Origin of the sequence: Neobacillus niacini (assembly GCF_031456445.1) — a bacterium.
Lineage (GTDB): Bacteria > Bacillota > Bacilli > Bacillales > Cytobacillaceae > Neobacillus > Neobacillus niacini_I.
The window spans coordinates 1-56816 of sequence record NZ_JAVDUQ010000011.1 but is presented as its reverse complement, the minus strand read 5'-3'; the positions used below and the strand labels follow the sequence as shown (position 1 = coordinate 56816).

Below are 56816 nucleotides of genomic sequence, written 5' to 3'. Positions count from 1 at the left end.
CCTCTTAACGTGCTTGGTTACCGCCGGTTGTGTTAAAAAAAGTTCCTCAGATGCTTTGCGGAAATTTTCATATCTAGCCGCAACAATAAATGTTTTTAACCATTTTATATCCATTTCAATGACAGCCCTTTTCATTAATAACAAATTGTTATTAATTTTATTGAAATTCGTTAATTTTCATTATATACAATCCCTTTTATAATTCATATTAAGTTAAATCACAAAGGGGCTGATTCATTTGAATACGACTAGACAAAGTGTAAAAAGCAAATTTGATGAAAACGCGGCATCCTATGATCATCAAAGAAGAAAGTTAATTCCTTGTTTTGATGATTTCTATTCGATTCCCGTTTCTATCATTAACTCAAAAACCAAGACTCCATCCGTTCTTGATATTGGTGCAGGAACAGGACTATTTTCATTTTTCCTAAAAGAAAAATACCCGGATGCCCACCTAACTTTGATCGATTTATCTGAAAAGATGATAGATGTTTCAAAGGAGCGATTTAGCCATTACCAAGATATCCGCTATATTGTTGCAGATTATACAGACTATAGGTTCGAAGAAAAGTTTGATATCATCATCTCCTCTCTTTCCATCCATCATCTGTCAGATGAAGAGAAACGAGAACTTTATGATAAAATTTTCTTTTTACTAAATGAAGATGGGATGTTCATAAATGCTGATCAGGTGCTTGGGAATACGCCATTTATCGAATCGCTTTACAAAAATGACTGGAAGAATAAAATTGAAAAAAGCGGTTTATCGAAGCAGGAAATTGAGGCTGCTAATGACCGAACAACACTTGATAAAATGGCAACACTTAAAGACCAACTTGGTTGGTTGAAGGAAAGTGGTTTTCAGGATGTCGATTGTATCTATAAATACTTTAATTTTGTTATTTTATTTGGAAGAAAGAATTAAATATTTTACAAAAAACCTGAGATTCGTCTCGGGTTTTCTATTTTAGTGACCATGAATACGTAAAATGATTTTTGTTTAATCCCCATAAAATTGGATACCATATTACGTAAACAATGACGAAGGATGGCCTGTAATGCAAAATATTTTTGAAACAATGTTCGATTACCTAAAAACAACCTATGATACTGAGCCAAAACCGCGTCCGCATATTGGCGAGGCGATGGGATGCTGGCTTTATTTTACTGCCCTTGCAGAGGAGGTTCCCATTATCGAAGCTTCTTTAAATACCACTACCGACGATGAACTGATGAATTTGCTAAATAAATCAAAAAAGCTTGGGGAGCATCAAAAGAACCTCCTTCAAGCATTCATGGTTAATGAAGGGATTCCATTATCACAAGCCTCGGAATCTAAACCGAACTCCGATCCAAATAGCATCCCTTTAGGGGCAAAAATGACGGATGAGGAAATTGCCAATTTTATTTCTGCAAAAATTGCCACCAATATTGTAATGTGTGCAACCAACATGAGTCAAAGTATCCGCAATGATATGGGGCTAATGTGGGCAAGATTTCAGGCGGAGAAAATGATACTTGGTATGGAAGTGAAAATTGCAATGCGTAAAAGAGGATGGATTAAAGTTCCGCCCTATTACTATGCACCAGGTGCACCAAGCCATTAACTTCTTGGTGCTCTATCCTTTTTCATTTAATCATCATATGGCCAAATATAAAAAATGGAAGAAACACCTTCACTAACCGCTTCATCGTAACATTCAAGTGGATCCTCATCTTCAGGATCATCCTCATACATTTCTCGTGTAGCGATAAACTGCTCTTCCACCGTGATTACTTCCCAGCCCTCATTGTTTATGTAGTTCTTGGCTTTCGCTAATGCGAAGTTAACATCGATTGAATCCACCCAGCAACAAACAAATGCACCTGCACAATCCTTTTTTTCGGGATTATCTGCTAATGGTATGGCGTCAAAAGTAAAATAATAAATCGGCATTGTATGCTCCCTTTGATAATCTCAATCTTATTTATTTTCAGTAGTAGACCAGTGAGTTGGACGAGTAAGCGCTGGCGGCAATTTTGTATTAGCATCGCCCTTTGCTGCGTTAATTTGAGCCTGCGTTAGAAAAATACTTCCAGTTAAGTTTGCTCCGCGAAGATCTGCCTCTCGGAAATCCGCCCCAATTAGGTCCGCTCCTCTTAAGTCGGCATCCTTAAGATTAGCTGCAATAAGGCAGGCTCCTCTTAAATTCGCACCTTGGAGATTAGCCCTTCGAAGGTTAGCCCCAATCAGATTAGCTCCCCGGCTGTAGGTTTTCCGTGGGCTTTTTGAACCCTTTTGCTGGCGCCCGGACTCAGTACGTACTAGTTCACTAGTCTTTAGAAGCAATACATTTACGTCTGCCCGGTGCGCCGGCAGGTTTAATTCCATAAGAGATTTAGGACTAAGATAGGTAAGCTGTTCTGTCTTCTGAAGCATGATGCTGAGATCCTTTTGGATGGAGTGAGTTTCCTTTAGCATTAACGCTTCGTTCAAATACAAGAGCATCTCATGAAGCTGTTGCATCACCGGAAATACATCAAACATTTGCTTTGCTGATTGTGGATTTTCACGCCAGTCATTTCCTTCAAAAGTAATTTGGGATACTTTTTGACCCGCACCAAAGCATTCATATACTGTGCAGCCTTTAAAACCCTTTTTCCTCAGGTCTTTGTGGATACCGCACCGAAAATCTGCTTGAAGATTACAGCAGGGACTCCCACCTTCTTTTCCAATAGCGAAGTCTGCGGAAACGGCAAACGGCAAGGCAACGCAGCACAAACTGAAACAATTCTCGCAATCCGAACGGAGTTGATCGTGATGTATACCATGACTAGTAGTTTGATCGTAATTCTTAGACAAAATCGGCACTTCCTTATTCATTGGTTCTTACACCTTATCATACTATCTATTTCAATAAGATAAGAATTGATTTCTTTTATTTTGACATTTTTCCCTGCATTTGTGAATTTGTATATATCGCAAAAAGCAACACGTTTCTTATCTGTTAATATTAATGTACCATTTATAGCCCCTTCCCTGCCGTGCGTGATGATATTTTGGATATGTAATTCCGTTACTGTATGGGATCTGTCATTCAAGGTTTCAATAAATTGAGCTTTTCCTTGGACCCATTTCTCACCAATAATATTCCAGCAAATATGCTCAGACAACATTTCCGTAATAATATCGATATCATTTTTTGTAAATGCAATGCTGAGTTCCTTCAGCAGCTTCTTTTTCGGCGCGTTACCGCAATCTTCAGGAGATATGATTTTTAAATCATCTTCAAAAATTTTTTCCATCATCCCACTCCCCTTACTTTTTAACGCCTTGACCTCTTTGAAAAATAAGAAAACAATATAACTAGTATACCGGTAAATTGAACACTAAAACCTATTAAGGTGATGACAATGGAACGCGACATATAATCATAATAATAAAAAGTTCCATCCCCTGGATATTTAATATAGTCAGTCCATTCCTCTGCGATGCTTGGACTATACAACATAAAAACTAGCCCGATAATTATTAAACAGGCTCCTAATGAGTATTTACTACCCATTTGATCTAACTCCTTTCCTGATAAAACACTAACTTAAAAATTATTCTAGTAAACTTAAATTCGACATGATTCCATTTTTATCCTCTATTTTAACAAAAAATGGGTTTATAAAAGGACCACTCCTGAGATTGGTCCTTTTTAATCCATTATTTATTCATCCTTTTATAATCTTTACTCGTGATGATGATTTCATATTTGTCATCTTCCTTTTCCAGTAAAAACCACCTGACAACTGAAACCGCTTCCATTAAAATAGAAAGTAAGAAATAGGAGAGGGGATAGAGACAATGGAACTTTTATTTGAACTTCGTGTATATAATCAGTCTGAAGAACCATGTGAAGAAAGCACCCCAAATAAAGAAATAGAAGAAAATTTCGATATCTCCGATTATGATTATAATAAAAGATTGTGGTTTTAATCTAATAAAGTGATGTAATAAAGAGCTTGGAGTAATTGAATCTCCAAGCTCTTTTTTATTTCTCATGCACTCTATTCAAAAATATAATAAATCCAGGCCCCTTTTAAAATATGGTCTAAATCAAATCTTTCTCAAATATTTTATATGTAGAATACCAAAAATCATATGAAATGGGAGAGAGTAAAATGTTTGTTGTTTATTTTTTCGAAAACAAAAATCTTTTATTAACTCAGCTTCTTCAGCGTGTCCCGTCTGTAGGTGAAAATTTAAAAATTAAAGGCCGTAAAGGGAAAGTTTCGAGTGTTACTAATGTGGATGAACAAAAATTCCAAGTGCAAATCGTCTTAGAAACTGTTAATAAAAATAAGCTTGCGGCAGTTGTAGATAACTCAAAAAAGAAAAAAAGATAAAACTAAAAGAGCACACATACCTGATATGTGTGCTTTTTCGTTTGACAGTAGTGAATTTAATCTTTTCAGCATGAGACAATTTTTCTTTGTAACATAATTTTTTGCTACTTATGAAACCATAAGAACAAAAACAAAAGAGGGAATAGACGTGAAAAAGCTACTTATAGGTTTGGCCTTGTCATTTGTTTTTTGTTCGGAAATCATAACTCCACGAAATTTATTGAATACTGTACATGCGCAAAGGAAACCCATTCCGCCCTATGCCAAATGGGGAGTATTAGCAATGAAGAAAACAAAAGAAAAGTATCCTAATGCGCAAATCATTGATTATCTTCATATTGGCAGAATCAGCGGTCCTACTAATTCAACGGAAAAATTCAAGCTTTGGTTAAAACATAATAGAAAGGAATTTGGGGTTTTTATCGATATTGAATTTAACAACAAAACGGAGCAAGTGATAAAGGTTACTTTTAAAGAGACACCTAAATGATAGCGGATTTTTAAAAACTCGACTATTGCAGTCGAGTCAGGCTAATTGAGCTTTTGCGATTTTTGTTCCACTATTTTATCCACTTTATTTTCAATCCGTTTTAATTGCTCATTTCTCTTTTTCAAAGAACGTACAAAAAGCACGATGAAAATAATGAAAATAATAGGAACAAGAATTACAAATAGCTGAAAGATAATGTCTCCTATATTCATACTCAAGATGGTTCACCTCTGTCATTTTACTAGATTATACTATTTGCAATAGGATTCTTCACTATGAGTTACTTACAAAATGTCTCCTATTGCCTCTATTGGAGACAATTTTGGGTGCTTTTTTCTTGATAATTGTCTCCAATTAACCCCACTTAGCCAAAGTAAGCTGCTTACCCCTTCGGCACCTTACTAAAATCCATATACAACACATTCCAACGATGACCATCCAAATCAGCAAAACCACAGCCATACATCCAGCCCTGGTTCTCCCCGGGAACAGCGAAAACATCTCCACCTGCCATTTCCACTCTCCTAGCCATTTCATCTACCTCTTCCCTGCACTCCGCGTCAATCGAAAACAATACCTCACCAGCTTGCATCGCATCGGAAACTTTATGTTTGATAAAACTTTGAAAAGTTGACTCTGGAAAAAGCATCACAACGATCCCATGCTCTCCTACTGTTAATTTAACATAATCCCCATTCCCCTGCTGTCCATCAACAGAAAACCCTAACTTCGTATAAAATTCTTGTGCCTGATTCAAATCTTTCACAGGCAAATTAATCCAGAATTGTTTTGGCATCATTATTCTCCTTTTTAATCTTCTCGATTACATATTCTCAATTATTTCTAAAACTCCTTTAAAACTTTCACGAAACTGCTCCAAATTTTCCCTTCACCGCTTTCCCGTGCACTAACTCCGGATGCACCTTTCGGATTACGGACGGCCTCGCAAGAAAAAGGACCACTCCGATTAATAGTGACGCAGACACGAGCAAAATCCATTGGGCAGGAAATTGATCATACAAAAAGCCGTATAGAACCATACCTAATGGAATTAGACAGGTCGCCATGGTTTCAAGGATGGAAAAAACTCGCCCTTTATAATCATCCTCTACCTGCTTTTGCAGCATTACATTTATAGGGGTATTAACGCAGATTAGAAAGGCACCAAAACCAAACATAATCACTAGGTAAAAACTGAAAACCATGCTAGCAGACACTTGGAGCATTAACGGCAAACCCATCGCCCCCATCATCGTTGCCATCCCAATCATGGCTCGCTTTGAAAACAGCAAGGGAAATTTCACTTCTTTTCTTATTGAAAAATAAATCGAAAACAGCAGCATTCCCATCGCAAAAGCCCCCTGGGTGAAACCAAATGAACGGGAAGCCATTTTTAATTTTTCGATGAGAATGTAAGAATAGCCCACTTCAAATGCTCCAAAAAGGAAGTTAATGAAAAAAGCAATCCAAATGATGACCAAAATCACCCTCTGCATTTTTAAATCTTGAATCCCTGCCTTAATACTTTGCCACATTGATTCTTTCTTTTCTTCACTATGCTCTTTTCGGTTTGCAAACAAGTTGAAATTCATCGTTGACTCAAGAAATACAGCAATAATGGATGCGGACATGTAAAGGATAAGGAATACGGGCATTGAAATGGTTCCGTATAATAGCCCCCCAACTGAAGGGCTGGCAATCGACGCGAATGAAATAGACATCTGATTGAGGGACATGGCTCTTTGAACTCTCTTCTGGTCAACAAGACCCGTAATCGAAGAAGAAAATGTTACGCCGGAGAACATAGATGTAAGGGATAAAACACATGAGGTGGTGTAAATGGCTGTTAAAGATAAACCCTTGGTGACATTGACGAGTAATAATCCTCCAATCGTTAACGTTGCAGCAACTTGGGCAAGAATAATTATCTTTTTCCGGGAATAACGATCCGCAAGATACCCGGCAAACGGAGCAGCCAAAGTTCGCGGTAAGATATTACACAATAAATTCATCGCAAAACTTGTTGCGGAACCCGTTAAATGCAAGATATAAAAGCTAATGGCAAAGGAATAGACCTGTGCACCGAAAGAAGAAATCATTTTGCTGATAGTAAATGTCCACAAGTGATACGTGGCTTTTTTCAGTTTCTGACAATCTTCCATGTGAATCCCCCAATTTTTATGAAAGTTTAATTTAATTAAACAAATTATACCATCTGCTCCTCTTCCTTTACAAGTTAAAGTTTAATATAATTAAACAAACAACCAATCTAGGAGTGAACCTTGCATGTTAGGTGAACGTATTCGAAAACTTAGAAAGCAAAAAAAGATCACGCTTGAGGCACTTGCAGGGGAAGAGCTTACGAAAGGGATGCTCAGCCTGATTGAAAATAATAAAGCGAAACCTTCGATTGAAAGCTTAACCTATATCGCCGAACGCCTTGGGGTGGAGGTTTCAGAGCTACTTGAGGAGATTAGTACGCAAGAACTTAGAGATATTCTTGAAAAAGCAGAGAAGTTACACAACACCAAGGATGTAGAGGATAAATATAAACAGCTTATTGACCTCATTGAACCCGTTGTCCCAAAACTGTCTCAAGGCTATGAATCGGCAAGATTACTTGATCTATTCAGCAGAGGCCTTTATGAAGAAAAAAAGCCCGGTTGGCCGGAATTTGCTAATCGCTCTGCCAAAATGTACGACGATATGAACCTTACTTCCAAGCGCGCAAAAATCTGTCTTTTTCGTTACAAAGTGAAGTTTCTCGAACATGACTATAATCAAGCCTTAAATCTTTTCTTAAAAGAACGATCTGAAATCGAGGCAAACCACGTGAATATCGATCCAATGACACGAGTGGACTTTGATTATAATGAAGCCATCGGCTATTTTGCTGTTGGGAATATGGAAGCCGCTACACAAGTAATGGAAAACGCAATCAAGTTTTCAAAAGAGCATCGAATTTTTTACCGTATTGATGATTTATATCGGGTGGCGACTGCACAAGCGATGATGGTCCATGATGAGGAAAGAAAAAGACATTATTTAATGAAGTTAAAGCAATATGGAGATTTTGCGGATGATGTCATGTCGTTCCTTTTTTGTGATCTTTTAGATGTCATGTCTCTTATTTCGGAGAAGCAGGATTATGTGAAGGCATTAGAGCAGATTGAACAATATTTTTCTGATCCAAAAATGGTAGATATGTTCGAAAGTTTGTTCCTGCTCGAAAAAAGTAAAGCTTTGTATGGGCTTAGACGCTTCGTTGAATCCATTGATTGTTTAAATAAAGTGAAAATATCTGTTCATACCCACCACCCATTCGATTTGGCGTTATTTTATGTTAAAGATTCGTATAAGGCTCTTTGTTATCATGAACTTGGAAATCTTGTTCAAGCAGTTGAATCAGCGAAAATAGCGGTGGAAAACTTTGCAGCATTGCCGGAGTCGCCATTTAAAGAGTTTGCTTTTGGAACCCTAACGAATATTGAAAGCGCACAGTGAGGGCACTGTGCGCTATTTATCGTTGTCTTTAACCAAATAGACGGAACGATAGTGTAATAGTACACCCAATTCTCGAATTTTCATATTATATTTGCTGATCTGTAAGTTTTATTTGCCAATGGAAGTACTTTATTTGTGGATCGAAGCCTTTTATTTGCGAATGGAAGTACTTTATTTGCGGATCGAAGCCTTTTATTTGCGAATTAAAGAAAATATCTAGGACTATATAAGATCTCCAAAAGGAGGAATGCAGCTGTACAGTTTTTGCCGGATTAGCGTCTTGATTCCTGTTTTTAAGCGTAATTGTCTTATTTTCAACTTTAATAAATAAACTGTTCCCGATAATATAACCTATACCAGTAAAAAGAATAATAAGCGTACTGATTATGGCAAAGAGATGCTTTTTTATCCTCCTTATCAATTGCTTTTCGCTTTTTTCAGAAGGTTCCCAAAGTCCTTCAACATCCATCCCCCCTTATAAAATTAGTACCTGTTTTATTAAATTCGTTACAAAAAAATTAGCCACTAACAAAATCGACTAATTTAATAGAATTCTTTTTTTAAACGTCTCTATATCACCTTAAGTATAAGGTCCCGTTATCATAATTTTAAAGGAGTTCTCTCTTTACCTAGCGAAAATTAATTGTAACCTTTTACGAACCTCAAACGATTAATAATTGAATAACTTCATCGGGGGAGGGATTTAGTTGAATGATTTTGAGAACTTGGAAGACAGTATTAGTGAAATCTACCGCCTGCATTATTTAGATGTTTACAGGTTTCTGATTTGTTTTTCAGGAAATCAAAATGAGGCAGAGGATTTGACGCAGGAAGTTTTTATTCGTGTGCTAAACAATCTATCTAATTTTAACAATGGAAATCTAAAAACATGGATTTTTGCCATTGCCAAGCATGTTGCAATTGATTATTACCGCAAAAAGCGGTTTACATCCATTTTCAAAGAGAATTATTTCAAGCAGCTGAAATCGCCGGAGAGCAGTCCAAATGAACAAATGGAAAAAGATGAGTTGAAAAAATTCATTCATGAAGCTATTTCCAAACTAAAACCAAACCATCGTGCTGTTGTCATCCTAAGGGGAATTAATGAATTTTCAATTAAGGAAACCTCGGAAATTCTTCAATGCAGTGAGTCCAAGGTGAAAGTGGACTACCATCGTGCCTTAAAAGACCTCAGAAAGAAACTGAAGTTAAATGTAGGGGAGGTTTTAGGGAATGCAAACTGAAAATGAACTGTTCGAACTGATTAAGGAAACCTATCCACTGAATCCTAGACCGGATTTTGTTTCAGCCACGGACGAAAAACTCAGACAATCTGCAAGAAAATTAACAAGAAAAAGGAAAATAAAACGTGCATCCATTGCTTCATTTAGTATCGTCCTTAGTGCATTAGTCATCTCTTGGTTCTTCTTTTTAAATGGAAGTGAGATGCTTAAATCCACCTTTTCTTCTATTGAAAATAAAAATTCGGCACCGGTTTTGATAAACGAACAAAAGCCAGTCATCTTCATCTATCAAACACATAATTGGGAGTCATTTATTCCCGAAATCAACGAAACGGATCCTGCAGAGGCTACGGATCAAACCACCAATATAACTTTAGTTGGTGAAAGACTCAGTGATGCTTTAAATCGAAAAGGTGTGAGAAGCATTCAAGATCAAAGTGATATATTGGGGATTTTAAAAGTAAAAGGATTATCTGCTGATAAGGCCTATGCCGTTTCAAGAGAGCCTTTAAAAAATGCTTTAAAATATCAGAAAAGCATTAAGATGGCTTTTGATGTACACCGTGATTCACTAAGAAGAAAGGCCACTACAATTAAAATAAACGGAAAAGATTATGCAAGAATTTGTTTTGTAATCTCTAGTTCCAATAAGCACTATCAGGAAAATTTGCGATTTGTTAAACTGATTCACAAAAAATTAGAAATGACATATCCCGGTCTTTCGCGTGGAGTTGTTTCAAAACCAAATGTAGATACAATGCAAAACACTTACAATCAAGATCTTTTAGGAAAATCGGCATTAGTTGAAATTGGCGGTGTAGACAATACTTTGAAAGAAGAATATCGATCTGCAGATGCTTTAGCGGAAGTTATGAAAGAAATTCTTAACCAATGACCCAGATCTTTAATTTTTTACTCCTTCTATGATCCCTCAGCCCATATGGCAGAGGGATTTTTCTTTTCAAAAAAAATAAAGGTGCCAGTTCGACACCCTGTCTTTTAAAACGGTTTCAAAATCATCAATGTAATGATGATGATAAAAATGGTATTTTCAATATATTCGATAAGAAACAGACTTTTGGCTAAACGTTTATATTCTTCAGGGATTTCCTCGCCTTTATGTGATTCCAACAGAGCTTTTATCGGCTTCGATCTTGGAGATAGCGCTAGCGGACCCATCGCCAATGAAATTAAAAAGAGAATAAGGCTTGTTACATACCAGCCCATCTGAAAGAGCGCCGGATTAAGAAATCCCATGGTCAATCCGGTAATTAACAATAACGTGCCGCCCACCATCACAAAAATATGTATTTTATTTCTGATTTTATAGGAATGCCTTAATTCGGTCATGGTATTCCCCATTTTGACTACAGTCGTTAAAATAAAACCCGGTCCCATTCCGAGTATGGCTGAAAATATATGTATGAAAACGATGATTTTGTAGAAAGTAATCACAGTATGCCCCCTCCATTCTCTGCCCCAATTTTACCATATTCTTAGGAAAAAACATGTGATAGAAATGGCAGACAGATTCAGGATTTTCTCACTCGTCATTTGGGTTAATTCCCAAGTAAGGTACCATCATCTTTAAAAATTCCAAAGTTATAGGTAAGATCATTCTTTTCGTCCTTTTCAAATTTCCGGATTCTTTCAAGCTGTGATTCAATAGAATAGAAATCTTCCCTTCTTTCCATCGAAAACCTTTCGAAAAAGGTACGGTTTTCTACCTGTAATGCAAGCATTGCCACAGCATCTTCTGCTACGAATGGTCTTATGTATATATGGCTCCCCTTAATCATACAATCTTCCTTTCCAATTAAGCTTATCTTGATTATGATGATGAGAAATTGGATTTAATTAAAATCGTATATGCGGTGAAAGGCCAACCGGGTTCCCATTCATTATACTATTTTAGCATATATATCCATTGTATTTTAATTATTGTTTGAAGAGGTATCATTAGTGATTTTAAGCAATCGATTAAAACTCTATTTTTGCTTTTCAGGAGCAATGAAATAGAAAGAAAACTCGCCGATTGGCAAGCCCCCAAGGGCGAAGACAGAGGCGAAGTTGCACTTATACTTTCCTATTAGCCAACAAAAAGAAAAAACATCGGAGAACCGACGCCTTTTCCTTTCAACCTCCTACCTCATTCCTTTTCCGAAGAACATAACAGGTCCCATCCTCCGCAAAATACAAATATTCTCCCTGGTCGATATTAAAATGAACATTCTCTTTGTCGTACAGGAGTTTTGTGACCTTTACAAATTGCTCCACTAAATCATTTGCTGGATTAAAGATGATTTCCCCACTTTTCTGCGTTGTTACGAATCCTTTCGGGTTACTTTTTCGTTCCGGTTTTAATTCAGTAGTCCAGGCTCCAATTAGCAGAACAGTATTCGCTGTAACCCTCGATTTTCTATTTTGGATAGACCAGGTTTTCCGGCAATTACATCGATGGATTTTGCTCTTCATCACCAAATACCTTCTTTCAATAAGAAAATGAAAAAACGTATCATGGTAATTGTATTCACCGCAGGCTTGGCCTATTTTAAAGAAACCATCAAAAATGAAAAAGCCTGGATCCCTCCAAGCCTGTTTAATCACAATTTACGTTTCTTTATTATTTCTTACAATCGTTAATAATTCATCGAGCTTTTCATTTCTTTCCCGATCTAGCTTTGTTTTTTCATTCATGAACTTAATAATATTAACGACAAAAAGAATTCCTAGTACAATCAGCACTAAATAAACGATAATTGGTAAAAAGCTAAATAAGACAAATAAGCCCTCTGATGCAAAAAAGGAATGACCACTAAACATCAAAATCCTCCCCTAACCCCTAAAATACATGCATATTATACCTTAGTTTCCATTCTTAGGAATTATGATTATTAAAGAGGAAATTAAATTCTAACTTTAGATTAAAATGGTAGAATAAGATGGGATTAACAATATTATATATATAAATAAAGATTTATGGGGGATTTATGATGTCACCTTCGAAAGTTCTTAAATGGGTAACTGGCGGATTAGAGGCATTACTTGGAATTCCGATTCTGGGTGGAACAATTGTCCTTAGTCTTGCTTGGACTCCATTGGGAATCATGCTGGTTTTACATATTATTACTCTTGTATTAGCAAAAAAAGATGGCGGTGCTGTTTCGGGGAGCGTCCTCGGGATTGTGACTTCCTGTATTGCTTGGATTCCAATTATCGGAATGATCATGCATATTATTACAGCCATTGTTCTAATGGTAGACGCTGCAAAATCTTATCGACAAGCATAAAGACACGCAAAAGCAGTTCTAGAAAGTTTAGAACTGCTTTTTTGATTTACCTTAGGTTCACTTTCTCAAAATGCTCAACCGTAGGGAATGGATCATAAAAATGATGTAAAAGCTTTTTCCATTCCTGATATTCAATTGATTGCCGAAATCCAACGGTATGGTCTTCTAATGTCTCCCATTTCACCGTTAACAAATATTTTCCGTCAACCTCCAGACAGCGCTGTAATTCATGTGATATATAACCGCCCATGGATGAAATAATTTTGGAGGCCTGGCGAAAGGTTTCCTCGAATTCCTGTTCTTTTCCTTGTTTAACCTGAAGCATTGCCGCTTCTAAGATCATAAAATCTCCCCCTATTCAATTCACTTTGGCTTTTTCTAAAACGATGAATGTAACATCCTCTTTTGGGAATTATAGGATAAAAAGACTTTGAGGAGTTCTTCATGATTGCTATTGCCTACTCGGTTATCTGGATTGCCGCTGCCTTTAAGTTAGCAGACCGCAATTGGAAACCCTATTATCCTACACTTCTGTATGCTTCGCTTGGTAATGCTTTGTACGAACTCATGTGTTATAAGTATCAGCTCTGGCAAATGGAACCAAATGGACTGCCTTTTGCGATGATCCCGATGTTGTTACTTATTTTACTGGGAATGCCACTATCAACCTGGATTTATCTTTCAAAATATCCTTTTGAAAAAGGGCTCTCCTCCCAAGCACTTTACATTTCTTTTTTTGTCGTACTTTTTGTTATATTGGAATTTTTATCGATAAAATGGGGTGCCATTACCTATCACCATAACTGGAACCTATTATGGTCCTTTTTATTCGTAATAGTTATGTTCATAATGCTCCGGATCCATTATCAAAGACCGTTAATGGCACTTATCTTTTCTGTTATTTTTGCTGTATTTCTGTGCTTGATGTTTGATGTTTCACTAGATAAAATGAAGTAATTTTAATGCCGGAGGTTTCGCTCTGGCTTTTTCACAAATTTGATGCACTAAGAACGTTTTATCTGCAGTAAAATGGAATTTATCTGCGTACCCAGCAATTTTATCTGCGTTTCTCAACCATTTATCTGCGTTCACAGGACTTTTATCTGCGATACGATTTTTTTATAATGAAAGCCTGCACGCTTGCGGACATGATTTCCATACCTCTGTCATTTTAAGAACTTCTTATCTTTTCGTCTCCACAGGCACTATGCGACCTCGATAGTTCCCACGCTTCTGATTTTTTCGTCTCCACGGGAAAATAAAAAAGAACCCAAATAACATAATCAGAGTTCTTTCCAAAACTGCTATTATTTATTTTTAGTAAAATAGTAAAGGAACCACACCGCATGATTTTGCTCATCCGCTGCCGCTCTACGAAATACCTCTTTTATTTGCTTCGTCGTTGCAGCGTCAGCAATCTCCAAATAAAAATCAACGGTTTTCTGTTCATCTTTTAACGCAAATTCTAATCCGTCCAAATAAGCAGCCGGACACGCCTCTACAATCTTCGGTTGCACCTGCCTCCCAGTTAGACTCATATACACTTGCTGGAATTGTTGAAAATGCTTAATTTCATCCTGCCGAATTTCAAGGATTCTCTGTCGCTCCTCATCATTCTTCGCCAAGTTAGCTATCTTAGAATAACAATTGATGGCACTATACTCACCATTCACAGCCTTTTCAACATCACTGACCAAGTTACTCGGTTGTCTAAAAAGAGCATCATGATAATTTGTATATGGAAACATCGCTCAGCCTCCCCGTCTTACTGTTACTATCCTATGGGAAAATGAGGAACTAGGTGCAATATATTGCTCTAAAAAATCTTACTCTCGCCACTTAGACTAATAAGTTTTATACCTTATCAAAAAATCCTCTACTTGTTTCATAACTTCTTTTAAAGCTTCTATTGATGCAAAAATTTCGCCACTAATTTCTAAACTATGATTTGCACCTGGCACAACAAAAGTCCGGACAAGAGGATTATTTTTTAAAGAGGAAACTCTTTCTACATTAAAATGATGGTCCTTATCCCCAAGCACACAAAGTGAGGGGCGGTTGGAATTCAGCATAGCCTTGTAAACCTCATCAATTTTTACAAGCGGGGTTAGCCAGATACCACACGCATTTTGAACAAAACTTTTTTCTGACCATGCCTTTGCCATTGAAATCGTTCCAATGGATTTGCCCAAAATAAAAAACTGTTCATAATTCGTATTTTTCAGGACTTCATAGGTGACAGCCCTCACATCATCGTACATCCACTGTTCTTGTTCCGCATAAGGAAGCTTTTTATACTTTTCATTTTTTGCAAACTGATAATGGATCTGTAAGACATCCACATGATGATTCAAAAATAACCCCGTCGCATAATGAAAAAGCGGCCGCTGTGTTGTATAGCCGAGGCCTGGCAGCATGATACAAATGCTTTTATTCGGTTTGTCACTTCGTATCCATGTATATGGGATAGTGTAAAATTCATTTCTAACCACCTGGTCTTCGGAAATTTGATACACCATGTTCCCCCCCCGCTCGTTTTTACTTATTCATTCGGTCCATAAACCCGTCTTTGGATATCCACCGTTGATACCTGAGCCTCAATTCGTTTTTCTATCGTTGCTCTTAAACCCGGTGCGAGCAATTCACATTGGGCAAGCTCACGTAAGTCAGCGAAATTCTGCTTCTTGGCATGGATAATTTCATTACACTTTGAAATGGTCCATTGAGGATAAGGCCGTTCGATTAAAGTAAAGCTTTGTCCTTCTTCCACCAATCCCTCTTTTAAAACGCGAAAATACCAGCCGGTTCTCCCGGTGTTCTGAATTAAAAGTGCTAAAGTTTTCACTTTAAAACGGCGAGCCGGCTTCCAGCATGGCTGTCTTGGCTGTGAAACTTGAACAACCGCCTCACCAATTTGAAAGGTATCGCCAATCGAAATGGTTTCCTCTGTCCCATTTTCCATTAAAAAATTCTCACCCATTCCTCCAGGAGAGATTTGCGCGTATCCTAATTCATTTTGCCAATAGGCATAGCTTTCGACCGAATAAGCGAAAACTGCTTTTTCCGGTCCGCCATGGTGTTCAAGATCAAATTGTCCGTCACCATTTAACTTGGTTTTTCCGACCCAGACAGGTCCATTTACAGGCTCTTTAAAAATTCCGCTGGTCCACTCACGATCCATTGGATTTGGAGCATTTTTATCTCCAACCTTTTTCGGCATGCCGACAAAAATCTTTTTTAGCAGAATATCCATCTGATTTCCTCCATTTCCACTATATAATCTTGTTATTTTTCTATTTTAATTCGTGATGGAAGTTTAATATACCTTCTTTTTATATGCATGGAACCAGCAGAATGATTATATCAACACACTTTTACAGGATATCAACATATTTTAATGAGATATCAACACACTTTTAGAATATATCAACACTTTTCCAGAAGATATCAACATATTTTTATATGATATCAACAATTTCTAATTAAACGTTTGATTTATCACGCTATTTCCCACTGCTTCCCCTGAAGGTTCAATTTAAATAAAGATTTTCCAAACGGGAATACTAAATTTATCTAATTGGATTTGGGAGGAATAATATTGAGCAACAATGAAAATACATTGTCCATTTTCGCTTTAGGCGGTATCAATGAAATCGGTAAAAACATGTATGTAGTCCAATTTGCAGATGATCTCGTGATTATCGACTGCGGCGGCAAGTTCCCTGATGAGAGTTTGTTAGGAATCGACCTGATAATTCCGGATATTACCTTTCTTGAGGAAAATCAGGAAAAGATCCGTGCATTAATTGTGACCCACGGACATGAGGACCATATCGGCGGAATACCTTACATTTTACGAAAAATTAATGTTCCTATTTATGCAACTCGTTTTACCCTTGGTTTGATTGAACTAAAGTTAGAAGAACACCGTCTCAAAGGCGACACGAAACTTATTCAGATTGACTCGGAGTCGATGCTAGAACTTGGAAGGATAAAGGTTTCCTTTTTCAAAACAAGCCATAGTATTCCTGATTGTCTCGGGATAGTTTTTCACACACCCGAAGGCAATGTCGTCCATACCGGGGACTTCAAATTTGATTTAACCCCTGCCAATAATGAATCATCCGATATTCATAAAATGGCCAAGATTGGCAGCGATGGGGTCCTGGTTTTAATCTCTGAAAGCACCAATGCCGAGCGTAAAGGACTGTCCCCTTCCGAGCAAATGGTCGGTGCCCATATGGATGAGGCCTTTATGAAAGTTCATGGAAAAATTATTGTTTCTACTTTTGCCTCGAATGTGAACCGGATTCAGCAGGTTGTCAATGCTGCCATGCTGACCAATCGAAAGTTGGCCCTGCTTGGCCGAAGCATGGTCAATGTCGTCGATGTTGCAATCGAACGTGGTTATTTAACCGTTCCTGAAGGGATGCTGATTGAGGCACGTGATGTGGATCCCTTGCCACCTGAAAAAGTTGCGATTCTATGTACCGGGAGCCAAGGAGAACCAATGGCTGCCCTTGCCCGTCTCGCCAGCGGAAACTACCGCGATGTTGCGATTTATCCAGGGGACACCGTTATTTTAGCAGCTTCCCCCATACCCGGAAATGAACGGGACGTTTCGCGGATTATCGATAACCTTTTTAAACTTGGTGCAAGAGTCATTTATGGCTCCGGAAGTTCAACGGGAATGCATGTTTCCGGACATGGGTATCAGGAAGACTTAAAGCTTATGCTGACATTGATGAAACCAACCTATTTTATTCCGATTCATGGCGAATACAGAATGCTCCATCATCACCAGCTGCTGGCGGAATCTGTTGGGGTGGAAAAAGGAAACACTTTTATTATTAAAAATGGTGACGTTGTCGATATTGAAAATTCAGTTGCTCGTCAGACACGCAGTATTCCTTCCGGGGATACTTATGTGGATGGAATGGGTGTTGGGGACATCGGAGAAGTAGTGCTGCGTGACCGCAAGCAGCTTTCGGAAGATGGAATGCTGGTAATCGTGATTACAATTAGTAAATCCGACAGAAAAATTATTTCCGGTCCCGACACGATTACCCGCGGTTTCGTCTATGTAAAAAATTCAGACGATCTTCTTAAGGAGGTTAATCGTCTTGTCAAAAAAACCGTCATCGACTTACAAGAAGAAAATATCCGGCAATGGAGTGTCATCAAACAAAATATTAAAAAATCAGTAGGACAATATCTATTCACCCAAACAAAACGGAAGCCGATGATTTTGCCGATTATTATTGAAATTTAACTGTTTGAATAATAACGGGTTACGTTCTTTGCCCATAATCTGAAATTGCAATTGAAAATATACCATGAAATGGCTCAGTTCACACTAAACTGAGCCATTTCCCATTTTTTCAAAGCTTATCAATTAATACCTTTTTAATATTTTATTTAGGTAGCCTTAATTTTCTTTGTGTAGATATATGTTACATTTTAATCGTTATTAAATTTGAGAGGAGAAATCTTACTTATGAAAAAGAGAATGGGCTTATTATTTACTGCAGTAGCTTTAATGGTAATGATGTTAAGTGCTTGTGGAAGCACAAGTAATAATTCTTCAAATGCGACAACACCATCTAGCAAAAAATCAGCTACTACAACACAAACATCAAAAACTACGGATGCACAAAAAGCAACCACTAAAAATGCTGCATCAGGAAATATAGTTGATATTAAGGTAATGGCAAAGGATTTCGAATATGATAAAAAAGAAATCCATGTTAAAAAAGGAGATAAAGTAAGAATTACTCTTCAAAGTGATGATGGCGGTCATGGCTTTGCTCTTCCAGCCTTCAATGTAAACATCCAAGGGAATAAGAGTGCTGAATTTATTGCCAATAAAACAGGTACATTTGAATATCACTGTTCTATAGTATGCGGAGCAGGACATTCTAAAATGACAGGAAAATTAATAGTTGAATAGTATTTAAGCTAAAAAGAGATAGGGAACAACCTATCTCTTTTTAACACTTTATAAGGAGATTTTCGTAGATAATTCATTTGCATCGCAGATAAATTGAATCTAGGCTATTTTAAAAGCCAGGCAGCTGCCTGGCTATGGTACTTTCGATTTCAATTAGTATAGGCTTTTTCCAACACAAGGCTTTTATTGAAATAACAAATCCACTTCATTTCGCAATTCTTCTAATAAAGAAAGGTCCCCCTGGTAACCTAAGCTTTCTACGATATTGGTGTAATACCACTTTTGCTTTTCTTTGCCGCGGTTAAACCTTTCCCAAACCCGATCACCCATTTGTTCATATTCGTTTCGAATCGATCGGATATTATGTAGTTTATCCGCACAAGCAACAGCACGGATTTCCTTCGAAGCAGTTTTTAAAAATTCAATCGTGTGTTCTTTTCGCTTCTCCCAAGAGAGCGATTTATCTGGTTCGGAACAGCCCGCAACTATTTCAGCAATCTTTTCTCCGAATTCCCGTTTAATATCTTCCAAAGTTAAATCCGTATCTTCAATCGTATCATGCAAAATTCCGGCTGCCACAACCTCATCAAAGTAACCTGCTTTCATTAATAACATCCCCACTGCCACCGGATGAGTAAAATAAGGAATATCCGTAAGTTTTCTGTATTGACCAACGTGCGCCTTGCTTGCTATTTGAAGTGCTTTTTCCACAACTTCCATTCCGAATCCCTCCTTTTACTTTTATTTTATCATTACCCTGGCTTACCTACCCTATTGGTTAAAATTATCAAAAACCTTCGATGAAAATCACAAAGGGCTCGCAATCAAGCCCTTTGTTTCCATCTAATGGTTAACCAACCTGTTGATTATGTTTTAATTGAGCGCCTATTTTTTGATATTCACTAGCTTCCTTCACCATTCCTTTTTGCTGATACATTTTACTGATTTTTAAGACCGGAATTGGATTTTGCGGCTGCAATTCCATCTCCCAGAAGAAGCAATCGATGGCCTTGTCATATTGATAAAACTCTGCATAATAATCCCCCAGCTCCATCATCCGATCAGGGTCCTCTTCCAACTCGGCCATTTTATTGATCATTTCAATCACTTTCAAATGGGAGACTGTCTCATGAATAGGTATTAGCTTCTGGCGAACCGTTTGGAGGTCATGCTCTTCTAAAAGGAGAACAGCCAGTTGGAGCATCTTTTGTTCAATATGGATTGTTTTTTTATCATCGGGAAGATGTTTCAACAAGACAAGGAAATTGTCCAAGTGTGTGAACACAAACTTGGGATCGGAATTTTCCCAGATGTTGATTAGAATCGTTTCGTAGGAATGTGGCAGGTCATCTAAAAATGTGAATAAATAAAGGGCTGCTTTCTCATTGTTACTTTTTGCTATCATTTTTTCAATTAGTGTTTTTGCTTCCGTAAGCACTCGGAACGGATTGATGTTTGCCTCGGCTAAAACGAGCATCCATTGTTCCAACGTAATAAACCTTAAAGCGAGTGCTGTATATTTTTCAACGCACTCCACATTTTGAAGCTTTTCTACTCGTTCTAGCCAAAGCAGTAGCACTTCAACAGGACACTCCTGCTTAGTTAAAATTTCTTCTAAAAATTTGTGGTTCTCTGGATTTAATCGATTTTGGAAGCAGTGCAGCTCTATATAATGAGGGTCCTTTTTCAAGATATCTGGCAAACTGGAGGTATTGTAAAAATCGTGGTAAGAAAAATATTCGTATGATTCAAAGCGTTCCTTTGCAGATTTTAAGGAAGGAGCAAAGTCATTTAAAATTCGAATCACCTGAAAGGATTTCATAAACTTTCCACTTCTTTTAAAGTGAAAGTAAATTTTGTCAATCATTCCGATTAGCTGATTTTTTTCAAAAAAGGAGTCAAGTGTTGTAGCAATATAGGCAACTTCTTGTAAAGAAAAGTGGCTTTGGAGTTCGGAGAAGAGTTTATTTTTATTAGGAATTGAAACGTTTAAATTAGGGATAAATGTGGGTAACATTGGATTGGGAGCCTTTAGGATAATACCTTCATGAAAAACTTTATCGATAAAAGTACCTTCAGTGATCTTAGTAAGTTTTTCACCATATATAAGGGAGTTTTTATAGTAAATAAGGTAATAGCGATCGTGACCTTCTGTCATGACCTCAACTACTTTGCTTCTTGCAAATAGAGCGGCACGAACAATATTCCCTTTCATTAGTTTCTTTTTATCTTTTATCGATATTTCAGTTGGCATCATTAGTTCCTTATCCATCTTAGCTCTGCCCCCTAGCATCATTTTTAAATCTGATAAACGTATTTACGACTTTATTATATCACATACTTGAAAAAAGAGAGCTTGGTGCTATATGATTTCTTTGTTACGGGAGTTTAATTTCTTAAAAAGGATCTTTTAAATTGGTAGTTGATTTCCGCTCCAGGCGCTTCGCTTTCTGCTCCAATCAACATTGTTTCAAAAAGTTGAAAGAGGAGCACCTATAATATTGGAAACAGGTATAGGGTCTGTGTAGCAATGGAACCAAATCACGCAATAAGTATTGCGGCCATTATCCAAGTTAAAAAAAAGAAAGAACCTCCAGTCCAAGAAGGTCCTTGATTTTATATATAATACAATAAGTATTAGGATGACAGTCACTTATAAATATCTCCACAATTTCCAATAGCCTGTATGTATATAATTTTCTCATTGTGGTTTATATCAAATAAAACTCGAAAGGTACCAGTTCTGAGTCGATATAAATCTGTATATCCCTTCATATCTTTATACAAAAATTTAAAAATAAGATAATGAATCTTTATGGAATCATCCACGACAATATATTAGATTGTAAAAATGTTAGAATACAAACAATTAGTATGAGTAACAGACTATGTTTAATCGTAAAACGGAATAAGTCAGATTCCTTACCTGCTAACCCTACAGCCGCACATGCAACAGCAATCGATTGAGGTGAAATCATTTTTCCTGTTACACCGCCTGAAGAGTTCGCTGCAAGAGCAAGAAGCGGATCCATACCCACAGACGCCGCTGTGATTTTTTGCAGGTTTCCAAACAACAGATTCGCTGACGTATCAGAACCTGTAATGAATACCCCCAACCAGCCTAATACAGGAGAGAAGAACGGGAATAATGACCCTGTCTTCGCTAACAGCATTCCTAATGTTGTACTCATCCCTGAAGAGTTTGTTACATAGGCAAAACCTACTACTGACATAATTGTTAAGATTGGGAGTTTTAGCTCGTTGCATGTTTCCGCAAACGTTGCTGCCCATTCCCTCCAGGAAATTTTCACGATAAACTTTGTAACAAATGCTGCTAGGAGAATAGCGGTACCCGCAGCTCCCAACACTTCTAGCTTATAAACAGCAGCGATTGGATCGCCCTTTCCATTTAAAATCAGATTATTTAAACCGGGAACAGTAGGCATGAACGTTAAGCTGCTTCCGATTGAGTTAATCGCTTTCAAAATACCTATTGTTCCTTCATAATGACCTGTTAAAGCTGCTTTTACTTGTGGAATACCCCATAGAGAAATAAATGCTGTTAAGACTAAAAATGGAGACCAAGCTCTAAAAACTTCACCTGCTGTATGTGTTGTGTGAACATGAGCCGTTGTAGCGGCAACTTCAGCTTCGGATTGGAAACGGAAAGTCGTTTTTGGTTTCCAAAATTTCAAGAAAATCGCTGTTGCGAATAAGGATACTAACGCAGATAAAATATCAGGAAGCTCAGGCCCTATAAAATTGGAGCTTACATATTGTGTAAGGGCAAATGATATACCTGAAACTAAAATAGCAGGCAATACCTCAAGCGCTTTCTTAAAACCAGCCATAATAATGATTAGATATAAAGGAATAAATGCAGAGATAAACGGCAATTGACGGCCGACCATTTTTGAAATTTCCATTGCCGGTATTCCAGTAGGCCCTTCCATTGCTGTAATCGGAATACCAATTGCACCAAAGGCTACTGGAGCTGTATTAGCCAATAAACAAAGACCGGCTGCGTATAAAGGGTTGAATCCAAGACCTACAAGTAATGCTGCTGAAATCGCAACTGGCGCACCGAAACCTGCTGCCCCTTCAAGGAACGCCCCAAACGAGAAGGCTACTAAAAGCGCTTGTAGGCGGCGGTCCTCTGTAATAGATAATACAGAATTACGAATAATATCAAATTGTCCAGTTTTTACTGTTAGCTTATAAAGAAATACAGAAGTGATGATAATCCAGCCGATTGGTAAAACTCCATAAACAGCTCCCTGACTTGCTGACATAATAGCAGTCCCCGCCGGCATTTTATAGGCAAATATGGCAACTGCCAACGCAACAAGCAGCGTTGTAATACCAGCTGTATACCCTTTCATACGTTTAATAGCCAACGCCCAGAAAAAGTATAAAATAGGGATTAAGGCTACTAGTGAAGATAGTACTAGACTACCTCCAATTGGTGTAAAACTTTGCTGCCATGTCATACAAAACACCTCTTTTATATTTTATAAACTACTAATTTATGAATTCTAATCGTTAATCAACCCGAAATACACCGTTTTCAATATATTCCGAAAATAACGAGCGCAAGTTAGGCTATATTTTTTTAGCGTATTCCACAGCCTCTAACAGCAGATCTACAATATGTACGGCACGTATCTTATCAGATAAGCCCTCACGCTCAATACCAAGCTTCATTTGCAATAAGCACCCTGGGTTCGCGGTAACAATTGTAGTTGCATGAGTTGATTTTACCTTCTCCATCTTGTGATCCAGAATTTGCATCGACATCTCTGATTCTACAATATTATAAATACCAGCCGAGCCACAGCAGCGGTCTGAATCCTGCATTTCACGGAACTCTGCACCTTGAATTGCTTTAAGAAGCAAACGTGGATCTCCAGATACGCCCATTACATTGCGTAAGTGACAAGAATCTTGATATGTCAGTACTTGTGCTGGTAATTGAAGCGGGTATTGATAGAATTTAAGTTCCACAAGCACAGATGAAATATCTTTCAATTTATCCACAAATGCTTTTGCTCGATCTTTCCATTCAGGCTCATCTTTGAGCAAGTGATCATAGTCAATTAGAAAGGCTCCGCAACCGCCCGCATTTGTGATGATGTAGTTTACATGCATTTCCTCAAAAACTTTAATATTTCTTTTAGCTAATTCCTTCGCACCATCTTTTTCGCCGCTATGACCATGCAAAGCCCCGCAACAGGCTTGATTTTGAGGTATGACAACTTCACAGCCCGCCATTTGCAATAGCTTCATCGTCGCATTATTTGTTTCCAGGAACATCGTATCCATTAAACATCCTGAAAAGAAGGCAACTCGTTTTTTCACTATTCCATCCGCCTCCAAATGAGTGGGGCGATTGGCCATTTCCTTCATCGTGGGCGCCTTTGGAAGTACCTTTTCCATCGTAGCCAAGTTATCAGGCAAGAGCTGCAATAAACCTGTTTTACGAGCAACAGTTTGTAAGCCTGAGCGTTGGTATACACCAAGAAGACCTATTGCGAGACGCATACGGTTTTGATGTGGAAAAAGCCCTTGAAATACAGCTTTGCGTACAGCACGTACAGGGAGTGAATGCTTTTTACTTTGATTAATAATGTCCCGTGCTTCTTCTAATAAATGGCCATATTTAACACCTGATGGACAAACAGGCTCACAAGCACGACAGCCTAGACAAAGTTCCAACGTACGCTCTACATCTTCATTAGGTTCGATTAAACCATCTACGACCGCCTTCATAAGAGCGATACGACCGCGGGGAGAATGAGATTCTTTGAAGCCTGACTCGATATACGTCGGGCAAGAAGGCAAGCAGAAGCCGCAGCGCATACAATTCAAAAGCTGGTCTTCGTCCATCCGTTCCTTAAACTGTTGCTGGATGATGTTACGCTCTTTCAAGGTTGTCATCTAGATACCACCACCCGTTTACGAGACTCTTTAGCAAATACTTTTCCAGGATTCATAATGTTATTCGGATCAAACGTAGCTTTTATAGCTCTCATAGCTGCGATTCCTGTTTCCCCAAGCTTTAACTCAAGATAAGGGGCTTTCATTACACCTACACCATGCTCACCTGTAATCGTACCGCCAAGCTCAACGGCCTTTTCAAATATTTCAGCGAATGCCTTTTCCACACGTTCAATTTCATCGCGGTTTCGTGAATCTGTTGGACATGTTGGATGAAGATTTCCATCCCCAGCATGACCGAATGTACAAATGTTGACATCGTATTTTTTAGCGATTTCATTTATGGAGCGTACCATCTTCGCAATTTCAGAACGAGGAACCGTTGCATCCTCCAAAATTGTTGTAGGTTTCAAACGAGCAAGTGCTGATAAAGCTGAACGGCGTGCTGTGCGAAGGGCCATTGCTTTTTCCTCTGATTCCGCCACTTCAACAGATACGGCATGTTCCATTCTGCAAATCTCGGCAATAAGTTTCATATCACGATCGACGACCTGCTCAGGGCCATCTTGTTCAATTAAAAGAACCGCTTGTACATTTGTGGGCAGGCCAATTTGGGCGAAGTCTTCTACAACCTGAAGCGTCGGCTGATCTAAAAATTCCAGAGTCGTTGGGATAATCTTATTCGCAATAATTTTTGAAACAGAACGGGCCGCTGCTTCAATATCCTGATATAGCGCCAGCATTGTTTCCTTCGTTTCAGGCATAGGAATCAATTTTAGTGTCGCCTCTGTAATGATACCTAAAGTCCCTTCAGAACCTACAAATAACCGGGTTAAATCATAACCAGCTACGTCTTTTGCTAGCTTGCCTCCTGTACGAATGATGTCACCGTTAGCTAGTACGATTTCAAGCGCGATGACATAATCACGGGTAACGCCGTATTTTAAGCCTCGTAAACCGCCTGAATTTTCGTTTATATTCCCGCCAATCGTGGAAATTTTCATAGAGCTTGGATCTGGAGGGTAGAACAAACCTTTTGCTTCCACCTCGTTGATCATATCGAGTGTGATCACACCGGGCTGAACAGTAACTGTTAAATTTTCCTCGTCAATCTCCAAAATGCGATTCATATGTCGAAACAGCAAAACAAGTCCACCTTCAGTTGGGCAAGTACCTGCACAAAGGTTGGTACCAGACCCACGTGGTACGATTGCGACTTTATGCTCATTGCAAACTTTTACAATGTCAGAAACTTGTTTTGTATTACAAGGAGAAATAACCCCATCAGGAATCGATTGGAACTGAGGAGTCGCATCATATGAGTAAACAAGTCGGCCGGCCTCTGAATCATCGTAGTTTTCTACCCCGACGATTTCGATCAATTTCTTTTTTGCATGGACTGTAATCATTTCTGTTCACACCTCTTATACGTTATATAAAGAGAGACGAGCTAAGAACATGTATCTTTCTTCGTTTTCTCTTTATATAATCCTAGAGGATAATGTAAGCCCTTTCTATGGATATAAATCTAAAATTCATGCCTTTTTATCATCATTTTTTTGGTTGATGCTCCAAAAAATAAAGAGCTAAATACAAGCTGACGACATCAGGAAAATATTTCAAATTCAATCCTGTTAACTCCTCTAACTTTTTTATTCGGTAATGTAGCGTATTAATATGGATGTGCTGTAGTGAGGCTGTTAATTTTAATGACATATTTTGCTCAAAAAAAGTGTAAAACGTTTCAAGCAGTTCTTCATTTGTTAAAACAGTTTGGAGAATGCGCTGTGTAAACTCTTTACGGGTAGGAATGCTAATCTCTTCCAAGCATATATCTAGACGTAGGTCCTCTTCGAAGACAATACTAGTTTTTTTCAATGCAACGGACAATGCCCGTTCTGCTTGTTCATAACCTTTTGTTAGCTCGCTACTGTCAACATCTTGTCCAATCCCAACAATAACTGGCGTTTTCCATGTCTCCTCAATAAAAGCTTTGAACTGCTTCACTTTTTGTGTAATCGTCTCCCTTTCCCGTTCTTGATGAACATAGCGAATAATAAGGAGACGATCATTGCCCCAATGAATTAAAACATCCTGATCATGAGGGTCGTTCCACACATGTGTCAATTGCCAAATATCCTTAAAGAAAAAATCTTGTTGCTCTGTGACTTGAACTAATATAAGCTGCCGCTTCGCTTGCAAATCGATGTTAAGGATTTTAGCCCGCTCTACAAATGTTGAGGACCAATCCCTTGCATGCAGCCAATCAAAAACGAATGCTTCTAGCATTCTTGACTGCCACTGCATTTGCTCAGAGTAATAGCTTTCTTGAACAAGGAGTTCAGTCATTTTCCGCAATAATTCTCCATACGGCAAAACACGCTCTGGTTCCCCGGTAATTCCAATCACGCCAATTACATTATTTAAGAAAAAAACCGGTAAATTTATTCCAGCTTTCGCTCCTTGTAAATATTGTTCATCCTCTTTCTTAATAATGACTCTTCTTTTTTCTTTCACGCTAATCATAGCGCCCTCATGATATTTACCAATCCGCTGAGCATCTGTACTAACAATAATGATTCCATCTACCCCGACCATGATAATATCTTCATAAAATAGCTTTTTAACTTCATCAATAATTTTTTTTGCAAGAGAAACGGATAACAACACGTAAATCCCCCTCCTATCTTTTGCTTTGATTATAAACATCAATTCGAAATCACTCAAAAACCTGTAAGGTTTGAAAACATAAAAAAAGAGCTTGGCATCGATATTGGGTACTTACCCGAGCATATCCATAGATCATTTTTTCTTCCTCTTTTAATATGTATTTTTGGTAGGTGTTATTTTAACTAAACGATTGATTAGTGTACACTAATCAATAGAATCTTTAGTGAAAGTGAGATGACCTAAGTATGAAAAATATTACAAAATTTAAAATAGCAAAACCTGCTCATGAAGTATTTGAAGCATTCGTTGACCCAGCAAAAATCGGTAACTTTTGGTTTTCCTCAAGCTCTGAGAGATGGGAATCAAGTAAAACGATTAGATTAGCTTATAAAGAATACAATGCAGAACTTGAAATAAAGGTAATAGATGTTGTCACAAATCAGAAAATCGTGTTTAAATGGGGCCCAACTGAAGATGAACATTTGGTCACAATCACCCTAAATGAGGCAGATTCATCCTCTACGATTATCGAAGTTACAGAAGATGGCTTCAAAGAAAATGACCCTGAGCTAGTACATAATCTAGTCGACAATAAAGAAGGCTGGGTTTACATGTTGACCTGTTTAAAGGGATATTTAGAAAACGGAGTCAATACGTTAAGGGGTGCTTTAGTTAAGGAGTAGCTGTCAATTGCCCCGTTGAACAAGGAAGTCCAACGGGGTTAATCTAAACTAAGATTTAAAATAAATTACTCATTTTTAATAATCTCAAAAATGTTTTTTGCCTGATCCGTATTGTTTATTTTTCCTGTAAAAAGGTCGCTTCCAGGTCCGTAGGCATATATGTTTACATCATCCCCAGTATGCCCGCTTGTTGTCCAGCCTGTGACGGAGCGGTTATCGAAAATTTTCTCAATTGCATTATCAATCTCGGTTACATTTTTTGTTGCAGCTGCTTTTTTAACCGATTGGATTTCTTCAGGTTTCAGTGACAATTCAATATTATTTTTTAATGTTTGTTCTACAGCTGCGCCTTTTGTAATTTGTTCCGCCATAAAGTCAGGAGTGCGCTTTGCTGCTGCTATTGGCTCAGCAAACCAGTTGTAATTGCCTTTTGCCCCAACCGAAATACCTCCGGTTGAATGGTCTGCTGTTGCAACAACCAATGTATGCTTGTCTCTTTTAGCGAAATCAATTGCCGCTTTAAAGGCTTGCTCGAAACCTTCCATTTCACTCATTGCTGCCACGATGTCATTGTCATGACCTGCCCAGTCAATTTGGCTTCCTTCAACCATCAAAAAGAAACCCTTTTTATTTAGACTTAATTTACTCAACGCTGTTTCCGTCATCTCTTTTAAGGATGGCGTCGATGCCTCCAGATCCAACATTTTAGGTAATCCTTCCTTCGCAAACAATCCAAGCACCCTAGTTTGTTTACTTTTTAACATTTCATCCTTTGTTGTTACATAATCATAACCATCTTTTTGGAATTCCTTTGTTAAATCACGGTCAGAACGGACCAAGTTGTTTACTCCACCGCCAAGCATCACATCGATTTTGTGATGACCATTGATTTTTTCATCAAAATAATCGTCCGCGATCGCGTCCATATTTTTACGGTTTTTTTCATGTGCACCAAAGGCTGCAGGGGTGGCATGCGTAATCTGGCAAGTCACAACTAATCCAGTCGATTTACCTTTTTCTTTTGCTGCTTCTAAAACGGATTTTACAGGTAAGCCATTACGGTCGACCCCAATTGCCGAATTGTAGGTTTTGACTCCTGTTGCCATGGCTGTGCCAGCAGCAGCGGAATCCGTTACATTATGCTTCGGATCATCCGAATATGTCATTTGCTGTCCAACTAGGTATGAATCAAAGGATGTTGGCTCAAACTTTTTTGTGGCTGAATTGTCCTTAAAATAACGATATGCTGTCGTATAGGAAACACCCATTCCATCCCCGATTAAAAAAATAATGTTGTTAATCTCTGCTCGTTCGGCCAGGGCTCCGTGATTTATAGTGCCAAGGATAGTTCCAACTATTGCTATAAAAAGTGTGGCAACATTTAGTATTCTTTTCCGCAAATTTTGCTCCTCCTTTACTGTACTCCATATGTATAGTGTTTCCTTTATTATTCCGTCCCATTAAGATATATTATTAGGGTACTCTAATAAAAAATAGGGTATTTAATTTTATAGAAAAACTAACGAACAAATTTCTTAGCAGAATGTTTTTAACATAGAATCAACAATAGAGGAAAATTAGTTAAGTTAGGAGGACAACATGTTTTTATCCTTTCCGATATTAGCCGCCCTTTTAGGGATGTTGATTGCACAATTTGTAAAAATTCCGATTCACTTTTTAACCACCGGGGAAGTAAGGTGGAATCTGATGTTTAGTACTGGCGGAATGCCGAGCTCTCATACCGCAACGATTATTTCCTTAACTACAGCGATTGGGCTCACCTCTGGGTTTAAATCAAATGCGTTTGCTATTTGTGTAGTAATGTCCGCCATTGTCATGCATGATGCGACGGGTGTCCGCAGGCATGCTGGTTATCATGCGGAAGTTTTAAATAAATTGCTAATTGATTTCAATTCCCTGGTTGAGACATTAAAAAACCCTAATCTCAAAAAAACAGAATCTAGAGCAAAGCTTAAGGAGCTGTTAGGACATCAACCGGCAGAGGTATTTTTTGGAGCCATCACTGGAATCATCGTGGGCTTCTTAGTCTACCTTATTTATCCATTTACAATTTAGCAATAATTCCAATATTGAATATCTTTTTTATGTATGATATCCTCAAATTAAATAAAAAGGAGATGCAGTGACTGACGACAACCGTGGAATTAACCACATGGGAGCTGCATTTTATACGGTCGGGTCGTCTGGGCAGAGATAGGGTTTTATTTCCCTATCTCTTTTATATTTTTAGGAGGTATTTATAATGGAAAAAGTCATATTAGATGGACAACTTGTAGCGAACAATATTAAAGATGCCTTAAAAGAAAAAGTAAACGAACTGAAGGAAAAAGGAGTTACTCCTTGTCTCGCTACCATTTTAGTCGGTGATGACCCATCATCTGCAACTTACGTAAAGATGAAGGGAAATGCTTGTGAAAAAGTTGGGATTAAATCATTACGGATTCATTTGCCAAAGGAAACGGAAACAAGTGATCTTTTAAAAACAATTGATGAATTAAACAAAGATGATTCTGTACACGGGATTCTTCTTCAACATCCTGTGCCATCTCAGATTGATGAGCGTAAAGCATTTGAGTCTATTGATATTCGTAAAGATGTCGACGGTGTAACAAGCAGAGGCTATGGAGAAACAGCTTTGGGTTTTGGTAAATTTCCATCATGTACACCTGCGGCTATAATGGAAATAATTAATTTTTATAATATACCTGTTGAGGGGAAACATGCGGTTGTTGTTGGTAGAAGTCCAATTCTTGGAAAGCCGGTTTCAGCCTTACTTTTAAATGCTGATGCGACAGTTACCACCTGCCATTCTCGTACAAATAACCTAGCTGATATCGTCAAACAAGCGGATATTGTTGTGGCTGCGGTGGGTAAACCTAATTTTATCCAAGGCGACTGGATTAAAGATGGAGCAGTAATCTTGGATGCTGGATATAACAAAGGCAACATTGGCGACGTTGATTACGAAGCTTGTTATGAAAAAGCCAGTGCTATTACACCTGTTCCAGGTGGAGTGGGTCCTGTGACGATTTCGATGTTGTTAAAACATACGGTAAAATCTGCGGAGGAAACTCTTCAATAAAAAGTGATTAATTTGAGTTGAGCTGTTTTTTGGGCTCAACTCTTTTTTAAATTTGGGAAAAAGACTAAAAATTAACCGTCTGATTCAACTTCATTAAACGATAATGATCAGTATTACCTATTATACATTATTTCTATCCCCGCACTCGCATAGAGTAGGACATAATCGAAATTTCATGTGCTTTCCCTTTTAAAAATATTTATTAAGGAACAAATACCTATTACTTTTATAAGAAAAAAGACAGAAGATCCCTATAAAGGTTACTTTCTTCTGCCTTCCCATGTTGTTATTAATCTTAAAAAATCTTTTATTAGTCAAAATAACTTTAATTCCCAAAATGGTCCTTTAGTACAATTTTCATTTTTTTAAAAAATTGTCAATAATTATCACAATTCTGTCTTTATTTTATTGTTCGTTTTTTAAATGATGGATTAGAATTTTATTATTTTGAAGTTGGAAGAGAGGTTTTATATACTTTGGGCTATAGAAAAAGAATCACGATTTTCCCCGGGTTTCCACTATAAGATACTTACCTTTTTCCCGTCTCCCGACGCACAACCGGCGCGACCTCCGTTGCCAACCGCTCAATATTCTCCGCTACCTTTTCAAATGGCATCCCACCTATGTCCATTTGGGCTAAAAACCGCTGGTGCCCAAAAAGCTCAAATTGACGGAGAATTTTTCCAATAACCTGCTCTGAACTTCCTACAAATAAGGACGTTTCAGGTGCAGCAATCAATTCAAAATCAGCTCTGGACATTCTTGTACTCATGCCCTTATGGCTATTAAGGTATCCCCAATAGTTGGCATGATAAGGGTAAAACTCGTCTTTTGCCTGTTGTGTTGTTTTGGATATATAGGCATGCCCCGTCACCCCAACCTTCAAAATCTCGGGAGCATGACCGGCTTGACTTGCTGCCTCCCGGTATATATCTACAAGAGGCTTGAATCGAATGGGCGGCCCTCCCAGGATTGCCATTGCCAATCCAACACCTAATCTACCCGCTCGTGCCGCACTCTCTGGAGTTCCACCCACCCCAATCCATATCGGTATTTCTTTCTGTAACGGTCGCGGAGAAATTTCTGCATCCTGCAATGAAGACCGGAAGCGGCCACTCCAGGTTACCTTCTCTTCTTCATTCAACTTCAACAAAAGCTCGATATGTTCTTCAAACAATTCATCATACAGCTTGACATCATAACCAAACAACGGGAACGATTCGATAAAAGCCCCACGCCCGGCAATGATTTCCGCCCGCCCGTTTGATAGTAAATCAAGTGTAGCAAAATCCTCAAATAAACGGACAGGATCGATCGTATTCAAAACAGTTGTTGTACTGGTGAGTTTGATGCGTTTCGTCACTTGTGAAACTGCAGACAGCACAATCGCAGGAGCTGACACCGCATAATCGAGACGATGATGCTCTCCTACTCCGAATACATCCAGCCCTAATTCATCCGCCATTTTTGCTGCCTGGATGATTTCTTGGAGACGCTGTTGAGCACTGATGGTTTTGCCATTGTGCGGATTCGGACCTAAGTCGGCTAACGTATAAATCCCAATTTCCATTGGCTTCATCCCTTCATTCTTTTTCCTGCTTTATAATATTCAATGGTTGACAAAATGAATTCCATATTATATTATTATCTCGAATTAAATATATTTAAATTTGAGATTCACGAAACATAAATATAATCAATCATTACTACAAGGGGTGTCAAAAATGAGCTTTTTCAGTAATTTATTCAGTGCATCAAAGGAGGAAGAAAAAATGAACAATCCAAAATTAAAAATTGGGATTATTTTAGGAAGCACACGTCAAGGACGTGTTAGTCCACAAGTAGGAGAATGGGTGAAAGATATTGCTGACAAACGTCAGGATGCAGATTATGAAATCGTTGATATTGCAGACTTCAAATTGCCATTCTTAGGAGAAGGTACTGGTCAAGAACCAGGACTTCAAGCGTGGAATGAAAAACTTGCAAGCCTTGATGGCTTTGTATTCATTGTTCAAGAATACAACCACAGCATCACAGGCGCATTAAAAAATGCACTCGATTCAGCTCGTGAATCATGGAATGATAAAGCAGCAGGTATTGTAAGCTATGGATCAACAGGCGGCGCCCGCGCTGCCGAACACTTACGCGGTATCTTAGGGGAATTAAAAGTAGCAGATGTTCGTACACATCCAACATTGTCATTATTTACTGATTTTGAAAACGGATCAGTATTCAAACCAGCTGATTTACATCTTACAAATGTAAATGCAATGCTTAATGAAGTGGTTGCTTGGAGCGGTGCATTAAAAATTGTTAGATAATTTTTTCTCCTTTTAAAAAATAGAGCTTGGGTCCCAAGCTCTATTTTTTTGAACATTTGATGATTTATGCCTGCACACTCGTGACTTCGGTCATGAGAGGTTCAATTGTATGACCTAAAAACTTAGGCAAAACTGAGCTAGCAAGGTTTAGTCTTGTCATTATCCTCAATCAAAACAATACTCCCCTCGACCCCAGATTTCTATTTTCCCATCAAAATATTTTGTACCAAATTGAGATCCCTTGCTTATTATTACTTACTTTGGTATTATAACTGACGAACGTTCGTTAAATTGAGGTGATTTTATTGAAAAGCAATGAAATTAAAGAAGCAGCGCTAAAATATTTTACAATTCATGGTTATGAAGGAGCCTCCCTTTCTCAAATAGCCGAAGATGTCGGCATGAAAAAGCAATCTATTTACGCCCATTTTAAAGGGAAGGATGATCTTTTTCTGCAAGTTTTACGTGATGCAAAAGAAACTGAGCTATCTTCAAAGCTTCAATATTTCAATAAAATTGATTCACAAAATCCTGAAGAAGATTTATTCGGATTTTTACAATTGGTAGTGGATCTTTTCCAAAAAAATGAGCATATAAAGTTTTGGCTGCGTATGTCCTTTTTTCCGCCAGCACATCTTGCAAAAGCAATTGAAAAAGAAGTAATCGATATCGAGGAAAAAGTACAGGCGATAATGGAAAGTAAATTTCAGGATTGGATTGATGCTAAAGTACTCGTCGGAGATGCTTCAAAAACACCGACCTTAGCCTTTTTAGGAGTAGTCGATTCCATTTTGCTGGAGCTTGTATACGGCAATGATGAAAAACGGCTGAAGGATAAATTAAAAGCCTCCTGGACGGTATTTTGGAGAGGGATTTCACATCAATGATTCCGATAGAAAGAGGTGATGATTCATGAAGAAAACAATAAAGGAACAAATGTCGGTAATCATTATTCTTTTAAGCAATATATTCATTGCATTTCTCGGAATTGGTCTCATCATCCCTGTTATGCCTACGTTTATGGATATCATGCATTTATCAGGGAAAACGATGGGCTATCTTGTTGCCGTATTTGCGGTGTCACAACTCCTGATGTCACCACTTGCAGGACGGTGGGTTGACCGTTATGGCAGAAAGAAAATCATCATCATCGGCTTATTCCTTTTTGGTGTTTCAGAACTGATCTTTGGCCTAGGCACAAATGTATCAGTCCTTTATCTTTCAAGGATTCTGGGTGGTTTTAGTGCCGCCTTTATTATGCCGGGTGTTACAGCCTATATTGCGGATATTACATCGATTCAGGAACGGTCAAAAGCGATGGGTTATCTTTCTGCCGCCATTAGTACTGGCTTTATTATAGGACCTGGGATTGGCGGCTATATTGGTGAATACGGTGTACGCATTCCCTTCTTCTTTGCGGCAGCTATTGCCTTTTTAGCATGCTTTTCATCCATGTTTATTTTAAAGGAGCCGCTAACAAAGGAACAGCTTGCAGAAATTTCTACTAATACAAAGGAAATAAGCTTTATAAGCGATTTTAAAAAATCATTCAATCCGCTTTACTTTATTGCATTTATTATTGTTTTTGTACTTGCTTTCGGTTTATCTGCATATGAGACAGTTTTTAGTCTATTTTCTGATCATAAATTCGGTTTTACTCCGAAGGACATTGCAGCCATTATTACCATAAGCTCAATCTTCGGCGTTATTGTTCAAGTATTTATGTTTGGAAGAATGATAGATTTACTCGGTGAAAAGAAATTGATTCAATTATGTTTAGTGATTGGTGCAATATTGGCAGTGGCCTCTACCATGGTCTCTAGCTTTTTAGTAGTTCTAGCGGTAACTTGCATCATCTTCCTCGCATTTGACTTGCTTCGTCCGGCTTTGACAACATTTTTATCAAAAGCTGCCAAGAAAGAGCAGGGATTTGTTGCAGGAATGAATTCAACCTATACGAGCTTGGGTAATATTGTCGGGCCAGCAATGGGCGGAATACTATTTGACGTAAACATCCACTATCCTTATCTTTTCGCTGCTGTCATTATGGCCATCGGCCTCGGGATTACAGTAATATGGAAAGAAAAACAATTATCAGAAAACTTAGCAGAATAGAATTAATTCTAATTAATTGGAAATGATAATACCCTAGAAAAACTCATTAAGAAAGACGAGGGAAAATCAATTCAAATCCTTGGGTTAGTTTTAAAAATTATAATGGGTGGAATTTTTGGTGGTCCGTTTTATTCAATTGTGTTATGTTTCCGATGTTAATTTTGCACCATAAGAAACCTTTAGTGGCATATGTACTCTCAGTTCCGATCATTATCTTTCTTTTACTATTTTTTGATGTTCCTATTAATAAAATGAAATGACATACTTAGACTTAATAAAATATAAGGATTTGCAACGCGACATAGTTAGAAATATAAAGGCAACTTCATTTTCTTCAAAATAAAAGAGCACTAAGCAAAAAAGCTGCCTTAGTGCTCTTTATTGGCTATTTATTTAACAGCTTCCTTTAGTTCCTTACCTGGTTTAAAAGCGGGAACTTTAGAAGCAGGGATCTGCATTTCCTCGCCTGTTTGTGGATTACGGCCTGTTCGGGCTGCACGTTCACGTACTTCAAATGTTCCAAACCCGATCAACTGGATTTTCTCTTCCTTAGCAAGTGTATTAGAGATGGTTTCAAACAACGCATCCACCGCTTTTGTAGCATCTTTCTTTGCTAATTCTGTTTGTGTTGCGACAGCGCTGATTAATTCTGTTTTATTCAAATTCAAACACCTCGTCCTTATATTTTTAGATAGTATGTAGAGATGATATCATAACACATCGATTATAAGGTTTTCCAATTTAACAGATTCATATACATCTATTCCAAAGAAATAGTATCCTTAATTTGTATATTTTAAGAAAAACCAAAATATTTATCAACTGAATTCCTATTTATCTAAGACTCGATGCTTCAAATTAGGGAATACATCACGAATATAAGAAATCTGAGATGGATCAATTTCTGTTTTTACAATCGTTTCTTCATCTCCACCAGCAGCGACAACAATTCCCCATGGGTCAACCACTTGACTATGACCACCTAATAGGACATCATTTGTATTACCAACGCAATTACTCGAAATCAAGAAACACTGGTTTTCTAATGCTCGAACTGAATTGAATAATTTCCAATGCTCCAGTCTTCTATGTGGCCAAGCAGATGTAACAAGAAGTAATTCTGCTCCTAAGTCTACTTCTGCACGATACAATTCAGGAAATCGCAAATCATAGCAGGTGGATAAGCCCACTTTCCCGAATTCTGTGTCTACTACCGTTATTTCATTTCCTCTTGTCAATATTTGGCCCTCTTTTGAACCATAACGAAATAGATGCATTTTTCGATAAGTTCCTATAAGGTTCCCATCAGGAGAAAATAGAACACTCGTGTTGTAGTACTTTCCATTATTTTTTTCGATAAAACTACCTGCGAATAGATAGGACTGAATTTCTTTTGCTTTTGAGGAGAATCGTTGGACAAAATCCCCAGTTATTTCTTCTGATTCATCAATATAACGGTCAAATGAAAAGTAGCCCGTTGCCCACGTTTCAGGTAAAATGATTAAATTTTGTCCTTTTAATTCATCAATCATTGACTCCACACGATCTATGCGGGCATTTTTAGATTCGCTATCTTTAATCTCTAATTGGATTGATGCAATTTTCATTTCTTTAACACCCTCTTATTTTTATTTTTAAACTGATAATTCTGCAATGAGATTTATATCCTCTACGCATTTTTGAATCAATGGATACATTGATTTTTTTGGCAAATTAATTTAAAAATACTAATTGACCTTCACTTAAGACTATTTAATAGTATTTGCACAAAATGTTTTAATTTTCAGTCCATCCAATATATAGAAAAGAGGAGATGTTTTAACGATCTGCTTGATTCACCTGTTCCTTCTGCTTACATTTTAGCATTGGCTTCGATGTTTATTACAGCATTATGTTATAGGAAAAAATGGCATACTCCTTTTCGATATCCGATTCCGTTATTTAGTGTCGTCTCTATATAGCTCAAAACTTTTGGCCTGACTACCATTCCTTTAAAGATCTAGATTCCGCTTCTTTCGAGATTATCAAATTAATGGGGTGTTTAATTTCTTCTTCAGAACCAATCGTAATGGTTTTTCCCTAATCGCATTAATATATAAATCTAATGTTTGTTATGTGTAAAACCCTTACCAAGCACTTCGTACACATCATTAACACTAACAAATGCATATGGGTCCGTTCCCTGTACCAATAATTTTAGTCGCCCAATTTCATTTCTGTTCACTACACAGTAAAGTACTTCCTTACTCTCTCCTGTGTATCCCCCTTTACCGTTAAGTAATGTAACGCCCCGTTCCATTTCTATTGTGATTTTCTTCGCAATCTCAGCCGTTGTATTCGATATAATCATTACAGCTTTGGCTTTATATGCTGCCTCTTGAACATAATCGATGACTTTTGCTCCAATAAAAACAGCCACAAGCGTATACATAGCACGGGTAAGATCAAGATAAATAAGTGATATAGCTATGACAATTAAATCGGAAAAAAACAGCGTACGTCCAATGCTCCATCCCATGTATTTATTCAAAAGATAGGCGATAATGTCGATTCCATCTGTTGCCCCGCCAAAACGAAATACAATCCCTAATCCAATTCCGACCGAAACACCAGCATAAAGTGAAGCGAGCAATGGATCCTGTAATGGCAAAGAGAAATTTTCGAAAACACTAAGAAAAACAGATAACGATACGGTTCCTACTATCGTATAAATAAAGGCAGTTCTCCCCAGCGTTTTCCAGCCAAGAAACATAAGCGGAATGTTTATCAATAAATTGACTACCCCCGGATCCCAATTAAAGATAAATTTCAGTAATATGGTTATACCTGTAATACCGCCTTCTGTTAAACCGTTACTTATGTTAAAACAATTAATGCCAAAACCCATAATGGCAGATCCTACTATAATAGCTAATATAGGTTTTATTTTAAATTTCATTTTAAGTTTCATTTAACTCACCCCCAATGATCAAAGCCTGAAGCTATTCATTAATTCCCTTATTTTCCCAATAACTTCAAATTGATTTGATTAATACATTAATGCATGTTTTATGCCAAATTGTATTACTGGTTTTTAGGGATATTTACCTAACAGAGGTATTTAATTTTGAATAAACTATCTAAATTTGAATAACCATTGTTGGACTAGTTAACAATGGTTCAAATACAAAAGAGGATTCTAGTGGAATCCTCTTTTTATAACTATGTTACTTTTCGACTAAAGACTTTGAATGGTTATGCACTACTATCCCATCCACAACTGTTAGCTGTACCTTGATTTTAAGGTAAAGACATAATTGCTAAATTATTAACTAATTGTGAAATCTCCTTTTCTATCTACTACCCGACTAACTATTTCAGTTACGGTAGCTCTACTCATTTTTTCCTTCCCCTCTGTTAAAGCATCAAGTGTACCATGAGCAAGAGCTATCGGGATTTTACAAAAATTAAGGATCGGACCGGGTTTAATATCTTGCAAATAGACGTCAGCCAATGCTAGGTTACGTCGGGCATACATAAACATATCTTCTAACTCCCATCCTTCGGGAAAGAAATCCACACCTCGCTCTAAATCTTCAGCACGATTGCGAAGAATATTGATGGACTGCAAGCCGCGGCCAAAGGCTATTGCTAGGTCCTTGTCCGTTTCAACAGCATCGTACCACTTCCAAATATCTGAGAGCATGACACCTACCAAACCTGCAACGTAGAATGTGTATTCATTCAATCCTTCTTCATTCTGAATCCGCCACTCTTTTAAAGCCCAGTCCGCCATCCCCTTCGCCATAGTAGATGTGGCATTCGAAATGTTTTCTACAATTGTCGGTGGACAAAGTTTTATCCAATCTCCAAATCGTAAGGTAACCTCCGGCAAGAGGGATTTGTATGGGTGAAATAAAGCCATGAACTCCTTATTATCGAAGGGCTTTTTCAAGAGGACGCTAATTGAACATAATAGATCATGTTTGGATTCCAATCGGAGTTGGGGGTGGTCTTCAATTTCGTCAATAGCTCTCATGCATAAGTAAGCGGATGTAACAGCTTCTTGTAATCCTGGCGGTAAATAACTAATAGGAATAAAAAAGGTCCGGCTTGTCGCCCTCAACATGTCTATGGCACTTCCATGTAAATTGACTGCTTCACTCATCTTATATTGTCCCCTTTTTTTAATAGGCTAAATTTCTTTAATTTTTATTTATTTTATCCCACTATATCTAATAATAAAGTTCTAATACAAGATTTAAGCCATTGTTACTTAATAAATCTGCCTTTTAACCGATTATAGACAAGAAAAAATGGACTATTGAAACAGTCCATCGTTGTTCAATACTTGCGCCCGTTAGTTTTAGTATAATATTTCACAATCTTTTGATTTCCATCTTAATAAATTAAACTAAATGTTTACGTTAGCGAAGAAAAATATTGTATTTTCTTTAATTAAAACTTTACTTAAAACAATTATGTAATCTCCCTAATTCTTTATTTACTACCTTCTTCACTTCGAAATCGGACAAAATTAAACTGTAAGAATATGAATCATAATAGATATTATCTACACACGTCCAATGACGCAAAATACCTTCTCTTTTGAAATTGAGCTTCTCTAATAATTCACACGATGGCTTATTTTCTAAAAATACGTAAGCTGAAATTCTTTCCAAGGACCATTTTTTAAATACATCTTCCAAAAAAAGGGCTAACATTTCTGAAGCAAAACCTTTTCTCTGATGTTCAGGTGACACAATATAATCAATTTCTGCACGACTATTTCTTGTATCGTACCTTTTCAAAGTGATTATTCCGACAAAATCATTTGTATCCTTTAAGTATGCTGCATATCTTACTCCAGAATCTTCTTCTTTCATTCGAATATTTTGCATTATAATTTCCATTGCTTCTCGTTTACTTTTTATGGAGATTCTTCCAAAATATCTCATTACTTCTGGGTCAGAATACAATTTAAATAATTCATCCAGGTCCTTTTCAGAAATGTCCTTTAAAAGTATTCGTTCACTTGATAGTAATGACATTAGTTTTACTCCTCTTTAACCTATATCTTTCTTTTTTCATATTTTACCATAATAAACTTAAAAAGAGATTTTTATTACCCTTTTCCACTAACCTGCCCTCTTTAGTTCAATAAAAAAGCATTACCCCTTTGTTGAAGTAATGCACCCGTTTGTTTAAGTATATTTTTTCACAATATTGTCAAGAGCTGCGGACCATCCGTCGTAAAAGTACTGATCGCCAGGGTGACCAACTAATCCGCGCAGGTGGAAAATCATCTCGGTGCGGTCGCCGTGTGCGGTAAGGGTTAGGGTCACGACAGGCGAGTTCTCGATGGGAGCATCGGGGTAGCCCCAGGTGAAAACGAGCCGTTCGAATGGTACCACGTCGAGAAACACACCTCCGGTGGGATACTTCTCGCCAGTCTCAATGTTGACCAAAGTGTAGCGGTAGCGTCCACCTTTGCGAACGTCGAAGGAGATGGTCTCTAGGGGTGTCGAAGGTAGCCAGTCGGCGAGTTCCTTCTCCTCGGTCCAGGCGCGCCACACGAGATCGCGGCGGGCATTCAGGGTGCGGGTAATTGTAAACTCCGGTTCAGATGTGGGCATGTTCATTGTTCTTCCTTTTTAGTCATGGTCTTGAGGTGTTCTTCCAGTGCGTCGAAGCGCTGGTTCCACTAGGAATTGCTGCTTAATGCCGTCAGTAGCATATATGTGCTAAAGCTGCTGTTAGGAGGCGTTTCTCCGTTGCCGACATTTCGTCAAATAGCTCGACAAATATTTGATGTAATTCGTGATATATAGGGCCCCACGTTCTCGAACTGCAGTGCAATTTTTTGCCCTATTCAAAAGAGCGGCGCGATGGCCAAGAGCCTTGCAACTTGCGGATCAGGATAATTTGGCCCGTATGATAAGCGTCATGGAGAATGAGGCTGTTCAGCCACTCGTCTAATGGACGATTAGTAACAAGAGCTTGCAATTGGTCAACGTTTAAATTCGTAATACTCTCACGGATGCCAAGATGGACGCTTTTTAGCCTATTTTGCGTGGCTTCCCAATCGCTCTCCGTTTTCGAAGCGACTGCGAACGTATCGTCATTCGTCAACCCTTCCGGATACTGCGATTCCTCACCGGTAATTCTTTTGAGCAACCGTTCCTTGTAAAAAATCAAATGCTCAACTGTCTCCCAAATCGTGTTCGCATGCTCGCCAGCCGGGCGCCAATCTGCTTGCTCCGCCGTAAGCGCTTTGAGTGCGTCAACGAGCGGCGGATACCAATCTTCTTTATCGTAGCAAAAGTCCCAGTTTTGAAGTAACGATTCCGTTCTGTTCATTCCAAATCCTCCTTAGCGCGTATTGTAACCATATGATACTTTATTCAACAATTTCTAGGGTATGTCCTTTGTATATATGAAATTATTTATTGTACAAACCTGCCCATTTAGTCCAATAAGAAAAGCTGCCAAATTGACAGCTTGATCTTCAACTCTTGCACCCGTTACTTTAAGTATATATTTTCACAAACTAAACATTTTTATTTTTTTAGTAAATATATTTTAAAAATATTCCTCTAAGTATTTCTTTAAACCTCGTATTTAATTTTATTAATCGATTTTTCCACTATATATTGATACCCATAAATAATAATTGCTAATGACACACATATAAAATACCATATAGTATGATTCAACTTTTTAAATTTAAAAACTCCTACCTTTTCCCATATTTGAGCAAAAGGATAAGCATTAATAGCATCTATTACCATATTTGCAATTAAATATTTTAGAAAATTGCCGTATGTTAGTTTAAATACCCATAGTGTGGCTACAAAAAAAGGACCTAATATATATGTAAAATCCACAAAACCAGGAGATAAAGGGTTTTTATTTACCCACCATTTTTTCTTATTCGCAATTACACCTAACACACTTAAAAATAAATTAACAAAACATGCTACAGGTAAAAACCTAAAAAATGATTTTTTCCCCATGAAGGGAACAGTTAGCCAAGGAACGATTAACATCGCTAAAGCGAAAGTCTTTTTTTTATCCATATAAATCAACTTCCTTTTAAATATGTTTTTTATAAAATTCCTCAAACTAAATCTTATTATTCTTATTATAGTTAAACTTTCCTGCCCCGATAGCTGAATAGTTTCTCCCGTTTCAATTTCTAGAATAAGTCAATAATTCCTCTAAAAAAGAAATTTTAGGGAGAGATGTATGTAGTTATTGTCAAAGGCATGGGAAACGTATGAATCAGATAAACGAATTGAAGGGTTCTCACCACAAACACTTAAAGCATATAAACTTCAATCCACATTACTTATTCGATATTTCAAGGATGTTAAAATTGATACCATATCCACTGTTCATAAAAGAATACCTGGCAAAGTCGAGCGAAACCTTAAAACCTTCAAGTTTATCTCACCGAATACGTTTTATGATGTTACGGGTAATATTCGATGGCGGCATTTTCGGAACCGAAATGGCGAATTCCGATTATTTTTCGCCATATTTACTTTCTGTAAATCATTTCATCGAGATAAAAAAAGAGACCCTGCAGGGTCTAAAGGTATTTGTCTTCTATGACTCTTTCAACTACATCCTCATCAACAATTTGTTGTTTTCCGGAGGCAATATCAATCAAACACTCTTTGCTACGCACATGTTAAATAATGGTGCCCCTCTTGAAGTCATTCAGAGTTTATTAGGTCATGAGAAAAGTGAGACTACAAGGATATATGCACAGTTAAGTGGGAGTTTAAGGCAAGAGCTTTATAGGAAGTATTTTTAAAAAGGGACACAAAAAAGCAATGCTGAAAAAATGCGTTGCTTTTCTTCAATTCTTGCACCCGTTTGTTTAAGTACATTTCTTCACAAACTTGTTGGCAATTATGTTTTCTCATAACAATAGCCACTAGTATGTCGGCAGCCTTGTTTTTAGCAACTTCTGTATTTTTCTATTCCACACAGTATGGTGAACCCATTAGAATCAAAGAACAGCTAAGCCTTGTGACCCGAAGTAAGGAGAGTTAGTCCAGGCAGCAACCTGCAACTTTACTAGACTACCATCAACTTGGATATTAAACACTGACACTGTACCCTGATTTCCGTTAAGGGTGTAAAAATGTCGTCCATCTTTACTCACTCTAACATCTATCGGAAGACCTGGTGCAGTACCTGGTGGTGTACTGTCAATATGCCTTACCACTGACAGTGCTCCATTGGGATCGATTCGGTAGGTGAAGATGGTGCCGCTTAAGGTGTTGGTAGTGAATGCAAAACGTTCATCCCTCGTTGTTACAACCTAACAAGCGTTCTTATATCCGTTTGGTACAGAGCCGCTGATCACATAAAGGATACCGTCGTTGCTCAATGAATAAGATGACAGCGCATATGAAACTGCTTCTGTAACTAAGAGGATTCCAGACGATAGAAAATAAGTGCCCAATGGTCCTTGACCGTAAGAATCATTAACGATTGGTCCTGTAACACTACCATTTTTATTTACATGGAATACACTGAGATGGTTTGATGTAAGCTAGGAGACAACGATTTTACTGCCATCCGGAGTGAAGAGAACTTGCGCTGGCTGAGCATTTAAAGTGCTGAGAGAATGGGTGGAACCGGGAATAGAAGTAAGGCTTCCGTTATCATCTATGTGAAAACCAGTGATATTGGATGCAAAATTGTTTGCGGCATGACCTACATTGGAGACATAGAGAAGATTACCAGACACATCTACGCTATTGGGCTGAGCACCTCCTGATGGCTTTACATCCACGAGAACGGGTGATCCGCTGTCGCTTATGATGAAACTACTGATACTATGGCTGCCTGCGTTAACTGCAAGTAGAAAACGTCCATCACGGGACAAAGTTAGGGCGCCTTGTGACGCTAAGGGGTCGACGCCATCGTTTGCTGTTGCAGTAGAGACCTCGCTTGTACCAGTACCTCTACCATAAGTTGGGTAGGCACCCACAAGGTGAGCATTCCATTCATGTCCCTGTAAAGGCAATGATTTGATTCATTACTTCATTATTGGTCATCATGTACACCATACCCGTAAGCGCACGAAAATAATTGTTCATTATCTGCATTATATGACTCTCCTCCTTTCATAATATTATGTGGTTCTTTTGCCATTTAAATTCCCCAAATGGATGTAAATTGGTTTTACAAACAGAGGAGGACTATACAATAAGATCGTTAATCCTTCTTGAATCAACGCTTAGCTTAATATCGCTTACTGTTTTATTTCATATTATCTTCGTATTATAATTTTACCTTAAACAAAAATTGAATTAATCAATTCTAAAAGTAAAAACTATTTATTAAAGGAGGATAATTAATGAAATACAAAGCAGAGAAAACTATCGAAATTTCATCCTGGATAATTGTGTCATTATTATTAATAAAATTTACACCAAAAAATAAAATTCGTGAATCACTAGTTGTATTTTTATTTAAACAAGCACTAACATGGATTTTTGGATTACTAGTGGTAGAAAAAAACTTAATTTCCTATCCATATCGCTTCTTTTTCAAAAAAGCAAATAAAGCTTCTTTTTCATTTGAATACTTTATATATCCTGGACTGTGCGCTTTATTTAGTTTGTACTATCCAAAAAATAAATCTAACCTTTTAAAAACCCTGCATTGCTTTATTAGTACTTCTGTAATAGTCATCTTTGAAATAATTGCAGTGAAATATACAAAATTAATTAAATATAAAAAATGGACTTGGTATTGGAGTTTTATAACAATTTGGATAACTGATTACTTAACACAAGATTTTCACAACTGGTTTTTTAAAACTAAATTTCATGAATAAAAAGGGGCAGTTAGACTGCCCCTTTTATTAAGTTAAATGCACGATATCAGTCAAGTGCTATAAAAGATAGGACTGGATTTTTAACTCTCTTGTTCCACTCCACGTTACTTTACAAAGAAAAGCTGTCAGCGTTGGCAGCCCTAATTATTTAGGTTACCCTTTAATTTATCTAATTTCTTTAAAAGTCCGACAAAAACTCTAATAGTAAACATTGTGAAAGTACACGATCCGAAAGTGTGGAAAGGTGTCCATTTATTCCATTTGAATAATCCAGAATTCTTTTCAAAGTACCATTGACCGATACTCATGGGGACAGTAAATAGCAAACTTTTCAAAAAAATTTTACCTAAATTATCATTATGTGATAATTTAACCCATATTACAGTTAAAATTGGGAAAAACAATACATCATAAATGATGTTAGTTTTAAAAATTCTAGGAAAAGGACGAACCGGGTATTCAACCCTTTTTTTAGCAACAACATAAGTATCAATTAGGGTTGCTAAAACTCCTTTAGGGGTACCGTCAGGAAAATGCGGTTATCTTGACTATGAAAGTCAGGAGTATTTAAAGTATTCAAAGAAGAAAAATTGAGTGGAAAACTACTTTAAATACTTAATATCTTAACTCAGTAACCAATGTATCCAACGTATTCAATGTAGTGATGTCTTAACACTGAGAAGACAGCCAATAACTTGCCTAGATAAAACGTTCCATACTTTACATTGTTCCAAGAAGAACAAGGACTTTTTCTACTTTTAGTACGCCTTAAGGCGTTTTAATTTACCTTCAAGGCAACAAACGTTTGTAGAATTTGATGTTTCGAGGCTTGTTGTCTAGAAAAATACGTTGTTTACATGACTTCAATGAATAAACCATTGATAAACAAAAGTTTTATATATATGAGTTAAGATAAACGCGCATTTACAACGTTAAGGAAATTCCCATATAAAAAAGCCAAATTTTCATTTAAATTGAGAAATTAGGCTTTTTTCGTTGCTCCGTTAAAGCGCCCGATTCTTGAATAAGCAGTTACCTACTATTAGCTGGTTTTGTTGAAAAGCAGATACCTTGCAATTACTTAAATTCACTTCTAAGCAAATATACAAAACCAGGGGTTTTAGCTCGCCCATTTGGCTATCACATAAGAGGGTAGGCTCTCGGGACTCGACTTCTTTCATCTTAGTCGCCACACCCTGTCCTCTTTAATTTACCGACGTTGCAAAAAAATCTATTGCACCCATATTTTCAGAAATACTATTTTTACTTTCGGTGTAAGTATCTATTTATATGTCACGAAAGATTTTATGGTTGCCCTATTTTTATTAGGTTTTATGATCATAGTAGCCAAGGTGGAACGTCTCTGCCAGTGGGGACTTGATCCCGTCCACAAAACTGTTCGCCCTCTACAAAATAACTCACTTTCCCCATTAAAGGAAGTTAGCTTTAGATATTCACCTCAATATTTTTGAATCATTATATTACCAACATCAGTTTGGTCGGATATATAAAATGTTGTTCCTTTTCGAAAGGTTCAATTCCATACAATGAAACTCTAAGTGTATTTAGGAAAAATTACTGATTCATGAATAATCAAGAATTTTTTTTGACAAAATAAAAAAAGAAATTGAGTCTTTAGGGGGTATAAAATGAACGTAAATGAATTAGGTTTCCTTTGGTACTTACAATCAAGTTCAAACATGATGAATTTTTTATTAAAATATCTTAGTGAAACTTCTGAGGATACCGATTTAAGGAATATTTTAAATGAAATATATGAAATCTCTACATATCAAGAACAAGAGGCTACTCAATTATTGTCTGAGAAAGGTTATAAAGATACACCGTTCTTCAGGGAAGATGATATATATAGTTCAACAACAAAGCTATTTTCAGACCAATTAATTATAGAGATCTTAAAGCATATAACGAGTAATGGATTGCGAGCGCTTGCTGTTCAATATATTGAATTAACAGATTATAAAGTAAAAAATTTTTATAAAAAAATACTTAATGATGTAATTCAATTAGATTTTTCTTTATTAAAATTGCTTAATGATAAAGATTTATTACAAAATAATTCCTTCTCTTACAAAAAAGCAGATGAAAGGGATGGGAAACTATTCAAAGTTGCAGCAACGCAGCAACGGCCACTTAATGCGGTAGAATTGGCAAATATGTTCAGTGCCCTTCAATGTAACAATGTTGGAGTTGCTCTTTGTACCGGTTTTTCTGAAGTCGTAGAGGATATGGACACAAAGAAATTTATACTAGAAGGGAAAAAGTTAGCATTTTATCAATCAGCCTCTTTATCCGATATCTATAGAGAAAATGGAATTCCAACTACAACTGGACTAGAGGCTCACGTTAATAAAGTAAAGGAATCACCTTTTTCAGATAAATTAATGGCAAACTTAATAATGTTCCTAAATCCAGTTAGTATAACTAATCTACAAAATGCAGTGGTATCCAGTTATAAAAAGGATCATATAGATTCTATAAAGGAACTAATCAAGATGATTGAAAACTACTCAGAGAAAGGGCTGAAGTTATTAATAAGGAAAAATTGGTTTAATGAACCACCTGTGTCTAATTGGTCATATAAATAGAAACGATGGCAGGTGCTAATCAAGAAATAGAAACTTCTCGGCACATAGGCCAGTTACACGAATTCCATAAGCGACACCCACCGCGTCATGCCCCCCAAGTGAGCAGACGTACAGCCAAGATTTCACAGATGGATTTTTCGGAAAAGGTTAAAAATTAGCAGCGTAAGAAATCATTTGTATTTCTTTCAACCTAAAAAGAGTATTATGGCTAAAACCCTTTCTATCGCATTCAGTCAAGTCGCTCAAATAAAAGAATAAAAAAAGTTCTTAACTTATTCCCAGAACACGGCTGATGGTCAAATAAAAATATTTACAAAAATAATGTAAACAGATAACTTACCAGTTCCGAAATCTTGGGAAACAGAAATTACAACTTCAACATACTCTTCTTTTTCCGGTAAGTTAATGATGTATCATATCGGTTTATTGTTTCAAGCTGCACAAAACTATCATGGGCAGGACTAGCATCAGCCATGTGTACAGACATTGTGACAGCTTATGAGGGTACTATTCTCAAAAATCTTATCGTAACAAAGAAATGGTTTAATGTTATGGTACAAAAATGGTTAGAACACCCCCACTTGCTCCTAACAGAAAAGAAATTGCAAAAGAAGTCTAATAAGCATAATTGCTGGGGGGTATTAAGTGAATAAGAGCATATTTGAAAAATTAATGTGGAGCATTGCACTTCCTGGATTTGGACAGTATTTAAACGGAAAGTATTTTAAAGGCACAGTTTTATTAATACTTGAAATTCTTACAAATATACAATCCAATTTCAATCGGATTATACTTATGAGTTTTCACGGAGAAATTGCCAATGCAATAAAATATGCGAACTATCAGTGGTTGATGTTTTATCCTTGTTTGTACTTTTTTTCAATGTGGGATGCAGTTAAAGACGCTGGAGGAGACAAAGCCCCTTACTCTTTCCTACCGTATGTGTTCACTGCGTTTTTTGTAACTGTTGGATTAATTTTCTCCTCAGACTTAATGATATTTGGAGTGTTATTGGGTCCTGTATGGCTCCCAATATTGTTTGTTTTTCCTGGAATAATATTCGGATTTATTGTTGGAAAAATCTTAAATAAAATATCTTAAAAAACCATCATTTTAAATATTTTAGAGGATGGTTTTCTATGTTGAATTTGCATGAAAGTTTATTTAACTAAATGCCCCGTTACATTAAGTACATTTCTATACAATCTTCTTTATTTACTTTAACAAGCATAGCCAATTTCCTATTAAGTGTTATTCAACAATCTGGCCCTTTAATGGAATAGGAATGACTATTTGTTCCCTTCCGACAGCTCTCTATATAATGAAGCCCTAGACACATTTGTAATTTCACATATTTGATTTACAGTCATACCTCCTTCCTTATATAGCTTCACTGCATAATTCATTCCTGCGTGGTTTTTATGATATTTCTTTAATCGGCCTTTAACCTTTCCTTCTTTCTTAGCTAGATCAATCCCTTCACGTTGGCATTCGGATAAGATCTCGCTCCAATTGATTAACACCAGCCATTACCGTAATTAAGAATTGGCTATATGGATTATCTTCTGATAAACTCTAGCCATGTATCCTTGAGTGATTTTAAGTTTGCCTTTTCCCTTCGTATTAAATCAATCAATTCAAATAAATCCTGCGTACTTCGAGTGATCCGAGTTAAGTCTGTAACATAAATAATATCGCCTTCCTGTAAATCCTCTAACATCTGTTGAAGTTGCTCACGATCCTTTGTTGCGCCAGAAACATTTTCTTTATAAATAATATCCATACCGATTTCGTTCAATTGCTGAAATTGCCTTGAAGGATTTTGGCTAGTCGAACTGACACGTATATAACCGATTTTCCGCAAAATATCACCTCTTTTTTGAGACAAGTCTTATGAGACACTCGCAACTATGATTTTTCAGTCTATTATACTTGTATCAATAGGGTGTACTCTATTGATACAAGTATAATAGACTGAATATTATATAAAATCGAGTTGAAACAGGATGAAAATTGCGAGAGGAAGAAGAATTACTTACAACAGATCAAAGACTGGATCTAATGCAAATTCCTGAAGATGAGTGGATAATGGGAACCTACTACACTTTTTCTAAACGGGATTTAGATATTATAAATAAGCGTTCTCCCGAATACTCGCTTATTCGCAGGATTTCATAACCATTGATATAGGAATAACAATCAATCCGCCTACAATTATCTATAGAATTATTAACAACCCCAAAGTTATCCACCACTGTGTCTTAAAAAGTATATTCTCGGACCAATAAGAAAATAGTTGTTTATTCAAACCAAATAGTTTCTCATAAATCTGCTCTATGTTCGGATTTTTATGCACTTCAGAAAAGCCACCAAATTTAGCAGCATAATTTTCGATAATTTTTAGCTATGAATTTTGCAGCATTGATAAAATGGTCAACACTTCAGTCTGAAATGTGGATATATATCATCCATCATAAACTTCTCTTTTTTTCTCTTCTTCCTCGAAGATTTCTTCAGTAACTTTTTCTATTTGAATATTGTTAGGGCGGAGAAAATTCATGGTTTCGTGCTCTTCATCAAATTGCTGAACAATACCTACCATGGTTGGATATTTTTGAATAAGCTCTTCATAGCATGATTGAAAGTCTTCGCCCACAACGAGGATTTCCTTTTTATGGCCACCAATTTCATTATCTTCTATATATGAAATAATAAATTCTTTCATAATTTCCTCCTTAAAAAACAAATTTTTTATTAGGGAAAATTTAGAAATACAAAAGCACTTAGGGAAGCCTATTATTCATTTATATCTAATCCAGATAAATTTAAAGAAAGTTCATCTAATACTAAAAATACACAACCAAAAACGGTTCTGTAATCGATATAGTCCCCTTTAACTTCAACATTTATCTCAATAATATTCCTTTTATTATGTATGTATTTTTCTTCAAATTGATTAAAATTAATACTTGTAACAGATACACTAATTTCCTCTAAGGATTTTTTTAGCTCTCTTTCAAATATTGAATTATTATAGTTTTCGCTAAAGAAAATACGAATAGTAAATTTCATTTTCAAATCCTCCTTCTACTTATGATTTGCCAAATCTTCCTTACTCAACCTTTTTTCGAAAACTTGTGTATCTTTTATCCCATTTTATTTATTCAACTAGACTGTATCATTAGCAAATAAAAAAAAGCGAGTTGTTTTCTTTCAACTTCTGTCCACTGTTGACTTTGAATTAACTATTAGCCTTTACTAACAATGTAAAGAGATCCTCAATGAGAAAAATACTACGGTTTTTCTTTCTGTTTTCGTTTTTGTCGTTCTTCCATTCGGAATAGCTGGAATCCATTCTTCTTCCATTAACCTGCACCGTTACAAAAAAAATGGCCTTGCTTTTTTATTGGAAGCAAAATATCAAAAGTTTAAGTACTTCTCACCCTCCTTTTTGTTTCGTAGCCTATGTTAACGGTACCGCTCTTCTTTAAATGGATTTGCTGTCATCGAATAGCCAAGCTCTTCCCAAAAACCAGCCTCGTCTACTTTCATAAACTCAATCCCTGAAACCCACTTTGAGCCTTTCCATAGATAAAATACTTCTGGTGGAATAAACCTTAGTGGATAACCATGTTTTTGATCAATATCATGCCAATCATGATTTTTATCCTTCCAACGGTATACAAACAAAGAATCGTCCCCTAATAATGGCTCTAGCGGCAGGTTTGCAGAATAACCAAATCTGTCCCCATTGTAGTAACCGTAAATTTTAATGTATTTTACACCTTCATTAATTTCAACAAATTTCAATAACTCTCTAAGTGCAATTCCTTCAAAAGTTGTATCAAATTTAGACCAGGTGGTAACACAATGCATGTTAACGCTTGATATGGTCTTTGGAAGCTCCATGATTTCCTTATAGGATAAGGACTTTTCTTCCTTTACCTCACCAAAAAGTCTGAAATTCCATGTGATTTCATTAAACTCGGGAACATCCCCTGTGTGCAGTATTGGCCATTTTTCTGTTTCGAATTGGCCAGGTGGAAGCTGCTCTTTCATCTTACACCATCCCTTTTTCATCTTAAACGTTAATTAAATCACAGTGCTTTGTATAGTATGCTTCAAAATAATGAAAGCATACTGTAGTCAAATCCGTTATTTGAGATTTACCTAAAATTTGGAACCAGTATATTCCCACAAATTTCTTATTCCACTATCCTGCCACGTTAGTGGAACAAGAAAAAAGAGATGCCGCAGCAACCCAAAAATAGTCATGGCGGGTCTTTGGACAGAGGTGTGTTTGCTTGAACCTGTACTGAGTGCTATCGCCGACGGATATGAAGTGTTTTTTATCACTGATGCATCTGGTGGGGTAAATAAAGAATCACATGACATGGCCGTAATACGTATGACACAGGCTGGTGCACACCCAATCACTTGGTTACAATATTTGTTAGAATTACAGCGTGATTTTGCTATTAAAGAGACTTACAATGGGACACTCGATATTATAAAACAACATGGGGGTGCTTACGGACTGGGAATAATTTATGCGAATGAGATGTTCGGGATTCAGTACGGAAGAAAAGGAAGATGAAGTATAGTAGACAAACAAGAAAAAGTACCCCTTAGTAGACGTTTTTAGCATCTACACTATGGGGTACTTTTTTCCGTATAGCTTTTTTCTAATTAAATTTATTGATTTGCTTTCTTTACCCACTCTGCAACTGTTACTGTACGCTTTGATTGGTGTTTTACTGCTGCTTGGACATCTTCAATCATTTTTCCATCTTGCCCAACGGTAACACTTGTTCCGTAAGGATTCCCTCCAGCACCGAATGTTACTGGGTCTGTGTAACCAGGAGCAGCAACAATAGCACCCCAATGATACATGGTTGTATAAAGTGATAATATAGTTCCTTCTTGACCACCATGAGGGTTTTGAGCGGAAGTCATAGCACTTACGACCTTATTAACTAGTTTCCCATTAAACCAAAGACCACCAGTAGTATCTAAAAATTGTTTCATTTGTGATGGCATATTACCAAAGCGAGTTGGTACGCTGAAAATAATAGCATCTGCCCATTCTAAGTCATCTAATTTAACCTCTGGAACATCTTTTGTTGCTTCTACATGAGCTTTCCAAATTGGATTTCCTTCGATAGCCGATTGTGGAGCTAGTTCAGGAACTTTTAATACTTTTACTTCTGAACCAGCTTCTTTCGCACCTTCTTCTGCCCATCTTGCTAGTTGAAAGTTTGTTCCACCCATACTGTAATAAATTACTGCTAAATTTACATTTGCCATTTTTTCTGCCTCCTTATCAGTTGTATTCCCAAATAATTTGGATAAGAACCCCATTCAATTACACCACCTATTATTTCTTTCTTTTAAAATCTAAATTCATCTATTAAGCAGCCTTTTTCAACTCATTTGAATCTTTGTGAAAAATCAAATGGCTTACTGATAACACACTGCTTCCATTGATTGCAAGATATATTGCAATTGCTAAGAATGCCAAATCTAATTCATACCCTGCCATTTCACCATTGCCTAACAACCCAACTGAAAGTTTCACTTTAAGTGTTGCTCCAATCATTAGTAATGCAAACAATGCTGATACAAGTCTTGTTGCTAATCCAATGATTAATGCTACACCTCCAATGATTTCAAGCAATGCTACTCCATAAGCCATAAATCCAGGCAATCCGATACTATCAAACCAGCCTACTATATTCTCAATTCCACCTTGAAACTTTACAATTCCATGAATTAAAAACAATGCTCCTAATGTTACTCGTAAAATAAGTGCTCCGATTTCGTTCTTTACCAACATTCTAATCCCCCGAAATATTTGTATTATTTTTTTATTAACTTTCGATACCAACTTGCTGCTGCTTCCACTTCTTGTGCAGTTAATTGATGACCTCTATTCTCCCAATGAAGTTCAACTTTCGCATTAGCATTTTTTAATAGAGATTCTAATTCAGCAGATTCCATTGGCGAGCATATTGGATCATTTGTTCCAGCCGCAATAAACACATTCTTTCCTGATAAATCAGGTAGATCAATTCCTTTTCTAGGTACCATAGGATGATGAAGAATGGCACCCTTTAAGGCATTTTGATAGTGAAATAATAGACTCGCTGCTATATTTGCTCCATTGGAGTATCCAATGGCAATAATATTATCTCGGTCAAAACCATACTTTTCTGCTGCTTTATCTAGAAACTCATTTAATTCTTTTGTTCGGAAAACTAAGTCTTTTTCATCAAATACTCCTTCTGCTAATCTTCTGAAGAATCGAGGCATCCCATTCTCTAATACATTCCCACGAACACTTAAGACAGAAGCTTCTTCATCAATTCTTCCCGCAAGAGGTAACAGGTCTAATTCATTTCCACCAGTACCATGAAGTAATAAAAATGTTGGTTTTGTTGGGTCTTGACCCTTATTGAATATATGTTTCATTATTTATCTCCCTCCAGAACTCGAACCTCAACAGGTGGCAAGGTTTCTTCTAATTCTTCTCTTTTTGAATCTAGCCAAGATGGCAGCATGAGTTTTTCTCCAAGTTCATTAGCAGGTTCATCGACTGCAAAACCTGGTGGGTCGGTTGCTATTTCAAAGAGGATGCCCCCTGGTTCATGAAAATAAAGAGCTTTGAAGTAATTTCGGTCAAGAATCTCAGTGGGATAATACTCTTTTTCCAAAAGAAGTGTTCTCCATCTTTGATGTTCATCTTCATCTTTTGCTCGCCATGCTATATGGTGAACTGTTCCTGCTCCCATTAGCCCTCGGACTGAAGGATTTAAGTGAATATCAATGGTGTTTCCGACATTTCCTTCAGATTTAAATCTTAAAAATTCATTTTCTTGACCGATGCAATCAAACCCTAAAATATTTTCTAAAACATCTGTTGTCTTATGTGGATATGCAGAATACAGAACAGCACCGCCAAATCCTTTAATCGCATTTTCTGCTTCAACTCCACCAAAGTTCCAAGTATTCATTGGCCCTTCATCTCGTTCCGTCAGTTCGAGTTGAAGTCCGTCAGGATCGTTAAATTTAACATATCTTTCACCAAAACGACTGGATGAAGTAAACTCCACTCCGAATTTTCGTAATCGATTCTCCCAAAAAGGAACCGAACCCTTCGGAATAACATAACTAGTTACACCAACTTGACCTTGCCCAATACGCCCTTTTAATTGTTTAGCCCATGGAAAAAAGGTAATGACAGTACCTGGTTGACCCGTTTCATTCCCAAAATAAAGATGGTAGACTTCTGGACGATCAAAATTGATGGTTTTTTTAACAAGCCTTAAACCTAATACACCTGCATAAAAGTCTATATTTCGTTGAGCATCATTTACCATTGCTGAGATATGATGGATACCAGCTGTTTTTTGCATTTTTTAACCTCCAATTCACCAAATGGGATGTGGAACTATTTAGGTCTTTCGATTTCAAAAATATCACCAATTTTGGCGTAATTATTCCCAGCCAATCGACTTACAGCAGCTAAGCCTCTTGGTTCGATTCTTCCATTTTCATAAATATCACTTTCTATTTGAAATTGAACGATTTTTCCTATAATCAGATCACACCCAGGCGAATCCGAGCCTCCTAGTTCCAAAGAGTGTTCCAACGAACATTCCATTCTGATTTTTGCTTCCTTAACTCCAGGAACTGAAATCTTCGTACTTTTCACTGGAGTTAAGTTGGCTAAGTCAATCTCACTCTCGTCAGGAGGCAGGTTTGCAGCTGTTTTATTTATCTTTTCAACATTTTGTTCATCCACGATATGAACAACAAATTCTTTTGACTCGAATATGTTTCTTGCTGTATCCTTTTGTCTCCCCGATGACCGCTGAATGGATAATGAAATCATAGGGGGATTGGATGAAACAATATTAAAGTAACTAAAGGGTGCACCGTTTAGCACACCTTCTTTAGATTTAGTTGTAACAAAAGCAATCGGTCTAGGTATGATACTTCCAATAAGGAATTTATAATTATCTCGTTCGGACAATGAAGATGGATCGATTGAAAGCAAAGAAATCATTCCTTTTCGTAAAATCAGTCTAGTTCTCTAACTTCAAATGGTAATAATACTGCTTCAATTTTTGCCCTATGAGGCTCATACTGTGATGGCAACATCAATTTTTCTCCCATTGTCTCTTGTGATTCATCATGAGCAAAACCTGGAGGATCAGTAGCAATTTCAAACAGTATTTCTCCATGCTCTCTGAAGTAGATTGCATTAAAGTAGTTTCTATCCTGTACAGGGGTAACACCATATCCATTCGCTTCCACATACTTTTGCCAATCTAATTGATCTTCGTCATCAATAGCTCTCCATGCAATGTGATGGACTGTTCCAACACCCATTTGTCCATGTCCAATAGGAGTTAATTTAAGGTCGATGATATTTCCAATATCAGCAGTCGAACGGTAACGAGTGAAATCTCCTTCATTACCAACTAATACAAGTCCCATTACTTTTTCTAACAATTCAGCCGTTTTTTTAGGCTGAGTTGATAATAGAGTTGCTCCGCCAAAACCTTTTATAGCAACTTCAGGTGTCACCTTACCAAAAGTCCTAGTATTAACTTCTCCCTCTTCTCTTTCCACTATTTCAAGGTGAAGCCCATGAGGATCATCAAATTCTAAATATTGCTC

63 protein-coding genes, 6 pseudogenes and 1 riboswitch (1 of these 70 running past the window's edge) are annotated in these 56816 nt (G+C 37.1%); of the genes and pseudogenes, 24 read left to right on the top strand and 45 right to left on the bottom strand.

The features are described 5' to 3' along the window. On the bottom strand, positions 1-135 hold the 5' end (the start) of the coding sequence (locus tag J2Y67_RS11610) for a LysR family transcriptional regulator (protein WP_310174111.1). It extends 774 nt beyond the left edge of the window; only the first 135 of its 909 coding nucleotides appear in the window; the start codon lies at positions 133-135; the stop codon falls past the left edge of the window. Between the two features lie 103 nt (positions 136-238). Between J2Y67_RS11610 and J2Y67_RS11605 the strand changes: the two genes are divergently transcribed. After that, positions 239-925 carry a class I SAM-dependent methyltransferase gene (locus J2Y67_RS11605; RefSeq protein ID WP_310174109.1) on the top strand — a complete coding sequence of 229 codons (687 nt, stop codon included), beginning with the start codon at positions 239-241 and terminating at the stop codon, positions 923-925. Positions 926-1058: 133 nt separating this feature from the next. Continuing rightward, positions 1059-1607: a DUF3231 family protein gene (locus tag J2Y67_RS11600; protein ID WP_310174105.1), complete on the top strand. Its 549-nt coding sequence runs from the start codon at positions 1059-1061 to the stop codon at positions 1605-1607. A 26-nt stretch (positions 1608-1633) separates the two neighbouring features. Here the strand turns inward: J2Y67_RS11600 and J2Y67_RS11595 are convergent, their stop codons facing one another. Genes J2Y67_RS11595 through J2Y67_RS11580 form a run of 4 tightly spaced genes read right to left on the bottom strand, consistent with a single transcriptional unit; the run spans position 1634 to position 3545 of the window. Beyond that, the gene (locus J2Y67_RS11595; protein ID WP_310174103.1) at positions 1634-1936 is read right to left on the bottom strand and encodes a hypothetical protein; all 303 of its coding nucleotides are present in this window, start codon (positions 1934-1936) and stop codon (positions 1634-1636) included. 27 nt (positions 1937-1963) lie between these two features. After that, positions 1964-2863, bottom strand: coding sequence for a pentapeptide repeat-containing protein (locus tag J2Y67_RS11590; protein WP_310174102.1), 900 nt, complete (start codon positions 2861-2863; stop codon positions 1964-1966). Beyond that, on the bottom strand, positions 2860-3285 hold the full coding sequence (locus J2Y67_RS11585; protein WP_310174100.1) for a hypothetical protein: 426 nt from the start codon (positions 3283-3285) through the stop codon (positions 2860-2862). Before J2Y67_RS11585 ends, J2Y67_RS11590 begins: the two co-directional genes overlap by 4 nt. Positions 3286-3305: 20 nt before the next feature. Further along, a complete protein-coding gene (locus J2Y67_RS11580; RefSeq protein WP_310174098.1) occupies positions 3306-3545 on the bottom strand; it encodes a hypothetical protein in 240 nt (79 codons plus the stop codon). A 287-nt stretch (positions 3546-3832) separates the two neighbouring features. Between J2Y67_RS11580 and J2Y67_RS11575 the strand changes: the two genes are divergently transcribed. From J2Y67_RS11575 to J2Y67_RS11565, 3 genes are all read left to right on the top strand, one after another. After that, a complete protein-coding gene (locus J2Y67_RS11575; protein WP_310174097.1) occupies positions 3833-3964 on the top strand; it encodes a hypothetical protein in 132 nt (43 codons plus the stop codon). A 185-nt stretch (positions 3965-4149) separates the two neighbouring features. Then, positions 4150-4374 carry a hypothetical protein gene (locus J2Y67_RS11570; protein ID WP_310174095.1) on the top strand — a complete coding sequence of 75 codons (225 nt, stop codon included), beginning with the start codon at positions 4150-4152 and terminating at the stop codon, positions 4372-4374. Positions 4375-4522: 148 nt separating this feature from the next. Next, positions 4523-4864: a YqzG/YhdC family protein gene (locus tag J2Y67_RS11565; protein WP_310174092.1), complete on the top strand. Its 342-nt coding sequence runs from the start codon at positions 4523-4525 to the stop codon at positions 4862-4864. A 41-nt stretch (positions 4865-4905) separates the two neighbouring features. Here J2Y67_RS11565 and J2Y67_RS11560 read toward each other — a convergent pair whose 3' ends face one another. The 3 genes from J2Y67_RS11560 to J2Y67_RS11550 form a co-directional block, all read right to left on the bottom strand. After that, complete coding sequence (locus J2Y67_RS11560) at positions 4906-5076, bottom strand: DUF4083 family protein (protein WP_310174248.1); 171 nt, start codon at positions 5074-5076, stop codon at positions 4906-4908. Positions 5077-5246: 170 nt separating this feature from the next. After that, entirely contained in the window at positions 5247-5660 is a 414-nt protein-coding gene (locus J2Y67_RS11555) for a VOC family protein (protein ID WP_310174090.1), read from the bottom strand. A 67-nt stretch (positions 5661-5727) separates the two neighbouring features. After that, entirely contained in the window at positions 5728-7026 is a 1299-nt protein-coding gene (locus J2Y67_RS11550; RefSeq protein WP_310174088.1) for an MFS transporter, read from the bottom strand. Positions 7027-7150: 124 nt separating this feature from the next. On the opposite strand from J2Y67_RS11550, the gene J2Y67_RS11545 reads away from it, so the two are divergent. From J2Y67_RS11545 to spoIIP, 3 genes are all read left to right on the top strand, one after another. After that, a complete protein-coding gene (locus tag J2Y67_RS11545; protein WP_310174087.1) occupies positions 7151-8368 on the top strand; it encodes a helix-turn-helix domain-containing protein in 1218 nt (405 codons plus the stop codon). Positions 8369-9075: 707 nt separating this feature from the next. Continuing rightward, positions 9076-9612, top strand: coding sequence for an RNA polymerase sigma factor (locus tag J2Y67_RS11540; RefSeq protein ID WP_310174085.1), 537 nt, complete (start codon positions 9076-9078; stop codon positions 9610-9612). Beyond that, on the top strand, positions 9602-10507 hold the full coding sequence (gene spoIIP, locus J2Y67_RS11535) for a stage II sporulation protein P (RefSeq protein ID WP_310174083.1): 906 nt from the start codon (positions 9602-9604) through the stop codon (positions 10505-10507). Before J2Y67_RS11540 ends, spoIIP begins: the two co-directional genes overlap by 11 nt. Positions 10508-10611: 104 nt before the next feature. On the opposite strand, the gene J2Y67_RS11530 is transcribed toward spoIIP, so the two are convergent. The 4 genes from J2Y67_RS11530 to J2Y67_RS11515 all read right to left on the bottom strand — a co-directional run bounded on the left by J2Y67_RS11530 (position 10612) and on the right by J2Y67_RS11515 (position 12435). Then, positions 10612-11067, bottom strand: a complete 456-nt coding sequence (locus J2Y67_RS11530) for a DUF2269 family protein (protein WP_310174080.1) — start codon at positions 11065-11067, stop codon at positions 10612-10614. 104 nt (positions 11068-11171) lie between these two features. Continuing rightward, positions 11172-11411: a GNAT family N-acetyltransferase gene (locus tag J2Y67_RS11525; RefSeq protein ID WP_310174077.1), complete on the bottom strand. Its 240-nt coding sequence runs from the start codon at positions 11409-11411 to the stop codon at positions 11172-11174. A gap of 337 nt (positions 11412-11748) precedes the next feature. Beyond that, positions 11749-12087 carry a hypothetical protein gene (locus J2Y67_RS11520; protein WP_310174075.1) on the bottom strand — a complete coding sequence of 113 codons (339 nt, stop codon included), beginning with the start codon at positions 12085-12087 and terminating at the stop codon, positions 11749-11751. A gap of 135 nt (positions 12088-12222) precedes the next feature. After that, entirely contained in the window at positions 12223-12435 is a 213-nt protein-coding gene (locus J2Y67_RS11515) for a hypothetical protein (protein WP_310174073.1), read from the bottom strand. A 170-nt stretch (positions 12436-12605) separates the two neighbouring features. On the opposite strand from J2Y67_RS11515, the gene J2Y67_RS11510 reads away from it, so the two are divergent. Then, positions 12606-12902 (top strand): hypothetical protein, encoded by a 297-nt coding sequence (locus tag J2Y67_RS11510; protein ID WP_310174071.1) that lies wholly within the window; start codon positions 12606-12608, stop codon positions 12900-12902. Between the two features lie 46 nt (positions 12903-12948). Here J2Y67_RS11510 and J2Y67_RS11505 read toward each other — a convergent pair whose 3' ends face one another. Continuing rightward, positions 12949-13245 carry an antibiotic biosynthesis monooxygenase family protein gene (locus tag J2Y67_RS11505; RefSeq protein ID WP_310174070.1) on the bottom strand — a complete coding sequence of 99 codons (297 nt, stop codon included), beginning with the start codon at positions 13243-13245 and terminating at the stop codon, positions 12949-12951. Between the two features lie 101 nt (positions 13246-13346). On the opposite strand from J2Y67_RS11505, the gene J2Y67_RS11500 reads away from it, so the two are divergent. Further along, complete coding sequence (locus J2Y67_RS11500) at positions 13347-13859, top strand: CBO0543 family protein (protein ID WP_310174069.1); 513 nt, start codon at positions 13347-13349, stop codon at positions 13857-13859. A gap of 350 nt (positions 13860-14209) precedes the next feature. Here J2Y67_RS11500 and J2Y67_RS11495 read toward each other — a convergent pair whose 3' ends face one another. The 3 genes from J2Y67_RS11495 to J2Y67_RS11485 all read right to left on the bottom strand — a co-directional run bounded on the left by J2Y67_RS11495 (position 14210) and on the right by J2Y67_RS11485 (position 16155). After that, entirely contained in the window at positions 14210-14650 is a 441-nt protein-coding gene (locus J2Y67_RS11495; RefSeq protein WP_310174067.1) for a ferritin-like domain-containing protein, read from the bottom strand. Positions 14651-14746: 96 nt separating this feature from the next. After that, a complete protein-coding gene (locus J2Y67_RS11490; RefSeq protein WP_310174065.1) occupies positions 14747-15418 on the bottom strand; it encodes an alpha/beta family hydrolase in 672 nt (223 codons plus the stop codon). Between the two features lie 26 nt (positions 15419-15444). Further along, on the bottom strand, positions 15445-16155 hold the full coding sequence (locus J2Y67_RS11485) for an MOSC domain-containing protein (protein WP_310174063.1): 711 nt from the start codon (positions 16153-16155) through the stop codon (positions 15445-15447). 345 nt (positions 16156-16500) lie between these two features. On the opposite strand from J2Y67_RS11485, the gene J2Y67_RS11480 reads away from it, so the two are divergent. Then, a complete protein-coding gene (locus J2Y67_RS11480) occupies positions 16501-18174 on the top strand; it encodes a ribonuclease J (RefSeq protein ID WP_310174061.1) in 1674 nt (557 codons plus the stop codon). Between the two features lie 225 nt (positions 18175-18399). Next, positions 18400-18852, top strand: coding sequence for a cupredoxin domain-containing protein (locus J2Y67_RS11475; RefSeq protein ID WP_310174060.1), 453 nt, complete (start codon positions 18400-18402; stop codon positions 18850-18852). A 183-nt stretch (positions 18853-19035) separates the two neighbouring features. Here the strand turns inward: J2Y67_RS11475 and J2Y67_RS11470 are convergent, their stop codons facing one another. The 7 genes and pseudogenes from J2Y67_RS11470 to J2Y67_RS11440 all read right to left on the bottom strand — a co-directional run bounded on the left by J2Y67_RS11470 (position 19036) and on the right by J2Y67_RS11440 (position 27459). After that, positions 19036-19572: an HD domain-containing protein gene (locus J2Y67_RS11470; protein ID WP_310174058.1), complete on the bottom strand. Its 537-nt coding sequence runs from the start codon at positions 19570-19572 to the stop codon at positions 19036-19038. 130 nt (positions 19573-19702) lie between these two features. After that, positions 19703-21124: a tetratricopeptide repeat protein gene (locus J2Y67_RS11465; protein ID WP_310174056.1), complete on the bottom strand. Its 1422-nt coding sequence runs from the start codon at positions 21122-21124 to the stop codon at positions 19703-19705. A 377-nt stretch (positions 21125-21501) separates the two neighbouring features. Beyond that, positions 21502-21633 (bottom strand): annotated as a pseudogene (locus J2Y67_RS11460) (type II toxin-antitoxin system RelE family toxin); the annotation flags it as partial. 32 nt (positions 21634-21665) lie between these two features. Beyond that, entirely contained in the window at positions 21666-23342 is a 1677-nt protein-coding gene (locus J2Y67_RS11455; RefSeq protein WP_310174054.1) for an L-lactate permease, read from the bottom strand. 112 nt (positions 23343-23454) lie between these two features. Continuing rightward, positions 23455-24789 carry a (Fe-S)-binding protein gene (locus J2Y67_RS11450; protein WP_310174053.1) on the bottom strand — a complete coding sequence of 445 codons (1335 nt, stop codon included), beginning with the start codon at positions 24787-24789 and terminating at the stop codon, positions 23455-23457. Then, positions 24786-26198 (bottom strand): glycolate oxidase subunit GlcD, encoded by a 1413-nt coding sequence (gene glcD, locus J2Y67_RS11445; protein ID WP_310174050.1) that lies wholly within the window; start codon positions 26196-26198, stop codon positions 24786-24788. Before glcD ends, J2Y67_RS11450 begins: the two co-directional genes overlap by 4 nt. A gap of 142 nt (positions 26199-26340) precedes the next feature. Then, on the bottom strand, positions 26341-27459 hold the full coding sequence (locus J2Y67_RS11440) for a CdaR family transcriptional regulator (RefSeq protein ID WP_310174047.1): 1119 nt from the start codon (positions 27457-27459) through the stop codon (positions 26341-26343). 245 nt (positions 27460-27704) lie between these two features. Between J2Y67_RS11440 and J2Y67_RS11435 the strand changes: the two genes are divergently transcribed. Next, positions 27705-28142: an SRPBCC domain-containing protein gene (locus tag J2Y67_RS11435; protein WP_310174045.1), complete on the top strand. Its 438-nt coding sequence runs from the start codon at positions 27705-27707 to the stop codon at positions 28140-28142. A 65-nt stretch (positions 28143-28207) separates the two neighbouring features. Here J2Y67_RS11435 and J2Y67_RS11430 read toward each other — a convergent pair whose 3' ends face one another. Then, positions 28208-29542 carry an alkaline phosphatase gene (locus J2Y67_RS11430; RefSeq protein WP_396954068.1) on the bottom strand — a complete coding sequence of 445 codons (1335 nt, stop codon included), beginning with the start codon at positions 29540-29542 and terminating at the stop codon, positions 28208-28210. A 199-nt stretch (positions 29543-29741) separates the two neighbouring features. Between J2Y67_RS11430 and J2Y67_RS11425 the strand changes: the two genes are divergently transcribed. Both J2Y67_RS11425 and J2Y67_RS11420 read left to right on the top strand, forming a co-directional pair. Beyond that, complete coding sequence (locus tag J2Y67_RS11425; RefSeq protein WP_310174043.1) at positions 29742-30218, top strand: divergent PAP2 family protein; 477 nt, start codon at positions 29742-29744, stop codon at positions 30216-30218. 57 nt (positions 30219-30275) lie between these two features. After that, positions 30276-30359: riboswitch (ZMP/ZTP riboswitch) on the top strand. A gap of 46 nt (positions 30360-30405) precedes the next feature. Next, entirely contained in the window at positions 30406-31245 is an 840-nt protein-coding gene (locus J2Y67_RS11420; RefSeq protein WP_310174041.1) for a bifunctional 5,10-methylenetetrahydrofolate dehydrogenase/5,10-methenyltetrahydrofolate cyclohydrolase, read from the top strand. Between the two features lie 529 nt (positions 31246-31774). On the opposite strand, the gene J2Y67_RS11415 is transcribed toward J2Y67_RS11420, so the two are convergent. Further along, entirely contained in the window at positions 31775-32815 is a 1041-nt protein-coding gene (locus tag J2Y67_RS11415; protein WP_310174039.1) for an LLM class flavin-dependent oxidoreductase, read from the bottom strand. 154 nt (positions 32816-32969) lie between these two features. Between J2Y67_RS11415 and J2Y67_RS11410 the strand changes: the two genes are divergently transcribed. The 3 genes from J2Y67_RS11410 (at position 32970) to J2Y67_RS11400 (ending at position 35681) form a co-directional block, all read left to right on the top strand. Next, positions 32970-33566 carry an NADPH-dependent FMN reductase gene (locus tag J2Y67_RS11410; protein WP_310174037.1) on the top strand — a complete coding sequence of 199 codons (597 nt, stop codon included), beginning with the start codon at positions 32970-32972 and terminating at the stop codon, positions 33564-33566. 305 nt (positions 33567-33871) lie between these two features. Then, positions 33872-34453: a TetR/AcrR family transcriptional regulator gene (locus J2Y67_RS11405; protein ID WP_310174034.1), complete on the top strand. Its 582-nt coding sequence runs from the start codon at positions 33872-33874 to the stop codon at positions 34451-34453. A gap of 25 nt (positions 34454-34478) precedes the next feature. Beyond that, complete coding sequence (locus tag J2Y67_RS11400) at positions 34479-35681, top strand: MFS transporter (protein ID WP_310174031.1); 1203 nt, start codon at positions 34479-34481, stop codon at positions 35679-35681. Positions 35682-36070: 389 nt separating this feature from the next. On the opposite strand, the gene J2Y67_RS11395 is transcribed toward J2Y67_RS11400, so the two are convergent. The 8 genes from J2Y67_RS11395 to J2Y67_RS11360 form a co-directional block, all read right to left on the bottom strand. Continuing rightward, positions 36071-36343, bottom strand: coding sequence for an HU family DNA-binding protein (locus J2Y67_RS11395; protein ID WP_310174029.1), 273 nt, complete (start codon positions 36341-36343; stop codon positions 36071-36073). Positions 36344-36511: 168 nt separating this feature from the next. Beyond that, complete coding sequence (locus J2Y67_RS11390; protein WP_310174027.1) at positions 36512-37288, bottom strand: carbon-nitrogen family hydrolase; 777 nt, start codon at positions 37286-37288, stop codon at positions 36512-36514. Between the two features lie 494 nt (positions 37289-37782). Next, entirely contained in the window at positions 37783-38619 is an 837-nt protein-coding gene (locus J2Y67_RS11385; protein ID WP_310174244.1) for a YitT family protein, read from the bottom strand. 369 nt (positions 38620-38988) lie between these two features. After that, on the bottom strand, positions 38989-39828 hold the full coding sequence (locus J2Y67_RS11380) for a phytoene/squalene synthase family protein (RefSeq protein WP_310174025.1): 840 nt from the start codon (positions 39826-39828) through the stop codon (positions 38989-38991). 298 nt (positions 39829-40126) lie between these two features. Continuing rightward, positions 40127-40711 carry a GNAT family N-acetyltransferase gene (locus J2Y67_RS11375; protein WP_310174023.1) on the bottom strand — a complete coding sequence of 195 codons (585 nt, stop codon included), beginning with the start codon at positions 40709-40711 and terminating at the stop codon, positions 40127-40129. 153 nt (positions 40712-40864) lie between these two features. Then, on the bottom strand, positions 40865-41296 hold the full coding sequence (locus J2Y67_RS11370; protein ID WP_310174021.1) for an SRPBCC family protein: 432 nt from the start codon (positions 41294-41296) through the stop codon (positions 40865-40867). A 232-nt stretch (positions 41297-41528) separates the two neighbouring features. Beyond that, positions 41529-42020, bottom strand: a complete 492-nt coding sequence (locus tag J2Y67_RS11365; RefSeq protein ID WP_310174019.1) for a DinB family protein — start codon at positions 42018-42020, stop codon at positions 41529-41531. 248 nt (positions 42021-42268) lie between these two features. Beyond that, positions 42269-42739, bottom strand: coding sequence for a hypothetical protein (locus tag J2Y67_RS11360; protein ID WP_310174017.1), 471 nt, complete (start codon positions 42737-42739; stop codon positions 42269-42271). A 602-nt stretch (positions 42740-43341) separates the two neighbouring features. On the opposite strand from J2Y67_RS11360, the pseudogene J2Y67_RS28175 reads away from it, so the two are divergent. Then, positions 43342-43482, top strand: a pseudogene (locus J2Y67_RS28175) (tyrosine-type recombinase/integrase); the annotation flags it as partial. A 198-nt stretch (positions 43483-43680) separates the two neighbouring features. On the opposite strand, the pseudogene J2Y67_RS11350 reads toward J2Y67_RS28175, so the two are convergent. Next, positions 43681-44788, bottom strand: a pseudogene (locus J2Y67_RS11350) (lactonase family protein). Positions 44789-45039: 251 nt separating this feature from the next. Between J2Y67_RS11350 and J2Y67_RS11345 the strand changes: the two are divergent. After that, complete coding sequence (locus tag J2Y67_RS11345) at positions 45040-45522, top strand: CBO0543 family protein (protein ID WP_310174015.1); 483 nt, start codon at positions 45040-45042, stop codon at positions 45520-45522. A gap of 140 nt (positions 45523-45662) precedes the next feature. Here the strand turns inward: J2Y67_RS11345 and J2Y67_RS11340 are convergent. Beyond that, positions 45663-46025 (bottom strand): annotated as a pseudogene (locus tag J2Y67_RS11340) (CBO0543 family protein); the annotation flags it as partial. A gap of 1146 nt (positions 46026-47171) precedes the next feature. On the opposite strand from J2Y67_RS11340, the gene J2Y67_RS11335 reads away from it, so the two are divergent. Both J2Y67_RS11335 and J2Y67_RS11325 read left to right on the top strand, forming a co-directional pair. After that, the gene (locus J2Y67_RS11335; RefSeq protein ID WP_310174013.1) at positions 47172-48131 is read left to right on the top strand and encodes a DUF3231 family protein; all 960 of its coding nucleotides are present in this window, start codon (positions 47172-47174) and stop codon (positions 48129-48131) included. 645 nt (positions 48132-48776) lie between these two features. After that, on the top strand, positions 48777-49232 hold the full coding sequence (locus tag J2Y67_RS11325; protein WP_310174011.1) for a hypothetical protein: 456 nt from the start codon (positions 48777-48779) through the stop codon (positions 49230-49232). A gap of 188 nt (positions 49233-49420) precedes the next feature. Here J2Y67_RS11325 and J2Y67_RS11320 read toward each other — a convergent pair. Further along, positions 49421-49995, bottom strand: a pseudogene (locus tag J2Y67_RS11320) (recombinase family protein). Between the two features lie 142 nt (positions 49996-50137). On the opposite strand from J2Y67_RS11320, the pseudogene J2Y67_RS27970 reads away from it, so the two are divergent. Further along, positions 50138-50282: pseudogene (locus J2Y67_RS27970) on the top strand (DUF4158 domain-containing protein); the annotation flags it as partial. A gap of 313 nt (positions 50283-50595) precedes the next feature. Here J2Y67_RS27970 and J2Y67_RS11315 read toward each other — a convergent pair. The 3 genes from J2Y67_RS11315 to J2Y67_RS11305 form a co-directional block, all read right to left on the bottom strand. Beyond that, a complete protein-coding gene (locus tag J2Y67_RS11315; RefSeq protein WP_310174010.1) occupies positions 50596-50856 on the bottom strand; it encodes a hypothetical protein in 261 nt (86 codons plus the stop codon). Positions 50857-50927: 71 nt separating this feature from the next. Beyond that, entirely contained in the window at positions 50928-51203 is a 276-nt protein-coding gene (locus J2Y67_RS11310) for a hypothetical protein (RefSeq protein ID WP_310174008.1), read from the bottom strand. A 396-nt stretch (positions 51204-51599) separates the two neighbouring features. Then, entirely contained in the window at positions 51600-52190 is a 591-nt protein-coding gene (locus tag J2Y67_RS11305; RefSeq protein ID WP_310174006.1) for a molybdopterin-dependent oxidoreductase, read from the bottom strand. A gap of 214 nt (positions 52191-52404) precedes the next feature. Here J2Y67_RS11305 and J2Y67_RS11300 point away from each other — a divergent pair, with 214 nt between their 5' ends. Then, positions 52405-52728 (top strand): isochorismatase family protein, encoded by a 324-nt coding sequence (locus J2Y67_RS11300; RefSeq protein ID WP_310174004.1) that lies wholly within the window; start codon positions 52405-52407, stop codon positions 52726-52728. Between the two features lie 98 nt (positions 52729-52826). Here the strand turns inward: J2Y67_RS11300 and wrbA are convergent, their stop codons facing one another. The 6 genes from wrbA to J2Y67_RS11270 all read right to left on the bottom strand — a co-directional run. Then, positions 52827-53492 carry an NAD(P)H:quinone oxidoreductase gene (wrbA, locus tag J2Y67_RS11295; RefSeq protein WP_310174002.1) on the bottom strand — a complete coding sequence of 222 codons (666 nt, stop codon included), beginning with the start codon at positions 53490-53492 and terminating at the stop codon, positions 52827-52829. Positions 53493-53541: 49 nt separating this feature from the next. After that, positions 53542-53967 (bottom strand): DoxX family protein, encoded by a 426-nt coding sequence (locus J2Y67_RS11290; protein WP_310174001.1) that lies wholly within the window; start codon positions 53965-53967, stop codon positions 53542-53544. Positions 53968-53990: 23 nt separating this feature from the next. Further along, positions 53991-54602: an alpha/beta hydrolase gene (locus J2Y67_RS11285; protein WP_310173998.1), complete on the bottom strand. Its 612-nt coding sequence runs from the start codon at positions 54600-54602 to the stop codon at positions 53991-53993. Beyond that, positions 54602-55546 (bottom strand): ring-cleaving dioxygenase, encoded by a 945-nt coding sequence (locus J2Y67_RS11280; RefSeq protein WP_310173996.1) that lies wholly within the window; start codon positions 55544-55546, stop codon positions 54602-54604. The genes J2Y67_RS11285 and J2Y67_RS11280 overlap by 1 nt, the downstream gene beginning before the upstream one ends. A gap of 35 nt (positions 55547-55581) precedes the next feature. Then, positions 55582-56190, bottom strand: coding sequence for a flavin reductase family protein (locus J2Y67_RS11275; protein ID WP_310173994.1), 609 nt, complete (start codon positions 56188-56190; stop codon positions 55582-55584). Positions 56191-56213: 23 nt separating this feature from the next. Then, the coding region (locus J2Y67_RS11270; RefSeq protein WP_310173992.1) for a VOC family protein at positions 56214-56816 on the bottom strand (603 nt) is incomplete at its 5' end.

Bases quoted from the DNA above. Each gene is read 5' to 3' on its own strand.
- J2Y67_RS11400 (WP_310174031.1), top strand. From the start codon at position 34,479: ATGAAGAAAACAATAAAGGAACAAATGTCGGTAATCATTATTCTTTTA.
- wrbA (WP_310174002.1), bottom strand. From the start codon at position 53,492: ATGGGGTTCTTATCCAAATTATTTGGGAATACAACTGATAAGGAGGCA.
- J2Y67_RS11450 (WP_310174053.1), bottom strand. From the start codon at position 24,789: ATGACAACCTTGAAAGAGCGTAACATCATCCAGCAACAGTTTAAGGAA.
- J2Y67_RS11365 (WP_310174019.1), bottom strand. From the start codon at position 42,020: ATGAACAGAACGGAATCGTTACTTCAAAACTGGGACTTTTGCTACGAT.
- J2Y67_RS11375 (WP_310174023.1), bottom strand. From the start codon at position 40,711: ATGTCATTACTATCAAGTGAACGAATACTTTTAAAGGACATTTCTGAA.
- J2Y67_RS11285 (WP_310173998.1), bottom strand. From the start codon at position 54,602: ATGAAACATATATTCAATAAGGGTCAAGACCCAACAAAACCAACATTT.
- J2Y67_RS11485 (WP_310174063.1), bottom strand. From the start codon at position 16,155: ATGGATATTCTGCTAAAAAAGATTTTTGTCGGCATGCCGAAAAAGGTT.
- J2Y67_RS11600 (WP_310174105.1), top strand. From the start codon at position 1,059: ATGCAAAATATTTTTGAAACAATGTTCGATTACCTAAAAACAACCTAT.
- J2Y67_RS11575 (WP_310174097.1), top strand. From the start codon at position 3,833: ATGGAACTTTTATTTGAACTTCGTGTATATAATCAGTCTGAAGAACCA.
- J2Y67_RS11345 (WP_310174015.1), top strand. From the start codon at position 45,040: ATGAAATACAAAGCAGAGAAAACTATCGAAATTTCATCCTGGATAATT.
- J2Y67_RS11590 (WP_310174102.1), bottom strand. From the start codon at position 2,863: ATGAATAAGGAAGTGCCGATTTTGTCTAAGAATTACGATCAAACTACT.
- J2Y67_RS11315 (WP_310174010.1), bottom strand. From the start codon at position 50,856: ATGAAAGAATTTATTATTTCATATATAGAAGATAATGAAATTGGTGGC.
- J2Y67_RS11415 (WP_310174039.1), bottom strand. From the start codon at position 32,815: ATGGAAATTGGGATTTATACGTTAGCCGACTTAGGTCCGAATCCGCAC.
- J2Y67_RS11510 (WP_310174071.1), top strand. From the start codon at position 12,606: ATGTCACCTTCGAAAGTTCTTAAATGGGTAACTGGCGGATTAGAGGCA.
- J2Y67_RS11470 (WP_310174058.1), bottom strand. From the start codon at position 19,572: ATGGAAGTTGTGGAAAAAGCACTTCAAATAGCAAGCAAGGCGCACGTT.
- J2Y67_RS11515 (WP_310174073.1), bottom strand. From the start codon at position 12,435: ATGTTTAGTGGTCATTCCTTTTTTGCATCAGAGGGCTTATTTGTCTTA.
- J2Y67_RS11280 (WP_310173996.1), bottom strand. From the start codon at position 55,546: ATGCAAAAAACAGCTGGTATCCATCATATCTCAGCAATGGTAAATGAT.
- J2Y67_RS11360 (WP_310174017.1), bottom strand. From the start codon at position 42,739: ATGGATAAAAAAAAGACTTTCGCTTTAGCGATGTTAATCGTTCCTTGG.
- J2Y67_RS11505 (WP_310174070.1), bottom strand. From the start codon at position 13,245: ATGATCTTAGAAGCGGCAATGCTTCAGGTTAAACAAGGAAAAGAACAG.
- J2Y67_RS11525 (WP_310174077.1), bottom strand. From the start codon at position 11,411: ATGATTAAGGGGAGCCATATATACATAAGACCATTCGTAGCAGAAGAT.
- J2Y67_RS11300 (WP_310174004.1), top strand. From the start codon at position 52,405: ATGGCGGGTCTTTGGACAGAGGTGTGTTTGCTTGAACCTGTACTGAGT.
- J2Y67_RS11570 (WP_310174095.1), top strand. From the start codon at position 4,150: ATGTTTGTTGTTTATTTTTTCGAAAACAAAAATCTTTTATTAACTCAG.
- J2Y67_RS11435 (WP_310174045.1), top strand. From the start codon at position 27,705: ATGAAAAATATTACAAAATTTAAAATAGCAAAACCTGCTCATGAAGTA.
- J2Y67_RS11385 (WP_310174244.1), bottom strand. From the start codon at position 38,619: ATGAAATTTAAAATAAAACCTATATTAGCTATTATAGTAGGATCTGCC.
- J2Y67_RS11545 (WP_310174087.1), top strand. From the start codon at position 7,151: ATGTTAGGTGAACGTATTCGAAAACTTAGAAAGCAAAAAAAGATCACG.
- J2Y67_RS11310 (WP_310174008.1), bottom strand. From the start codon at position 51,203: ATGAAATTTACTATTCGTATTTTCTTTAGCGAAAACTATAATAATTCA.
- J2Y67_RS11380 (WP_310174025.1), bottom strand. From the start codon at position 39,828: ATGAGTGAAGCAGTCAATTTACATGGAAGTGCCATAGACATGTTGAGG.
- J2Y67_RS11520 (WP_310174075.1), bottom strand. From the start codon at position 12,087: ATGAAGAGCAAAATCCATCGATGTAATTGCCGGAAAACCTGGTCTATC.
- J2Y67_RS11475 (WP_310174060.1), top strand. From the start codon at position 18,400: ATGAAAAAGAGAATGGGCTTATTATTTACTGCAGTAGCTTTAATGGTA.
- J2Y67_RS11420 (WP_310174041.1), top strand. From the start codon at position 30,406: ATGGAAAAAGTCATATTAGATGGACAACTTGTAGCGAACAATATTAAA.
- J2Y67_RS11465 (WP_310174056.1), bottom strand. From the start codon at position 21,124: ATGGATAAGGAACTAATGATGCCAACTGAAATATCGATAAAAGATAAA.
- J2Y67_RS11370 (WP_310174021.1), bottom strand. From the start codon at position 41,296: ATGCCCACATCTGAACCGGAGTTTACAATTACCCGCACCCTGAATGCC.
- J2Y67_RS11425 (WP_310174043.1), top strand. From the start codon at position 29,742: ATGTTTTTATCCTTTCCGATATTAGCCGCCCTTTTAGGGATGTTGATT.
- J2Y67_RS11555 (WP_310174090.1), bottom strand. From the start codon at position 5,660: ATGCCAAAACAATTCTGGATTAATTTGCCTGTGAAAGATTTGAATCAG.
- J2Y67_RS11305 (WP_310174006.1), bottom strand. From the start codon at position 52,190: ATGAAAGAGCAGCTTCCACCTGGCCAATTCGAAACAGAAAAATGGCCA.
- J2Y67_RS11595 (WP_310174103.1), bottom strand. From the start codon at position 1,936: ATGCCGATTTATTATTTTACTTTTGACGCCATACCATTAGCAGATAAT.
- J2Y67_RS11550 (WP_310174088.1), bottom strand. From the start codon at position 7,026: ATGGAAGATTGTCAGAAACTGAAAAAAGCCACGTATCACTTGTGGACA.
- spoIIP (WP_310174083.1), top strand. From the start codon at position 9,602: ATGCAAACTGAAAATGAACTGTTCGAACTGATTAAGGAAACCTATCCA.
- J2Y67_RS11410 (WP_310174037.1), top strand. From the start codon at position 32,970: ATGAGCTTTTTCAGTAATTTATTCAGTGCATCAAAGGAGGAAGAAAAA.
- J2Y67_RS11500 (WP_310174069.1), top strand. From the start codon at position 13,347: ATGATTGCTATTGCCTACTCGGTTATCTGGATTGCCGCTGCCTTTAAG.
- J2Y67_RS11455 (WP_310174054.1), bottom strand. From the start codon at position 23,342: ATGACATGGCAGCAAAGTTTTACACCAATTGGAGGTAGTCTAGTACTA.
- J2Y67_RS11495 (WP_310174067.1), bottom strand. From the start codon at position 14,650: ATGTTTCCATATACAAATTATCATGATGCTCTTTTTAGACAACCGAGT.
- J2Y67_RS11580 (WP_310174098.1), bottom strand. From the start codon at position 3,545: ATGGGTAGTAAATACTCATTAGGAGCCTGTTTAATAATTATCGGGCTA.
- J2Y67_RS11335 (WP_310174013.1), top strand. From the start codon at position 47,172: ATGAACGTAAATGAATTAGGTTTCCTTTGGTACTTACAATCAAGTTCA.
- J2Y67_RS11290 (WP_310174001.1), bottom strand. From the start codon at position 53,967: ATGTTGGTAAAGAACGAAATCGGAGCACTTATTTTACGAGTAACATTA.
- J2Y67_RS11585 (WP_310174100.1), bottom strand. From the start codon at position 3,285: ATGGAAAAAATTTTTGAAGATGATTTAAAAATCATATCTCCTGAAGAT.
- glcD (WP_310174050.1), bottom strand. From the start codon at position 26,198: ATGATTACAGTCCATGCAAAAAAGAAATTGATCGAAATCGTCGGGGTA.
- J2Y67_RS11390 (WP_310174027.1), bottom strand. From the start codon at position 37,288: ATGAAAATTGCATCAATCCAATTAGAGATTAAAGATAGCGAATCTAAA.
- J2Y67_RS11560 (WP_310174248.1), bottom strand. From the start codon at position 5,076: ATGAATATAGGAGACATTATCTTTCAGCTATTTGTAATTCTTGTTCCT.